This window comes from Pseudomonas sp. QC2 (assembly GCF_002859085.1).
Classification (GTDB): Bacteria; Pseudomonadota; Gammaproteobacteria; order Pseudomonadales; family Pseudomonadaceae; genus Aquipseudomonas; species Aquipseudomonas petroselini.
Genome location: NZ_PKKS01000004.1, coordinates 1 through 57671, shown reverse-complemented (window position 1 = coordinate 57671; position 57671 = coordinate 1). Strand labels below are relative to the sequence as shown.

Below are 57671 nucleotides of genomic sequence, written 5' to 3'. Positions count from 1 at the left end.
ATCGGCCGGACCTTCCAGGAGTCCCTGCAGAAAGCCCTGCGTGGCCTGGAAGTGGGCGTTTGCGGTCTGGACGAGAAGCTCGACCTGAGCAACCCGGAAAGCATGAGCGTGCTCAAGCGTGAGCTGACCGTGCCGGGTGCCGAGCGTATCTGGTACGTAGCCGATGCTTTCCGCGCCGGCATGACCGTCGAAGACATCTTCGGCATGAACATGATCGACCCGTGGTTCCTGGTGCAGATCGAAGATCTGATCAAGGAAGAAGAGAAGGTCAAGACCCTCGGTCTGTCCTCTATCGACCGCGACCTGATGTTCCGCCTCAAGCGCAAAGGTTTCTCCGACCAGCGCTTGGCCAAGCTGCTGGGTGTGACCGAGAAGAACCTGCGCACGCATCGCCACAAGCTGGACATCTTCCCGGTCTACAAGCGCGTTGATACCTGTGCGGCCGAGTTCGCAACCGACACTGCGTATATGTACTCCACTTACGAGGAAGAGTGCGAAGCTGCGCCGTCGGGCCGCGACAAAATCATGATCCTGGGTGGCGGTCCAAACCGTATCGGCCAAGGCATCGAGTTCGATTATTGCTGCGTACACGCCGCTCTCGCCCTGCGCGAAGACGGGTACGAGACCATTATGGTCAACTGCAACCCGGAAACTGTTTCCACTGACTACGACACTTCCGACCGTCTTTACTTTGAGCCGGTAACACTGGAAGACGTGCTGGAAATCTGTCGCGTCGAGAAGCCAAAAGGCGTGATCGTCCAGTACGGCGGCCAAACCCCGTTGAAACTGGCTCGCGCACTGGAAGCCGCTGGCGTCCCGATTATCGGCACCAGCCCTGACGCTATCGACCGTGCCGAAGACCGTGAGCGTTTCCAGCAGATGGTTGAGCGTCTGAACCTGCGTCAGCCGCCTAACGCCACCGTGCGCAGCGAAGATGAAGCGATCCGCGCGGCCAGCAAGATCGGTTACCCCTTGGTGGTGCGTCCGTCCTACGTACTGGGCGGTCGTGCGATGGAAATCGTCTACGAAGAAGACGAGCTCAAACGTTACCTGCGTGATGCGGTGAAAGTGTCCAACGACAGCCCGGTGCTGCTGGACCACTTCCTCAACTGCGCCATCGAGATGGACGTAGACGCTGTTTGCGACGGGACCGACGTGGTGATCGGCGCGATCATGCAGCACATCGAACAGGCGGGCGTTCACTCCGGTGACTCCGCTTGCTCGCTGCCGCCGTACTCGCTGCCGGCGCATATCCAGGACGAAATGCGCGAACAGGTCAAGAAAATGGCCCTGGAGCTGGGCGTGGTCGGCTTGATGAACGTACAGTTGGCGCTGCAAGGCGAAGACATCTACGTCATCGAAGTCAACCCGCGTGCTTCGCGTACCGTGCCATTTGTTTCCAAGTGCATTGGTGTGTCCCTGGCCATGGTCGCTGCTCGCGTGATGGCCGGTAAGACCCTGAAGGAAATCGGCTTCACCAAGGAGATCATTCCGAACTTCTACAGCGTGAAAGAGGCGGTATTCCCATTCGCCAAATTCCCTGGCGTGGACCCGATCCTGGGCCCAGAGATGAAGTCCACCGGTGAAGTGATGGGCGTGGGCGATACCTTCGGTGAAGCGTTCGCCAAGGCTCAGATGGGCGCCAGCGAAGTGTTGCCAACCGGCGGTACCGCGTTTATCAGCGTGCGTGATGACGACAAACCGCTGGTTGCGGGCGTAGCCCGTGATCTGATCAACTTGGGCTTCGAAGTCGTGGCCACTGCCGGGACCGCCAAGCTGATCGAAGCTGCCGGCCTGAAAGTGCGTCGCGTGAACAAGGTGACGGAAGGCCGTCCGCACGTGGTCGACATGATCAAGAATGACGAAGTCACCCTGATCATCAACACCACCGAAGGTCGCCAGTCGATCGCGGACTCCTACTCCATTCGTCGTAATGCCTTGCAGCACAAGATCTACTGCACCACTACCATTGCTGCTGGCGAAGCCATCTGCGAAGCGCTCAAGTTCGGTCCAGAAAAAACCGTGCGTCGCTTGCAGGACCTACACGCAGGATTGAAGGCATGATCAAATACCCAATGACCGTCCAGGGCGCCAAGGCCCTGGAAGAGGAGCACGCCCATCTGACCAAGGTCGTACGTCCAAAGCTGAGCCAGGACATCGGTACGGCCCGCGAGCTGGGTGACTTGAAGGAAAACGCCGAATACCACGCTGCTCGCGAGCAGCAGGGTATGGTCGAGGCGCGGATTCGTGACATCGAAGGCCGTATGCAGAATGCGGTGATCATCGACGTCACGACTATTCCGCACACCGGCAAGGTGATTTTCGGCACCACCGTGGAAATCGCCAACGTCGAAACTGATGAGAGCGTGGTTTACCACATCGTTGGCGAGGACGAGGCTGACTTCAAGCTCGGCAAAATCTCCGTCGGTTCCCCGCTTGCCCGCGCCTTGATTGCCAAGGAAGAGGGTGATGTGGTGGCCGTGAAGACGCCGGGTGGCGTGATCGAGTACGAGATTGTTGAAGTTCGTCACGTCTGAAAGGCGGCGCCCGCTTCATGCGGGCGCCATGCTTTGGCAGCTCTCCCAGATGCTTTGGGTCGGCGGCCTGTGGTTGCTGCATATTGGTGTGTTACCGGCGCTGGGCCTGATTGGGCTGGCGCCGTTGTTGATCGATGAGATCGACGGATTACTCAGTGCGTTGCTGGTGGGTTTTGCGGCGGCGTGCGTAACGCTCCAGGCATTGGTGCTGGTCAAGGCTGAAGGCTTGGAGAGTTTGTGGCGGGATATTCGCGGGCAACTGCTGTTGATGGCGCTGTATGCGTGTGCAATGTATTGCATCGTGCATGTCTGGCAGCCGGAAGCGTTGCGCTGGCAGCTATTCAGCTATCTTGTGCTAGGGTTCTCCGGCCTGGTGCTGGTTATACAGCCCGCACCGGGATGGAGTGGCGGGGCGCGCGAAGCACGCCCGTGACCCTTTTTATCATTTGAAAACTACTTGAAGCGATGTACGTTCGACAGCTGCTTGTTGACGCTGAAGTTCTTGCGATACAGCAGCGCCATCTTGCCGATGACCTGGACCAGGTCCGCTTTGCCCACCTTGCACAATTCTGCAATGGCGGCCAGGCGCGCTTCGCGGTCGAGGATATTGACCTTGATCTTGATCAGTTCATGATCGTTCAGTGCGCGTTCGAACTCGGCTAACACACCTTCAGTCAAACCGTTATCTGCCACAATCAAAACTGGTTTCAGATGGTGGCCAATGGATTTGTACTGTTTCTTCTGCTCTTGAGTGAGCGGCATAATCTGACCCCTGCGTCTGATCTTGTAAAAAGCGGCGGCCAGTTTACCCGAGCGAGTCCGGGACCGCCCAGTTAATCACGACCCGTTTTATTTTTCGAGGTGGCCCGTGGCCCGTTCCAAAACCAGCCTTAAGTGGCTACAAGAACATTTCAACGATCCTTACGTCAAAAAGGCGCAAAAGGATGGCTACCGTTCCCGGGCCAGCTACAAGTTGCTGGAGATCCAGGACAAGGATAAGTTGATTCGTCCAGGCATGAGCGTTATCGACCTTGGCGCGGCCCCGGGTGGCTGGTCCCAGGTGACCAGTCGTCTGATTGGTGGGCAGGGTCGTCTGATCGCTTCCGACATTCTGGAAATGGACAGCATCCCCGATGTGACCTTTGTTCATGGTGACTTTACCCAGGATACGGTGCTCGCACAGATTCTTGAGGCTGTGGGAAATTCGCAGGTAGACCTTGTGATTTCCGACATGGCCCCCAATATGAGTGGATTACCGGCTGTCGATATGCCACGTGCCATGTTCCTTTGCGAATTGGCGCTGGATTTGGCGGGTCGGGTGTTGCGTCCGGGGGGTGATTTCCTGGTGAAGGTCTTCCAGGGCGAGGGTTTCGACGAGTACCACAAGAACATCCGCAAGTTGTTCGACAAGGTGCAGACGCGCAAGCCCGACTCTTCCCGAGACCGTTCCAGAGAGCAATACCTGCTGTGCCGCGGCTTCCGCGGCGTCGAAGGCGCGGCGAGTGAAGAGCGCTTTTGAGGAATTCGAGGAGGGCGATAGGTTTTTTTATATCGCTTTCGTCACGAAGCTTTACGAATATTGTGTAGTCAAAGTTTCACAAAGGGTTACAGACGGCGCCTGCCAGTGTTGTAGGTAATGTAGTAAGTTAGGCCGGTGAATATCATGCGAAGCGCGCGCCAGTAGCGGAGCTTGCTTCAGAGGGTAGTTAATTGAACGATATGGCAAAGAATCTGATCCTGTGGTTGATCATCGCGGCAGTCCTGGTGACGGTGATGAACAACTTCTCCAGCCCTAACGAGCCGCAGACCCTCAACTATTCCGACTTCATCCAGCAAGTTAAGGATGGCAAGGTCGAGCGCGTAGCGGTTGATGGCTATGTGATCACCGGTAAACGCAACGATGGCGACAGCTTCAAGACCATTCGTCCGGCAATCCAGGACAATGGTCTGATCGGCGACCTGGTGGATAACCACGTGGTTGTCGAAGGTAAGCAGCCTGAGCAGCAAAGTATCTGGACCCAATTGCTGGTAGCCAGCTTCCCGATCCTGGTGATCATCGCCGTGTTCATGTTCTTCATGCGCCAGATGCAGGGCGGCGCGGGAGGCAAGGGCGGGCCGATGAGCTTCGGCAAGAGTAAGGCACGCCTGCTCTCCGAAGATCAGGTGAAGACCACCCTGGCTGACGTTGCCGGTTGCGACGAAGCCAAGGAAGAAGTAGGTGAGTTGGTCGAGTTCCTGCGCGACCCGGGCAAGTTCCAGCGTCTGGGTGGCCGCATTCCTCGCGGCGTCTTGATGGTGGGGCCACCAGGTACCGGTAAAACCCTGCTCGCCAAGGCAATTGCCGGCGAAGCCAAGGTGCCGTTCTTCACTATTTCCGGCTCTGACTTCGTCGAGATGTTCGTGGGTGTGGGTGCCAGCCGTGTTCGCGATATGTTCGAGCAGGCTAAAAAGCATGCGCCTTGCATCATCTTCATCGATGAAATCGACGCCGTTGGTCGCCATCGTGGTGCCGGCATGGGCGGCGGTCATGATGAGCGTGAGCAGACCCTTAACCAGTTGCTGGTTGAGATGGACGGCTTTGAAATGAACGACGGCATCATCGTCATCGCTGCAACCAACCGTCCGGACGTATTGGACCCTGCGTTGCTGCGTCCAGGCCGTTTCGACCGCCAGGTTGTGGTTGGCCTGCCGGATATCCGTGGTCGTGAACAGATCCTGAAAGTGCACATGCGCAAGGTGCCCATGGGCGATGACGTGGCTCCGGCCGTGATTGCCCGTGGTACGCCAGGTTTCTCGGGTGCTGACCTGGCCAACCTGGTCAACGAGGCTTCGTTGTTCGCTGCCCGTACCGGCAAGCGCATCGTGGAGATGAAAGAGTTCGAATTGGCCAAAGACAAAATCATGATGGGCGCCGAGCGCAAATCCATGGTCATGTCCGAAAAAGAGAAACAGAACACCGCTTATCACGAAGCCGGTCACGCCATTGTCGGTCGCGTTGTGCCTGAGCATGACCCGGTCTACAAAGTGTCGATCATTCCCCGGGGGCGTGCGCTGGGTGTCACCATGTTCCTGCCGGAAGAGGACCGCTACAGCCTTTCCAAGCGCGCCCTGATCAGTCAGATCTGCTCGCTGTACGGCGGCCGGATTGCTGAAGAGATGACCCTGGGTTTCGACGGCGTGACTACCGGTGCCTCCAACGACATCATGCGTGCCAGCCAGATCGCGCGGAACATGGTGACTAAGTGGGGCTTGTCGGAAAAACTCGGCCCGCTGATGTATGCCGAGGAAGAAGGCGAAGTGTTCCTGGGTCGTGGCGGTGGCGGTCAAAGCGCCAGCTTCTCGGGTGAGACAGCCAAGCTGATCGACTCCGAAGTGCGCAGCATCATTGACCAGTGCTACGGCACGGCCAAGCAAATCCTGACTGACAACCGCGACAAGTTGGACGCCATGGCTGATGCGCTGATGAAGTACGAGACCATTGATGCCGACCAGATCGATGACATCATGGCCGGTCGCGCACCCCGCGAGCCTCGCGATTGGGAAGGCGGTTCGGGCACCTCTGGCACTCCGCCAGTGGTTCAGAACGAGCGCCCTGAAACCCCAATCGGCGGCCCGGCAGCCGACCACTAAGGTTTGAAATGACTTCTGCGTTGTCCTCCACCCGGTTGCCTTGCGGCAACCGGGTTCTTGATTTGGCCCATACACATGTCATGGGCATTCTTAACGTAACCCCTGACTCCTTTTCCGATGGCGGCCGCTTCAGCCAGCTCGATGCTGCGTTGCGTCACGCTGCGGCAATGGTGGCTGCGGGAGCGACGCTCATTGATGTCGGTGGTGAATCGACCCGACCTGGCGCTCGCATCGTTTCTCCCTTGGAGGAGCTGGAGCGGGTGGCGCCGATAGTCGAGCGCATTGCGCGCGAGCTGGATGTGATCATCTCTGTTGATACTTCAACCCCGGCCGTGATGCGCGAAACTGCGCGACTGGGAGCGGGGTTGATCAACGATGTGCGCTCTCTTCAGCGTGACGGTGCCCTCGATGCCGCTGCCGCTACCGGTTTGCCGGTGTGCCTGATGCATATGCTGGGAGAGCCCGGCAACATGCAGGACAGCCCTCATTACGAGGACCTTGTTGGCGAGGTGTGTGGTTTTCTCGCTGAGCGGGTCGCTCAGTGTGCTGTCGCGGGGATTGCCGCGGAAAAGATCATCCTCGATCCCGGCTTCGGCTTTGCTAAAACCCTGCAGCACAATCTAAGCCTGTTCAAGCATATGGAATCCCTGCATGCGCTTGGTCGGCCTCTTTTGGTCGGCGTTTCGCGCAAGAGCATGATAGGGCTGGCGCTGAATCGTCCGGTGGGTGAGCGGCTGTATGGTGGTCTTGCACTGGCGGCGCTTGCAGTCAGCAAGGGCGCGCGTATCTTGCGTGTGCATGATGTCGCCGAGACGGTGGATGTGGTGCGCATGATTGCTGCGGTAGAATCAGCCGAATAAGAATGATGGAGCACTTATGACTAAAAAATACTTTGGCACCGACGGTATCCGTGGTCGGGTCGGCGAATTTCCGATTACTCCTGATTTCATGCTCAAGCTGGGTTGGGCGGCGGGTATGGCGTTCCGCAGTATGGGGGCGTGTCGCATCCTGGTGGGCAAGGACACCCGTATTTCAGGGTACATGTTTGAGTCCGCACTGGAGGCAGGCCTGTCCGCCGCGGGTGCCGATGTCATGCTGCTGGGCCCTATGCCGACCCCGGCGATCGCCTACCTGACGCGCACCTTTCACGCTGAAGCCGGTATTGTGATCAGTGCCTCGCACAACCCCCATGACGACAACGGCATCAAATTCTTCTCGGGTCAGGGCACTAAGCTGCCGGATGAGATCGAGTTGATGATCGAAGAGCTGCTGGATGCGCCGATGATGGTGGTTGAGTCCAGCAAGTTGGGCAAGGTGTCGCGTATCAACGACGCATCGGGTCGATATATCGAATTCTGCAAGAGCAGTGTGCCGAGCAGCACCAATTTCGCCGGTTTGAAGATTGTGGTCGATTGCGCCCATGGTGCGACCTATAAAGTGGCGCCAAGCGTATTCAAGGAATTGGGGGCGGACGTGACCGTTCTGTCGGCCCAGCCGAACGGGCTGAATATCAACGACAACTGCGGCTCCACGCATATGGAGCAACTGCAGGCCGCCGTCCTTGCCGAGCATGCTGACCTGGGTATTGCCTTCGATGGTGATGGTGACCGTGTGCTGATGGTGGACCATACGGGGGCGATCGTTGATGGGGACGACCTTTTGTTCATCATTGCCCGCGACCTGCATGAGCGTAACAAGCTGCAAGGTGGTGTCGTCGGTACGCTGATGAGTAACCTGGGGCTTGAATTGGCCTTGGCGGACCTGGGCATCCCGTTCGTGCGCGCCAATGTCGGTGACCGCTATGTGATCGCCGAACTGCTGGAACGTAACTGGCAGGTGGGGGGTGAGAATTCCGGGCACGTTGTCTGCTTCCAGCACACCACTACGGGCGATGCCATCATTGCTGCGTTGCAGGTTCTGCTGTCGTTGCGTCGTCGCGAAGAGAGTCTTGCCCAGGCGCGTCAGGCGCTGCGCAAATGCCCGCAAGTGCTGCTCAATGTGCGTTTTGCCGGTGGTGAAAACCCGATCGAGCACCCCGCTGTCAAAGAGGCTTGCGAGCGCGTGACCCTGGCAATGGCGGGGCGTGGTCGAGTGTTGTTGCGCAAGTCCGGCACAGAGCCTCTGGTGCGTGTCATGGTCGAAGGTGATGACGAAACACAGGTTCGCGGCCATGCCGAAGACCTGGCAAAACTGGTAACTGAAGTTTGCGCCTGAATTCGGCTTGCCAGTGATGATGTGGTTGGGTAACATCTGCGCCCACTTTGACCGACGAGGTACAGCATGCGTCGCACTATGGTAGCTGGTAACTGGAAGATGCACGGTACCCGCGCCAGTGTCGCTGAGCTGATCAATGGCCTTCGTCACTTGGCCTTGCCTAGCGGTGTTGATATCGCGGTGTTCCCGCCTTGCTTGCATATCACCCAAGTGGTTGATGGCTTGAAAGGTAAGTCGATTCAGGTCGGCGCGCAGAATTCTGCGGTGGAGGCCATGCAAGGTGCGTTGACCGGTGAGATTGCACCGAGTCAGCTGGTTGATGCGGGTTGTTCCTATGTGCTTGTCGGGCACTCCGAGCGTCGTCAGATGATGGGCGAGCGTGATGGGACACTCAATCGCAAGTTCGCAGCGGCACAGGCTTGTGGCTTGATTCCAGTGTTGTGCATAGGGGAGACCCTTGAGCAGCGTGAATCGGGCAAGACTCTTGAAGTTGTCTCGCGTCAGCTTGGCAGCATCATCGAGGAGCTGGGTGTTGGTGCGTTTGCAAAGGCGGTTATTGCTTACGAGCCGGTCTGGGCCATTGGCACCGGGCTGACTGCTACACCGCAACAGGCGCAGGATGTGCACGCAGCCATCCGCGCGCAGTTGGCGGCAGAGAATTCTGAAGTCGCACAAGGTGTGCGGCTTCTATACGGCGGCAGCGTGAAGGCGGCCAATGCGGTCGAACTGTTCGGCATGCCGGATATCGATGGGGGGCTCATTGGTGGAGCTTCCCTGAATGCAGATGAGTTCGGTGCGATCTGTCGCGCCGCGGGAAACTGAAAAAATGCTGGAAACAGTCGTAGTCGTTTTTCATCTGTTGGCTGCCTTGGGCGTAGTTGCCCTGGTCTTGTTGCAACAGGGTAAAGGTGCGGATGCTGGTGCGTCTTTCGGTGCAGGTGCTTCAAATACTGTATTCGGAAGCCAAGGTTCCTCTACCTTTCTTAGTAAGTTTACTGCTATACTTGCCGCCGGTTTCTTCATAACCAGCTTGGGGTTAGGTTACTTTGCTAAAGAGAAAGCTCATGTGCTGACTCAAGTAGGTCTCCCAAACCCAGCAGTGTTGGAAGTACCAAAAGCAAAACCGGCTTCTGATGATGTCCCGGTGCTTCAAGAGCAAAAGTCGGCTACTCCAGCGACTGACGTACCTCCAGCTCAAGAGCAGAAGTAAGAAGGGTTGTAAGCGCTGTATTGCCGAGGTGGTGGAATTGGTAGACACGCAACCTTGAGGTGGTTGTGCCCATAGGGTGTAGGGGTTCGAGTCCCCTTCTCGGTACCAATTATCAGGAGAGCCCGCTGTTGCGGGCTTTCTTGTAGGTGGAAGGTTACATTGACCCTGTAAGGGATCGGTCGTATACTTCCGCCCCAGCTTTGTCGCGGGGTGGAGCAGTCTGGTAGCTCGTCGGGCTCATAACCCGAAGGTCGTCGGTTCAAATCCGGCCCCCGCAACCAGTTTTAGCGGAGCCCCTTTTAAGGGGCTTTTTGTTAGCTGGACACTTTCAACGCCGCTGTTCGACGGCGTTTCAAGGATGGGCGTTTCGCCCATTTTTTTATTTTGCACAGCATGCACATACATGCACGAGGGGGTTCAGGTGTCGAGCAAGCTAGAAGAGTTGCAGGCCTTGTTGGCCCCGGTGGTCGTGGCCCTAGGCTATGAATGCTGGGGTATTGAGTTTTCGGCTCAAGGTCGCCACTCAATGTTGCGCGTTTATATCGATAAAGAGGGCGGCGTGCTGGTGGACGATTGTGCCATTGTCAGCCGTCAGATCAGCGGTGTGCTGGATGTTGAAGATCCGATCTCCGTTGAATACACCTTAGAAGTTTCCTCGCCAGGCATGGAACGCCCACTGTTCACTATTGATCAGTTTGCAAAATTTGCCGGTGAACAAGTGAAGATCAAGCTGCGCTCCCCGTTCGAAGGGCGACGCAACTTTCAGGGCCTTCTGCGCGGTGTAGAAGAGCAGGACGTCGTGGTGCAGGTAGAAGACCATGAGTTCCTGTTGCCGATCGATATGATCGACAAGGCCAACATTATTCCCAGTTTTGACTGAGACGCGGATCCCGCGGATCCAATGGCTTGCGAAAGGCGAGGCGTACGATGAGCAAAGAAGTACTGCTGGTTGTTGAGTCGGTATCCAATGAAAAGGGCGTACCGGCAAACGTGATTTTTGAAGCGCTGGAGCTGGCCCTGGCCACTGCTACCAAAAAGCGTTTTGAAGACGAAGTTGATCTGCGTGTGGAAATCAACCGCCACACCGGTGCCTATGAGACTTTCCGTCGCTGGACGGTCGTCGAAGAGGCCGATCTTGATGATCCGGCCATCGAAACCTGGCCAAGCAAGGTTGCCGAAACGCATCCAGGCGCCCAGGTCGGTGATGTCGTCGAAGAAAAGATCGAGTCGATCGAATTCGGCCGTATTGCTGCACAGACCGCCAAACAGGTCATCGTGCAGAAGGTTCGCGAAGCTGAGCGCGCTCAAGTCGTTGACGCCTATCGCGAACGCCTGGGTGAAATCATCTCCGGCACCGTGAAAAAAGTAACCCGCGACAACGTGATCGTTGACCTGGGCAACAACGCCGAAGCGTTGCTGGCCCGCGAAGACATCATCTCTCGCGAAACCTTCCGGGTTGGCGTGCGCTTGCGTGCGCTGCTCAAGGAAATCCGCACCGAGAACCGCGGCCCTCAGTTGATCCTGTCGCGTACCGCGCCGGAAATGCTGATCGAGCTGTTCCGTATCGAAGTGCCGGAAATTGCCGAAGGCCTGATCGAAGTCATGGCTGCGTCCCGCGACCCGGGTTCGCGCGCCAAGATCGCGGTTCGGTCCAAGGACAAACGCATCGACCCGCAAGGCGCTTGCATTGGTATGCGCGGTTCGCGCGTCCAGGCAGTGTCGGGCGAACTGGGCGGTGAGCGTGTGGACATCGTCCTGTGGGACGATAACCCGGCGCAGTTCGTGATCAACGCCATGTCGCCAGCTGAAGTGGCGGCAATTATCGTTGACGAGGATGCCCATGCAATGGACATCGCCGTTGGCGCAGACAATCTGGCTCAGGCCATTGGTCGTGGTGGTCAGAACGTGCGTCTGGCGAGCCAACTGACCGGTTGGACCCTGAACGTGATGACCGAATCGGACATCCAGGCTAAGCAGCAAGCTGAAACCGGTGACATCCTGCGCAACTTCATCGACGAGCTGGAAGTCGACGAAGACCTGGCACAGGTGCTGGTAGATGAAGGCTTCACCAGCCTGGAAGAGATTGCCTACGTACCGTTGGAAGAAATGCTCAACATCGACGGCTTTGACGAAGACACCGTCAACGAGCTTCGCGCTCGGGCCAAGGATCGTTTGTTGACTAAAGCCATCGCTACTGAGGAAAAGCTGGCAGACGCCCATCCGGCCGAAGACCTGCTCTCGCTTGAGGGTATGGACAAGGATTTGGCGATGGAACTGGCGGTGCGCGGCGTAATTACCCGCGAAGACCTGGCCGAGCAGTCTATTGACGATCTGCTCGACATCGACGGCATTGACGATGATCGTGCCGGCAAGTTGATCATGGCCGCCCGAGCCCATTGGTTCGAGTAACTAGGCGCGGCCTGAGGAGAGAAGTGCATGACGCAAGTCACGGTGAAACAACTGGCCGATGAGGTCAAAACACCGGTAGAGCGCCTGTTGCAGCAGATGCGTGAGGCAGGTCTGCCGCACACCGCCGCCGATGAAGGTGTGAGCGATAGTGAGAAGCAGTCTTTGCTGACTCACTTGAAGAGCAGCCACAAGGCGAAAGTGGAAGAACCGCGCAAGATTACATTGCAGCGCAAAACCACCAGCACCCTGCGTGTTGCTGGTAGCAAGAGCATCAGCGTTGAAGTACGCAAGAAGAAAGTCTTCGTACAGCGCAGCCCGGAAGAAATCGAAGCCGAGCGCAAACGCGAACTGGAAGAACGTCGCGCAGTAGAAAATGCTGCTCGTCAGAAGGCTGAAGAAGAAGCCAAGCGTCGCGCCGAAGAAGAAGCGCGTCGCCAGCCTGCTGCTGCGCAACCTGCTGGTACTGAAGCGGTCGCCGCTCCTGTAGCGCCTGTTGAAGCTGTGCGTGAGGCCGCTCCGGTTGCCGCCGCACCAGCACCGGCTGCTGACGCCCGCAAGCGCGACGAACCTCGTCGTCCGGACAAACCACGTGCCGACGATAACAATCGTCGCGGTGGTGGTGGCGATGGCGAGCGTAAAAACGCTCCGCATCGTGCCTCGGTCAAAGAGAAAGCGCCTGCTCCACGCGTTGCTCCACGCACCACCGACGAAGAAAGCGATGGCTTCCGTCGTGGTGGTCGCGGCAAGGCCAAGCTGAAAAAGCGCAACGCCCACGGTTTCCAGAGCCCAACCGGCCCTGTCGTGCGTGATGTGCAGATCGGCGAGACCATCACGGTTGGCGATCTCGCCAATCAGATGTCGGTCAAGGCTGCTGAAATCATCAAGTTCATGTTCAAACTGGGTACCCCAGCGACCATCAACCAGGTGCTTGATCAGGAAACTGCTCAGCTGGTAGCCGAAGAACTGGGCCACAAAGTGACCCTGGTCAGCGACACCGCCCTGGAAGACTCCCTGGCCGAGTCCTTGAAGTTTGAAGGTGAGACGTTCTCCCGTGCGCCAGTTGTGACCGTAATGGGCCACGTTGACCATGGTAAGACTTCGCTGCTCGACTACATCCGTCGTGCCAAGGTAGCTGCTGGCGAAGCCGGCGGTATCACCCAGCACATCGGTGCATACCACGTTGAAACCGAGCGCGGCATGGTCACCTTCCTCGACACCCCTGGTCACGCCGCGTTTACCGCAATGCGTGCCCGTGGTGCCAAGGCGACTGACATCGTGATCCTGGTAGTTGCAGCGGACGACGGCGTGATGCCGCAGACCATTGAAGCTGTCCAGCACGCTAAGGCCGCTGGTGTTCCACTGGTTGTTGCCGTGAACAAAATCGACAAGCCGGGCGCCGATCTCGATCGCATCCGTAGCGAACTGTCGGTTCACGGCGTGACGTCCGAAGAGTGGGGCGGTGATACGCCGTTCGTTTCGGTCTCGGCGAAAGTCGGTACTGGCGTAGACGAGCTGCTCGAAGCCGTCCTGCTGCAAGCTGAAGTACTCGAACTCAAGGCAACCCCATCGGCCCCAGGTCGCGGTGTTGTGGTTGAATCGCGTCTCGACAAAGGTCGTGGCCCGGTTGCAACCGTTCTGGTTCAAGACGGTACCCTGCGCCAAGGCGACATGGTGCTGGTTGGTTCGAACTACGGCCGTGTACGTGCCATGCTCGACGAGAACGGCAAGCCAATCAAAGAAGCCGGTCCTTCCATCCCTGTCGAGATCCTCGGCCTGGACGGTACCCCGGACGCTGGCGACGAGATGAGCGTGCTGTCGGACGAGAAGAAAGCCCGTGAAGTGGCTCTGTTCCGTCAAGGCAAGTTCCGCGAAGTCAAACTCGCTCGTGCTCACGCCGGTAAGCTGGAAAACATCTTCGAGAACATGGGCCAGGCAGAGAAGAAGACGCTTAACATCGTCCTCAAATCTGACGTCCGTGGTTCCCTCGAGGCGTTGAACGGCGCCTTGAACGGCCTGGGTAACGACGAAGTGCAAGTGCGCGTTGTCGGTGGCGGTGTCGGTGGTATCACCGAATCCGACGCCAACCTGGCACTGGCCTCCAACGCTGTACTGTTCGGCTTCAACGTGCGTGCCGATGCTGGCGCTCGCAAGATCGTCGAGCAGGAAGGCCTGGATATGCGTTACTACAACGTCATCTACGACATCATCGAAGACGTCAAGAAGGCCCTCACCGGCATGCTTGGCAGCGACGTCCGGGAGAACATCCTGGGTGTGGCCGAGGTGCGTGACGTGTTCCGCTCGCCGAAATTCGGCGCGATCGCCGGTTGCATGGTTATCGAAGGTACTGTGTACCGTAACCGTCCAATCCGTGTACTGCGTGAAGACATCGTTATCTTCGAAGGCGAGCTGGAATCCCTGCGCCGCTTCAAGGATGACGCTTCCGAAGTACGTGCCGGCATGGAATGCGGTATCGGCGTCAAGAGCTACAACGACGTCAAGGCTGGCGACAAGATCGAAGTCTACGAGAAGGTTCAGGTTGCTCGCAGCCTCTAACTCGCGCACTTCAGGAGCCACGCCGTGTGTGGGCATGCAAATGCCCCGCGCAGTGTCCGGACTCTAAACGCAACGCCCGGTCTGGCTTTTGTCAGGCCGGGCGTTTGCCGCTTTCAGACCCCACGGGTTTCACCGTGTGGCAGTAACAGGTAACAAGACATGGCAAAAGAATACAGCCGTACCCAGCGTATCGGCGATCAGATGCAGCGCGAGCTGGCCCAACTGATCCGTCGCGAAGTCAAAGACCCCCGCGTTGGCCTGGTCACGATCACTGCTGTTGAAGTGAGCCGTGACGTGGGTCACGCCAAGATCTTCATCACCGTGATGGGGCAGGACAGCGCCGAAGAAATTGCACAAAGCATCAAGGTGCTCAACGCCGCCGCAGGCTTCCTGCGTATGCAGTTGGCCCGTGAGATGAAGCTGCGCAGTGTTCCCCAGTTGCACTTCCACTACGACGAAAGCGTCGTACGTGGTGCGCACCTGTCGGCGCTGATCGAGCGCGCCGTGGCTGAAGACAGCCAGCATCCGTCCACACCTGAAGACGCCAAGGAGTAAGCGGTGGCTCAGGTCAAACGTATCCGTCGCAATGTCAGCGGCATCATTCTGCTCGACAAGCCCATTGGCTTCACCTCCAATGCCGCGTTGCAGAAAGTCCGCTGGCTGCTCAATGCGGAGAAGGCCGGGCACACCGGCAGCCTTGATCCCCTGGCCACCGGCGTACTGCCGTTGTGCTTTGGTGAGGCCACCAAGTTCTCGCAATACCTGCTCGATTCCGACAAGGGGTACGAAACCCTGATGCAACTGGGCAAGACCACCACCACGGCCGACGCTGAAGGTGATGTTTTGCAGGTTCGCGACGTGACCGTTGGTCGTGCTGATATTGAAGCTGCTTTACCCGGTTTTCGTGGGGAAATCAGTCAGATACCGCCGATGTACTCGGCTCTCAAGCGTGATGGCCAGCCGCTCTACAAGCTGGCACGTGCGGGCGAAGTAGTGGAGCGCGAACCGCGTTCTGTTACTATTGCGCGCTTGGAATTGCTCGCTCATGAAGGCGACACTGCCCGCTTGGCCGTGGACTGCAGCAAAGGCACCTATATCCGTACCCTGGTGGAAGATATCGGTGAAAAGCTTGGTTGCGGCGCGTACGTTGCAGAGCTGCGACGCACCCAGGCAGGTCCGTTCAGCCTGGCCCAGACGGTCACGCTGGAAGAGTTGGAAGCCGTACACGCCGAAGGGGGGAACGAAGCGGTTGATCGTTTCCTGATGCCGTCGGACAGCGGTCTACTGGATTGGCCATTGCTGCACTTTTCGGAGCACAGCGCGTTCTACTGGCTCAACGGCCAACCGGTACGTGCCCCGGACGCTCCGAAGTTCGGTATGGTGCGGGTACAGGATCATAACGGTCGCTTTATCGGTATCGGTGAAGTGAGCGAAGACGGGCGCATCGCGCCGCGTCGACTGATTCGGTCAGAATGACCGAACGAGTGTGGCTGTTAACAGGCACGGTCAACACTCATTTTTAGATACAGGGATTTGTCCCTGGCCTGTTGAAACCGCCCTTTGGGTGGTTTCCTGAAAAAAGGATTGCCTCATGGCTCTCGACGTTCAAGAAAAAGCACAAATCGTAGCTGACTATCAGCAAGCTGTTGGTGACACTGGTTCGCCAGAAGTGCAAGTTGCACTGCTGACCCACAACATCAACAAGCTGCAAGGTCACTTCAAGGCCAACGGTAAAGATCACCACTCCCGTCGTGGTCTGATCCGCATGGTAAACCAGCGCCGTAAGCTGCTGGACTACCTGAAAGGCAAGGATCTGGGTCGTTATCAGACTCTGATCGGTCGCCTGGGTCTGCGTCGCTAATCAGCGATTGCGCTAGAGGTTGGTTGTCTGCCGTGTGTCAGTGGGATTCCCGCTGGCCCATGGCAGGCTCCCAGCCTCAAGTTTTATCTGGATACACGTTTTACCCTGGACAAGCGGCGGGCCGATTCCCGACATTGCCCAAGAATTTCGCAAGAAGACAAGTTCCCCAAGAGCCACAAAGAAGGTAGGACACCGTGAACCCGGTTATCAAAAAATTCCAGTTCGGTCAGTCGACCGTTACCCTCGAGACAGGCCGTATCGCCCGTCAAGCCTCCGGCGCAGTGCTGGTTACCGTTGACGACGACGTCACCGTATTGGTGACCGTTGTTGGCGCCAAGACCGCTGACCCGAGCAAAGGCTTCTTCCCTCTTTCCGTTCACTACCAGGAAAAGACTTACGCTGCCGGTAAGATCCCTGGCGGTTTCTTCAAGCGCGAAGGCCGTCCTTCCGAGAAAGAAACCCTGACTTCCCGACTGATCGACCGTCCGATCCGTCCGCTGTTCCCAGAAGGCTTCATGAACGAAGTGCAGGTTGTCTGCACCGTCGTTTCCACCAGCAAGAAGACCGATCCGGACATCGCTGCGATGATCGGTACCTCGGCGGCCCTGGCTATTTCCGGCATTCCTTTCGATGGTCCGATCGGCGCTGCCCGCGTCGCCTTCCACGAAAGCACAGGCTACCTGCTGAACCCGACTTACGAGCAGCAGAAAGCTTCGAGCCTGGACATGGTCGTTGCCGGTACTTCGGAAGCCGTGTTGATGGTTGAATCGGAAGCCAAAGAGCTGACCGAAGACCAGATGCTGGGCGCCGTACTGTTTGCTCACGACGAGTTCCAAGTCGTGATCAACGCCGTTAAAGAACTGGCTGCCGAAGCGGCCAAGCCAACCTGGACCTGGGCTCCACAGCCAGAAGCCACTGCACTGCTGGGCGCTATCCGCTCCGAGTTCGGCGCTGCTATCTCCGACGCCTACACCATCACTGTCAAGGCCGACCGTTACGCTCGCCTGGGTGAGCTGAAGGACCAAGTCGTTGCCAAGCTGTCCGGCGAAGAAGGCCAGCCTTCTTCCAGCGAAGTCAAAGCAGCCTTCGGTGAAATCGAATACCGCACCGTTCGCGAAAACATCGTTAACGGCAAGCCACGTATCGACGGCCGCGACACCCGCACCGTGCGCCCGCTGAACATCGAAGTCGGCGTTCTGCCGAAGACTCACGGTTCGGCCCTGTTCACCCGTGGTGAAACCCAGGCACTGGTTGTTGCGACCTTGGGTACTGCCCGCGACGCACAGCTGCTGGACACCCTGGAAGGCGAGAAAAAAGACCCCTTCATGCTGCACTACAACTTCCCTCCGTTCTCGGTGGGCGAGTGTGGTCGCATGGGCGGTGCTGGTCGTCGCGAAATCGGTCACGGCCGCCTGGCCCGTCGTTCGATTTCGGCCATGCTGCCAGCCGCCGACGTGTTCCCGTACACCATCCGTGTCGTATCGGAAATCACTGAGTCGAACGGTTCCAGCTCCATGGCTTCCGTTTGCGGTGCTTCCCTGGCACTGATGGACGCCGGTGTGCCGATGAAGGCGCCGGTTGCCGGTATCGCCATGGGTCTGGTTAAAGAAGGCGAGAAGTTCGCCATCCTGACCGACATCCTGGGCGACGAAGACCACCTGGGTGACATGGACTTCAAAGTAGCCGGTACCGCCAAAGGTGTGACCGCGCTGCAGATGGACATCAAGATCAAAGGCATCACCGAAGAAATCATGGAAATCGCTCTGGGCCAAGCCCTGGAAGCGCGCCTGAACATCCTCGGTCAGATGAACCAGATCATTGGTCAGTCGCGTACCGAGCTGTCGGAAAATGCTCCGACCATGATCGCGATGAAAATCGACACCGACAAAATCCGTGATGTTATCGGTAAAGGCGGCGCGACCATTCGTGCGATCTGCGAAGAAACCAAGGCTTCGATCGACATCGAAGACGACGGTTCGATCAAGATCTTCGGCGAAACCAAGGAAGCTGCAGAAGCCGCGCGTCAGCGCGTTCTGGGCATCACCGCTGAAGCCGAGATCGGCAAGATCTACGTTGGTAAGGTTGAGCGCATCGTCGACTTCGGCGCATTCGTCAACATCCTGCCAGGCAAAGACGGTTTGGTTCACATCTCCATGCTGAGCGACGCTCGCGTTGAGAAAGTGACCGACATTCTGAAAGAAGGCCAGGAAGTGGAAGTGCTGGTTCTGGACGTGGACAACCGCGGCCGTATCAAGCTGTCCATCAAGGACGTAGCAGCAGCGAAGGCTTCGGGCGTTTAATCACCCCGGGCTTCACGCTGAAAAAAGGACTCTTCGGAGTCCTTTTTTTATGCCCGTGAGAAAATGCCTAATAATCAGGCGCTTACTAAACTCAAAAAAAGCCGCAACTTGCATGCAGGGGCGGACTGTTTCATGCAAGTTGCACGATTTCGAAAATTACCTGTTTTTATAAGTCTTTGTTTTATAACGGTTTAATGCTTAGTCAAGACTTGGCACACTGCCTGCAATAACCCTGTTAACGCTGCAGCATCAAGGTTCACACACTGCAGACTTTTAATAAAACAGGAGTTACTCGTATGAAGAAGTTCGCTCTCGCTACTGCAACTGCTACCGCTCTGACCCTGGCTATGGCTAACGTAGCCTTCGCACAGAATTCCCAGGCGCCAATGACCCTGGCCGCCGGTGAAGTCACCAAGGCAAAAGAATCGACTTCTGACACTTGGATCACCACCAAAGTTAAAGCTGATCTGCTGACCGAAAAAGGCATTCCGGGTTCGGACATCAAGGTTGAAACCAACAAAGGTGTGGTTTCCCTGTCCTCGGAAGTCGCTATCTCGGATGCGCAAAAAGCGACTGCTGTTGCCATCACCAAGAAAATTAAAGGTGTGACTGCCGTTTCTGCTGATGGCCTGCTGGCTGGCGGCGCTACCAAGGCAGACAACATCGATAAAACCAAAGGCGCAGCGGCTAACGCCAAAGAGTCGACCTCCGATACTTGGATCACTACCAAAGTAAAAGCTGATCTGGTAACCGAGAAAGGCATTCCTGGCACCGACATCAAAGTCGAGACCAACAAAGGCGTAGTTTCCCTGTCTTCGACTGCAGCAGTCACCGAAGCTCAGAAAACTACCGCGGTGAATATCACCAAGAAAATCAAAGGCGTTAAAGCTGTATCGGCCGATGGCCTGAAAGCAGAGTAACGCTCAACAATTCGTCTGAACTAGGCGGCGGCGGCGCGTGAGTTAGATATCCACTCAATGCACCTCTAAGGTTCATGCGACCGACCACACGGATGTGGTCATTACAGGCCCCGGCACTTGTGCCGGGGCCTGTTCTATTGTGGGCTGGAACACAATCGCAAGGTCAGCCGATAACAACGGTGGGAGCTGGCTCGCCTGCGATAGCAACACCTCGATTCAGCTGAATCACGGAGGTGTCGGTATCGCAGGCGAGCCAGCTCCCACCGTTGCACAGGTGTCGCTCAGACGTTACTCGGCATCCAGGTGCATCGGTGTCACGACCCGACCATCCTTCTCGGCCTGGCCCAGGTTGGCATCGATGAAGTACACCCGGTCATCTTCCAACTTCCCTTTGTCGACCAGGTAGTCCTTGATGGTGCTGGCCCGGTCCTGACCCAGCTGGCGCAGCAGTACATCACTTGTGCTCCAGAACTTGATCACGCCGTCCTTGAGCTTCGCTGTGCGCTCATCACGGCTAAGGTCTTTCCACTCCGCCGGCGGCTGCTGTTTCAGACGGGTGCGGTAGATGCCTTCCAGCAAGGGCGCTTTTTCACTCTCCGGTACTTCCACCAAGGAAGCCTGGGCCGGAACCTTGTCGCCGCGGCGCTGGAGCATCTTGTAGTAGTTGTATTGGTATTCGCGCTCCAGACGCTGTGCGGCGAGAAGTGGGCCATCGCTGCTGGCAGCGGCGGTACCTTCGATTTCCAGGCGCAGGGTAGGGCGCTCTTTCAGCGCGTTGGCCAGCTTATTCAACGCGCCCTCAGCGTCTTTGTTCAACTCGCTGGAACCTGCGGCGAACGACACATTCCCCAGGTCTTCCGATCCCCCACCCGTCACCAACCCACCGATAAACTTGAAGGGCGCTGTCGCCGCGCGCACTACCAGGTTACGCAGGGTCTGCCAGACGATCGGCATTACGCTGAATTGCGGGTTATTCAGGTCGCCGGTCACCGGCAGTTCGATGGAGATCTTGCCGTCGGAGTCCTTCAGCAGGGCGATTGCCAGGCGAATCGGCAAGTCCACGGCATCGGCGCTGTCGACTTTCTCACCCAGTTGCAGCTGTTCAACCACCACTTTGTTCTCAGCCTTCAATTGGCCCTTGGTGATCACGTAGTGCAGGTCGAGATTCAGGCGCCCCTTACGGATCCGGAACCCCGCGAACTTACCGGAATAGGGGGTCAGGGTGGTCAGCTCGACACGTTTGAAGCTGGTGGCGATATCCAGCGCTGCCATAGGATCAAACGGGTTCACGCTGCCTTTGATGGTCACCGGCGCATACCGGTCCACCTTGCCCTTGATATCGACGCTGGCCGGCTTGGCCTGGCGACTGTCGATCGTGCCGATCTGCCCGTTGAGCTGTTGAATGGCCGTGGCGAAGTTAGGTGTGAGGCTGAAGTCAGCAAAGTTGGCGGAACCGTCATTGATCGCAATTTGCCCGATACGAATGCCCAAGGGCTTGTCTTTGCTGGCGGGCTTCGCGCTCTTGTCGGCTGGTTGCGGTATCAACAGGTCATCCACGTTGGTGGTGCGGTCATCGTTGATCATGAAGCGCGCATACGGCTGCAGCAGGTTGACCTTGTCAATCGACAGACTGTCGCCGTGTTGATAGTTCACACCTTCCAACACCAGGCGCTGCCATTTGACGAAGTCGCGGGTCTTGAGGGTGTCCAGCGTGTGCAACTGGTCGACCTGTGCCCGGCCAGTGACTTGCAGTTTCAACGGGGCGGTGCTTTTCAGGTTTACATCGAGGGCGCTGCCGAGCATGCCGCTGCGCAGTTCCAGGCGGATGAAAGGGCTGATATAGGACTGGGCAACTCGGAGGTCGATGTCCTGGGTGTTCACTTTGAGCTTGGCGCTGACCGGGTTGAGGTTGACTTCGCCGGTCGCCTGGAGCTTGCCTTGCTTGCCCAGGCCGGTGTCGACTTTCAAGGTGAACGGGCTCTGGTTGAGGCTATCGAAGTTCTGCATATCGACGTTCAGCGGGCCCACTTCCAACGCGACCGCCGGCTTGGCCTGACGGTCAGCCAGGTGCACCTGGTAATTGCGCAGTTGCACGTCCTTGAGCAGCACTTGCCACGGTTTGCTTGGCGCGGCGGGCGCGGGTTTTGGCGAGTCGGCGGTGGCCGGTGCGGTCGCAGGCTCCGGCGCCTTGGCGGGTTTACTCGGTTGGCTGGCGAACAGCTTTTGCCAGTCCAACTGCCCGTCGGCCTCAAGCGCCGCCCAGGTTTCCAGTTTGTTGCTGCGGATCTTGCCGACGATCACCTGCTGCTTGGCCAGGTCCACGGTGGTCTCGCTGACGTCCAGGCGCTCCAGGCGTACCAATGGGCGGCCGTCGGGGGCCTTGATGGAGAACGGTGCGATGCTGGCGGCGGTGTTGGTCAGCTTCAGTTCGGTCTCTTTGGCCAGGTTGAACGTGTATTCGGTGCTGAAGTTGAGCACGCCGTCTTCAAGCACCAGTGGCAGCGCGTCACGTACGTAGGGCCACCAGGCTTTCATCTTTCCGCCAGTGACCTTCAACGTACCTTCGGAGGTGATCGGCACCAGGCTGAAATTGCCTTTCCAGTCGATCTGCCCACCTTCAGGGCCTGCCGCGACCAAGGTCATGTCGGCATTGTCTTCTGGCAGGGTGCTGAGGTTCTTCAGCTCGAAGTCGAGTGTGTCGTAGAGGAATTCGATAGGCTCGCTGGGGCGTAAATCCTGGAAGTGCACGTAGCCGGCCGCCAGCTTGATGCTGTCGATACGCAACGGAAACGGCTTGGCATCCGGATCGGTCGGGGTGGGCTCACTGGGTGGCAGCTTGAACAACTGCGCCAGATTCAACTGGCCGGACTTGTCGAACAACAGCTCGGTCTTGGGCTTGTCCAGTTGTATATCAGCGAGGTGCAAGGCGCGGGTCCAGAGACTGTCGATCTGCAGGTTGGCATAGAGGCGTTCGAAACCTACCTGCTCCTTGCCGGGCTCACCGATTTGCAGGCCCCAGGCCGTCACTTCCAGGCTGAACGGATTGAACTCGATCCGTTCGATCCGCGCCGGCACCGTGGCGTAATTCGCCAACTGCTGGTTGGCGATACGAAGCGCAATACCGGGGAGAATCAGAAAGCCCAGTAAGCTGTACAGGGCAAGGGCAGTCAACAAGGCGCCAGCGGCGCGGATCAATCCTTTGGGCATGGGGCGGCGCCATCTATGTCATACAGGAGTGCCTTGGAGTATGGCACGGGTTTTCGGTTCCGAAGAGCCGGGCCTTTGGGAAAGGTCTTACAGTTGAAGTATCAGGGTTTTCAGGGGGGGCTGTTGATCCTGTGAGGGAAAGTCCACTCCGGGCGTCATGATTTTCCAGTCGCGCACCGGTCGGCCGGCTTTTTCAGCGCAACGCAGTACCTGCTCGCGCCAGTCCTCCATGCTGACTTTTGCCAGGTTGTTGCAGCAGATCAGCACGCCATTGTCAGCCGTGGCAAGCAGCGCGGGTTTGAGCAGGCTCTGATAGTCGCGCAGCAGGTCGACGGTACCGAATGCGCTCTTGGCCCAGGCCGGAGGGTCAAGCAAAACCAGGTCGTATTGACGTTGTTCCAGGCGCGGATAGCTCGGCAGTTTCTGCCCACGCCGCTGGGTGATCGGCAGGCCGGCCAGTTGGCGAATGGCCGGGAAGTAGTCGGATTGTACGAACTCCATGGTGGGCAATTGCGGGTTGAGCAGGCCATTTTCGCGACCGACCGCCAGGTTGCCCTCGGCAAAGTCCAGGTTGCACACCTCACGCGCACCGCCGGCAGCCGCGCTCAGCCCCACGCCGCAGGTGTAGGCGAACAGGTTCAGCACGCTTTTGCCGGCGCTGTGCGCCTTGACCCAGCCACGGGTATTGCGCAGGTCAAGGAACAGCAGTGGGTCCTGCCCGGCGTGGCGCCCGCGCACGCGGTAATTGAGGCCCCACTCGTGTCCAACCAGGTCTTCCAACGCGGCGGGCTCGGCACGGTATACCGTGTCTTCGCGGTCGATGCGCGAATTGCCACGGGAACGGTCGTTGTACACCAGCAGCAATTCCAGGCCCATGGACTGGTTGATCTGTTGATGCAGGTCCAACAGCGCTTCGGTTTGCAGGGCTTGGTGGAAGCTCTGCACCAGCAATTGCGGGCCGTAGCGGTCGATGGTCAGGCCGCCGGCGCCTTCCTGGCTGCCGTGGAACACGCGGTAGCAGTCGGTGCCCTGGGCGTGCAACTCGCTGATCAGGTCTTGGCGATGATCGAGGGCGGCGCGCAGCGCCTGATTCAAGGAAGACATGGAGCGCGCCTTGCTGGGGAATTGAGGGCGCGAAGTTTAACAGCTATGCGCTGTCGCCTACATCAACCCCATCCGCCGATGGGCGCGTTGTACCGAACCGTTGCGCATGGCCCAACGCAGCATCGGCGCACTGCGTTTGACCCCGGCTCGGATCATCTGGCGTTGCAGCGGGCTCTGGTGCTGTCCAAGCATGGCGCTGGCCCAATCCGGCAGCAGGTCGATCCCGGCTTGCATCATCAAGGCGCCAAAAGGTTTGGCCAGCGTACTGGGAGAGGGCGCATTCAGCAGCAAACGCAGGACCTCGCGGCTGCGGTCGTCGCACAGCAGTTGTGGACGAATACGTGCCAGATAATCCGAAATTTCCTGCCGCGAGCGCGGAACATGCCGTGCGCCCAGCCGCTCGGCCACCAAGGCAATTTCGCTGTAGTAACGGTCCTGGTCCCGGCCTGAAAGGTGTGGGTTGCGATACCGTAAGTGGGCGGCCAGGAAGTGACTGACTTCCGCCACATGCACCCAGGTCAGCAGTTCCGGATCGCTGGCCGCATAGGACCGACCATCCGGCGCATGGCCGACCACCTGCAAATGAATGGTACGGACCTTTTCGATCAGCCATTCGGCGTCTTTGCGCGAGCCAAAGGTCGTGCCCGAGATGAACTGCGAGGTACGCCGTAAGCGCCCGAGCATGTCCTGGCGAAAGTTCGAATGGTCCCATACACCCGCCAGGGCCAAGGGGTGCAAGGCCTGCAGCATCAAGGCGCTGATGCCGCCGACGAGCATGCTGGTGAAGTCGCCATGGACTTGCCAACTCACCGAGTCAGGCCCGAACAGGCCTGGGTCACCCTTGGGGTTTTCCAGGTCCAGTTGGCCCAGCGACAGGCCGGTGAGGCTCATCAACTGGGTTTCGATACGGCTGCGAATAAATTCCATGGCGACGTGGGGTTTCCTATCGGTTCAGGCGCTTGTCGATCAAGCCCTCTACGACGCTCGGGTCAGCCAGGGTCGACGTGTCGCCGAGGCTGTCGAGTTCGTTGCAGGCGATCTTGCGCAAAATCCTGCGCATGATCTTGCCGGAGCGGGTCTTGGGCAAGGCCGGTGCCCATTGAATCAGTTCCGGCTTGGCGAAGCTGCCAATTTCCTTGCTGACCAATTCCAGCAAATGTTTTTTTAACGCGTCGCTGGGCTCCACGCCATTCATGGGCGTGACAAAGGCATAAATGCCCTGGCCTTTGACGTCATGGGGGTAGCCCACCACGGCGGCTTCGGCGACCTGGTCGTGCAATACCAGGGCGCTCTCGACCTCGGCGGTGCCGATACGGTGACCGGACACGTTGATCACATCGTCGATGCGTCCGGTGATCCAGTAGTCACCGTCTTCATCGCGCCGCGCACCGTCACCGGTGAAGTAGTAGCCGGGGTAGGGTTTGAAGTAGGTGTCGATCATCCGCTGCGGATCGCCGTACACACTGCGGATCTGCCCCGGCCAGCTCGCTTTGATTGCCAGCACGCCACTGCCGGCGCCGCTGAAGGCCTTGCCGTGTTCATCCAGTAACACGGGCTGTACGCCGAACATGGGCTGGGTTGCACAGCCCGGCTTGATCCGTTGCGCGCTGACCAAGGGGCTGAGCATGATGCCGCCGGTTTCGGTCTGCCACCAGGTGTCGACAATCGGGCAGCGTTGTTCTCCCACGGCGTTGAAGTACCAATCCCAGGCTTCCGGGTTGATCGGTTCGCCGACGCTGCCCAGCAGGCGCAGGCTGGCGCGGGACGTGTTCTCCAGCGGGCCATGGCCCTCACGCATCAATGCACGCAAGGCCGTGGGCGCGGTGTAGAAAATATTGACCTTGTGCTTGTCGATCACCTGCCAGAAGCGCGAACTGTCCGGGTAGCTCGGCACCCCTTCAAACATCAGCGAGGTCGCGCCATTGGCCAGCGGGCCGTACACGATGTAACTGTGGCCGGTGACCCAGCCCACATCGGCGGTGCACCAGAACACTTCGCCGTCGCGGTAGTCGAGCACGTACTTGAAGGTCATCGCTGCTTGCAGCAGGTAGCCCCCGGTGGTGTGCAACACGCCCTTGGGTTTGCCGGTGCTGCCGGAGGTGTAGAGGATGAACAGCGGGTCTTCAGCGTCCATCGGCTCGGGCGGGCAGTCGTCGCTGGCGGCGTCCAGGGCTTGTCGGTACTTGATGTCGCGGTCTTTCACCCAGATCAGGTCAGCCCCCGTGCGCTCCACCACCAGCACGGTGCTGACGTTGGGGCAACTGGCCAGGGCTTTGTCGACATTTTGTTTCAACGCCACCGGCTTGCCGCCGCGTACGCCTTCGTCGGCGGTGATCACGGTGCGGCAGTCCGCGTCGAGAATGCGATCACGCAGGGCGTCCGGTGAGAACCCGCCAAACACCACGGAGTGCACGGCGCCAATCCGCGTGCAGGCAAGCATGGCGTAGGCGGCTTCCGGGATCATCGGCATGTAGATGCACACCCGGTCGCCTTTTTTCACGCCACGGCTTTTCAGTGCATTGGCCAGGCGGCTGACGTTCTGGTGCAGCTGGCGGTAAGTGATTGTGGAAGATTTCGCAGGATCATCGCCTTCCCAGATGAAGGCTGGCTGATCGGCGCGTTGCCCCAGGTGACGGTCGATGCAGTTGTAGCTGACGTTCAGTTGCCCGCCGGCAAACCATTGGGCGGCGCCGGTGTTGATGTCTGAGCGATGAACCGTGTGCCAAGGGGTTATCCAGTCGAGAAAGGCCTTGGCCTGTTCAGCCCAGAAGGTATCCGACTGTTCGATGGATTGGCGGTAGAGGCGCTGGTAGTCCTCTTGACTGAGTTGCGCAGCCCGGCGGACGGCATCGGCGGTGGGAAACGTGCTGATATCGAACATGAGCGATCCTTATTCTTGTTTTAGCCACAAGTCATAAAGATGCACCCTGCAAGGGGAGGGTTCAAGGCCAACCTCCAAACGGACGTTGGCCCTGCAATACCTGTATCAGCCGCGGTGACGACCGCGGAAGTAGTTGATCAGGCCCTGGGTCGAAGCGTCCTCGGCCGAGGTTTCTTCGGCGCCGGTCAGGCGGTTGTAGACGCCTTTGCCCAGCTCTTTGCCCAGTTCCACGCCCCATTGGTCGAAGGCGTTGATGCCCCAGATCACACTCTGCACGAACACTTTGTGCTCATACATGGCGACCAGTGCCCCCAGGCGACGCGGGCTGATGCGCTCGACCACGAGGGTGTTGCTCGGACGGTTGCCCGGGATCACCTTGTGCGGTGCCAGCTTCTGCACTTCGTCTTCCGGGATGCCTTTGTCGCGCAGCTCGGCTTCGGCTTCGACGCGGGTCTTGCCGAGCATCAGCGCCTGGCTCTGGGACAGGCAGTTGGCGTACAGCCACTGATGGTGGTCGGACACCGGGTTGAAGCTGACGATCGGCACGATGAAGTCGGCCGGGATCAGTTGGGTCCCCTGGTGCAGCAACTGGTGGTAAGCGTGCTGGCCGTTGCAACCCACGCCACCCCAGATCACCGGGCCGGTATCGGTAGCGACGGGCGTACCGTCCTGGCGAACGCTCTTGCCGTTGGATTCCATGTCCAGCTGTTGCAAGTGCTTGGTGATGTTACGCAGGTAGTGGTCGTACGGCAGGATCGCGTGGCTCTGCGCACCCCAGAAGTTGCCGTACCACACGCCCAGCAAGCCCAGCAGCACCGGCATGTTGGCTTCGAATGGGGCGTTCTGGAAATGCTGGTCCATGGTGTAGGCACCGGACAGCAGTTCCTTGAAGTTGGACATGCCGATCGCCAGGGCGATGGGCAAGCCGATGGCCGACCACAGTGAGTAACGGCCGCCGACCCAGTCCCACATCGGGAAGATGTTTTCTTCGCGGATACCGAAGGCCACGGCTGCCGCGTTGTTGCTGGATACGGCGATGAAGTGACGATACAGCTCGGCTTCCGAGCCACCCTGAGCCAGATACCAGGCGCGGGCGGCCTGGGCGTTTTTCAGGGTTTCGAGGGTGTTGAAGGATTTTGACGAGACGATAAACAGCGTGGTCTCGGCGCGCAGCTTCATGGTCAGCTCGTGGAACTCGCTGCCGTCGATGTTCGCCAGGTAATGGCAGCGCACGCCTTTATGGGCGTAGGACAACAGCGCTTCGGAGACCAGTTCCGGGCCGAGGAACGAGCCACCGATACCGATGTTCACCACGTCGGTGATCGGCTTTTCGGTGTAGCCACGCCACAGGCCATCATGGATGCGGCCGACCAGGTCAGTGATCTGGTTCAGCACCTTGTGCACGTCCGGCATGATGTTCACGCCGTTCACCGACAGCTTGTCACCCACCGGACGGCGCAGAGCGGTGTGCAGCGCTGGGCGACCTTCGGAAGAGTTGACGGGCTCGCCGGCATACAGTGAGTTGATCGCGTCTTTCAGGCCGACTTCTTTGGCCAGGCCCACGAGGAGGTCACGGGTTTCGCTGGTGATCAGGTTTTTCGAGTAATCGAGGAAAAGTCCGCAGCTGCTCAAGGTGAACTGGGAGAAACGCTGAGGATCGGCATTGAATGCTTCGCGCATGCTGAAATCCTGCATGGCTTGGCGATGTTGATTGAGCGCTTGCCAGGCGGGCAGAGCGGTAACGTCATGAGGAGTGCGGTAGTACGCCATCGCTGCGGGTTTCCTTTTATTACGGGGACTGCCTTTAGGACACTTTTAAGCCCGGAACGTCCAGTCTTTTATCAAGCAATGGGTTCCGGACAGCGCTAACCATAGCGCAGGGCGATTACATTAAACCTAGCGTGTCGATATGTCTTGGCTTTGTCTGCGCTCAGGCCGGTACTTTTTTATACCGGCACTTTTTATTTCCGCAGCAAGGAGGGGTCAGTCGAGGGTCAGGTGCAGGTTGTCGATGAGGCGGGTGGCCCCCAGATAAGCGGCTACCAGGATTACGATATCGCGGTCCTCGGGCGTGGCGGGGCGCAAATGCACGCCCTGGCGTACTTCAAGGTAGTCCAGGCGCAACCCGGCAGCTTCGATCTGCTGGACCTGTTCGGCACGCAGCTTGGCGAAGTCGTGATCACCGGCTTTGATCGCTGCGCCAATCTGGCTGAGGCTGCGGTACAGCACCGGGGCAATGGCCCGCTGCTCATCGGTGAGGTAGCCATTGCGCGACGACAGTGCGAGACCGTCGTCGGCGCGCACGGTGGGTTCGCCGATGATCTGGATGGGCATGTTCAGGTCGTGGACCATGGCGCGGATCACCGCCAGTTGCTGGTAATCCTTCTGGCCAAACACGGCCATGTCCGGCTGGACCATGTTGAACAGCTTGCTGACCACCGTCGCCACGCCTTCGAAGTGCCCTGGACGGCTGGCGCCGCACAGGCCTTCAGACAGTTGCGGCACGCTCACGCGGGTCTGGCCGGTCATGCCGCCGGGGTACATTTCCTCGACGGTGGGCGCGAACAGCAGGTTGCAGCCGGCTTGCAGCAGCTTTTCCTGGTCGGCGGCGAGGGTGCGTGGGTACTTGTCCAAGTCTTCGCCGGCGCCAAACTGCAGCGGGTTGACGAAGATGCTCGCCACCACGAAGTCGGCCTGTTGGGCGGCCTTGGTCACCAGGGTGGCATGGCCGCTGTGCAGGTTGCCCATGGTGGGCACAAAGCCAATGCGCTTGCCGGCGCTGCGGGCGTGCGTTACGGCTGCGCGCAGTTCACGTACGGTTTTTACGGTGTTCATGCAGAGAATCCGTGTTCGGCGCCAGGGAAGGTCACGCCTTTGACTTCAGCGACGTAGGCGCTCAATGCGTCGTGGATGCTGGCTTGGCCGGTCATGAAGTTTTTCACGAACTTCGGCACGCGACCGGTGATCGACAGGCCGAGCATGTCGTGCAACACCAGTACCTGGCCATCGGTGGCGGAACCCGCGCCAATACCGATCACCGGCACTTTCACGGCCTGGGTGATTTCTGCCGCCAGTTCGCTTGGCACGCATTCGAGCAGGATCATTGCCGCGCCGGCTTGTTCCAAGGCGATGGCATCGGCGCGCATCTGGCGCGCCTGGGCCTCATTACGGCCCTGTACCTTGTAGCCGCCGAGGAGGTTCACCGACTGTGGTGTCAGGCCCATGTGCGCGCACACCGGCACGCCGCGCTCAGCCAGCAGGCGGATCGACTCGGCAAGCCACACCGCACCTTCGACTTTGATCATGTGCGCACCGGCTTGCATCAGCTTGCCGGCATTCTGGAAGGTCTGTTCAAGCGTCGCGTAACCCATGAACGGCAGGTCGGCGATGATGAAGGCGCCATCGTTGCCACGCTTGACGCTGGCGGTGTGGTACGCAAGTTCATCGGTGGTGACGGGCAGGGTGCTGTCATTCCCTTGAAGAACCATGCCCAGGGAGTCGCCCACCAGCAGCACTTCAACCCCGGCCTGGCAGCTGGCGTGGGCGAAGGTGGCGTCATAGCAGGTCAGCATGGTGATTTTTTCACCTTTGAGCTTGAGGCTCTGCAAGGTGGTCAGGGTAATGTCTGGCATGAAAAGGGTCCTCGTTCAGGCGCTTGGAAACAGCGAGTAACGCGCGTGAGTCTTCGTTTATACAGGCGCACTGTCTTGAGAGCAGTGCTTATAAGGCCTGGATTGCGCCCTTTAGCGCCGGGTTGGCGGCAGCGGGACGCCTATAGTCGTGAGGAGGACACGGGAAGTCAATTGGATGTGTTACCGCATTGTTACGATGGCGGTGTTACCGCTGTTACTGACGCGATTCAGCAACTTGAGCGCCGTTTTCACGTCACAGGAGATCAACATGTGGGCGCTGGCTGAGTCAGTCCTGAGGAAGGCGTTCCAGGCCGATAAACGGGCAAGCGGCCAGCAAGTCGCGCAGGGTTTGGCCGTCAGGCAATGACAGGGTGGCGGGCGCCAGTTCCGCCAGCGGGTACAGTACAAACGCACGCAGGTGCATCTGGTAATGGGGCACCTTGAGGCGTGGCTCATCGATCAGGTGATCGCCAAACAGCAGGATATCCAGGTCGAGCGTGCGCGGTCCCCAGCGCTCCAGGCGTTCGCGGCCCTGGTCGTTTTCGATGGCTTGCAGCGCATCCAGTAACTCAAGGGGCGCGAGGCTGCTGTCCAGGGCGGCCACCGCATTGGTATAGCGCGGCTGGCCCGGGAGCAGAGAGTCACTTTGATAAAAGGCGGAGACACCGGCGACGGTGCTGCCTGGCAATTGCGCCAGCGCTTCAATAGCACTGCGCAATTGCTGATCCGGGGCAGCCAGGTTGCTGCCCATGCCGATGTAGATGCGTTCCACGTTTATTCGCCTGCAGCGCCCGAGGCATCAGCGGCACTGCGCTTGCGCTTGGTACCACTGCGGCGACGCTTCTTCGGCCCAGCGCCTTCGCCGTCGCCTTTGCTGCCGAGGTCACGGATCATGTCGCGGCGCTCGCTGTCATTGGCATCCTGGTAGTCGGTCCACCATTCGCCCAGGCCGTCGGTTTGCTCGCCAGCGCTTTCGCGCAGCAGCAGGAAGTCATAGCCTGCGCGGAAGCGGGGGTTGTCCAGGAGCAGGTCAGCACGTTTGCCGCTACGGCGCGGCAGGCGTTCCTGCATGTCCCAGATCTCGCGGATCGGCATGGTGAAGCGTTTCGGGATTGCGATGCGTTGGCACTGCTCGGCGATCAGCTCATGCGCGGCTTCCTGCATGGCCGGAATCGGTGGCATGCCACGGTCTTGCAGGCGCAGTACGCGTTTTGGCAGGGCTGGCCACAGCAGGGCGGCAAACAGGAACGCCGGGGTCACCGGTTTGTTCTGCTTGATGCGCAGGTCAGTGTTGATCAGTGCTTCGCTGATCAGGGTGTGGGTGTACGTGGGGTTGTATTCCAACGCCTCGGCGCTGGCCGGGAACAGGGGATCGAACAGCTGCAGGTCCACCAGCATTTCAAAGGTGTCGGCGGCGTACCCCGAGAGGAACAGCTTGAGCACTTCTTCGAACAGGCGCGCTGAAGGGATCTCCCGCAGCATCGGTGCCAGTTCGCGAATCGGCGCAGCCGTGTGTTTCTCGATGCCGAAGTTCAGCTTGGCGGCAAACCGCACGGCCCGCAGCATGCGCACCGGGTCTTCCTGGTAGCGCTGGACCGGGTCGCCGATCAGGCGGATCAGGTTATTGCGAATGTCGTGTACGCCATTGGCGTAATCGAGAATGCGTTCGCTGACCGGATCGTAATACAGGGCGTTAATGGTGAAGTCGCGGCGCTGCGCGTCTTCTTCCAAGGTGCCGTAGACGTTGTCGCGCAAGATGCGCCCGCTTTCGTTGCGGGAGGACTGGTTGGTGTCTTCCTCTTCATCGTTTTGCGGGTGGCCTGCACGGAACGTCGCGACTTCGATGATTTCGCGTCCGAAGTGGATATGCACCAACTTGAAGCGCCGACCGATGATGCGCGCATTGCGGAATTCGGCGCGGACCTGCTCAGGCGTAGCGCTGGTGGCAACGTCGAAGTCCTTGGGCGTGATATTGAGCAGCATGTCACGCACGCACCCGCCCACCAGATAGGCCTGGTAACCGGCGTTCTGCAAACGCTCGACGATGTTCACTGCATAACGGCTGAATTGAGCACGTTGCAGCGAATGCTGGCTGCTGTTGAGCACTTCAGGCGTGCTGCGTTTGTGTTGCGTACGACGCAAGGGAGAACGGAATGACTGGAACAACTTCTTCAGCATGGGATGCACTGTTTGAAGGAATGTTCGGCCATAACGAAGAATGACCGCATGATGGGCCGGGATTCTAGCATTTAGTCAGGGGATGGTGTAGGAACAAGCTAAGGGCATTGCGCCATAAGCCTTTACGGTGATTCATGCCAGACAAATCCCGGAAACTACAAGGGGAGCCGAAGCTCCCCCAGAAGTAGTTGCGTGCTCTATTTTTATTATGGGTTGCGGGCTTCTTGTTTTTGTTGATCGCCCTCGCCATGAAGCTTCACCTTCATGGCACTCCCAATCGGGAGCCAAGAGCAAACGGATTGCTTTGGTCGCTGTGTTGCTGATCTACGATCCAACCAGTTCAGGCTCTGCCTTAGGGCAGTTTTTGTTGTTCTCGGCCTGGTTGCGGGGCAAGCCCCAAATGCAACGCCTCTCCAAAAGAATCAGTTAGCTGCGCCTCCGCCGTGTTGTTTTTGTTATGCGTGAGTCGATTCGTCTTATTTTTATTGTCTTGTACAAAGCTTGTTATTGTTTTTGTACTAAGCATATAGCAGGGTGCGTGCCAACTTTTGCGTCGCCCAGCAAAACCGGGGGGTTGAGGGGGTTTCGGGTTTTTGACGGACCAAAAAAAGCCGGGGCTTCGTTACCGTAAGCCCCGGCTTTTGTTACGCGAAATATCCGCGGTAACAGTTTTTTCACATCTGTGGGTGTTACCTGTGGGGGCGCACCCTCAACTCTCGCTGGCCACACCGGTCTTGCGCCGTGGAATACCCAGGCGCTGGCGGCGTTCCCATAAGCATTTGCGGCTCACGCCCAATTTGCGCGCCAGTTCGGTCTCGGTCATATGGTCCTGATGTTCCAGGACAAAATGCTGGAAGTAATCTTCCAGTGACAGATCTTCCGTTGGCTCATGGCTGGTATTGCTGCCGCCGCCGTGCTGTGGGGCCAGGCCGATGAAATCGTCCTCCTCCAGATCACTGAGCTCGATATCGATACCCAGCAGCTCGGCGGAAATTTCCGGGCTCTCCGACAGAATCACTGCCCGCTCGACCGCATTTTCCAGTTCCCGCACGTTACCCGGCCACGAGTAATGCCGAATGGCCTGCTCGGCGTCGGGGGCGAACTTCAGGTCAGTGCGGTTGATGCGCGCGCTTTGGCGCAGCAGGAACGCGCTGGCGATCTCGTTGACGTCGGCACCACGTTCACGCAGGGCTGGCAGCTTGAGCGCGATCACGTGCAGGCGGTAGTACAAGTCTTCACGGAACTGGCCGATTTTGGCCAGGCTCTTCAGGTCACGGTGAGTGGCCGCGATCAGGCGCACATCGACCTTTTGCGACTGCACCGAGCCTACGCGGCGAATCTCACCTTCCTGTAGCACACGCAGCAAGCGCGCCTGGGCTTCCAGAGGCAGCTCACCGATCTCGTCGAGGAACAGCGTGCCGCCGTCCGCGGCCTCTACCAGGCCCGCACGCCCGGCGCTGGCGCCGGTGAATGCACCTTTCTCGTGACCAAACAGTTCGGACTCGATCAGGGATTCAGGGATCGCCGCGCAGTTCACCGAAATCATCGGTGCCTTGGCACGCTTGGACAGGTTGTGCAGGGCGCGGGCCACCAGTTCTTTACCGGTGCCGGACTCGCCCTGGATCAATACATTGGAGTCGGTCGGCGCGACTTTGCGGATCTTGCTGTAGAGGTCCTGCATCGGTGGGCAGGAGCCGATGATGCCGATCTCGCCGTTGCTGTTATCGACGCCTGGTTTATCGGCCGCTTTGCCTGCCGGGCGTTGCTCAACGGGCGCACTGCTGGCCGACTGGCGGTCACGCAGGATACGGGCCACGGCCTGAAGCATCTCGTCATGGTCGAAAGGCTTGGCGATGTAGTCCACCGCGCCCATCTTCATGGAGTCCACCGCCGAGCGCAGGCTGGCGTAGCTGGTCATGATCAGCACCGGGGTGCCCTGGCCAAGCTTGATCAACTCGGTGCCAGGCGCGCCGGGAAGGCGCAGGTCACTGACAATCAGGTCGAACGTGGGAATGCTGAAACGCTCCTGGGCTTCCTGCACCGAGCCGGCTTCGCTGACCTGGTACTGATTTCGTTCAAGCAGGCGACGCAAGGCAGAGCGGATAATGGTTTCGTCTTCGACGATCAAAATGTGCGGCATTGATTCAATTCTCTCGACGGTCTCAGTTCACAGCGGACGTCGCTTCGACATGACGCGGCAAGGTCACCCGAATACGGGTGCCGCGTTGGCTTTCGGTGTCAGCCGGGCTGTCGATGGTGATTTGTCCATAATGCTCTTCAACGATGGAATAGACCAGTGCAAGGCCCAGACCGGTACCTTCACCTGGGTCCTTGGTGGTGAAGAAGGGTTCGAACAATCGGTCCATGATGTTCTGTGGAATACCGCTACCTTCATCTTCGACGATCAGATCGACCGTATGTTCGAAAACCTCGGTCTTGACGCGTACCGCGCCACCGGCAGGCGTTGCATCGCGGGCGTTGGAGAGCAGGTTGATCAGCACTTGGGCCAGGCGTTGTGAGTCGCCGTCCACCCAGTGGTCGGGGTCGCACAAGTTGAAGAACTGTACTTCGAAATTGCGCCGGTTCAAGGCCAGCAGCCCAATGGCATCCTGCGCCACTTCGGCCAGGCACACCGCTTCATCTTGGTTCTGATGCCCGCCCGCGTGGGCAAAGCTCATCAGCGACTGCACGATGCGTGACACGCGCTTGGTCTGTTCGAGGATTTGCCCGCTGATCTCGATGATCTCGCCGTCTTCCTCGCGCTCTTCGCGCAGGTTCTGCGCCAGGCACGCGATACCGGTGATCGGGTTGCCGATTTCATGGGCCACGCCTGCCGCCAGTCGGCCAATGCTGGCCAGACGCTCGGAATGCACCAGCTTGTCTTCGAGCATCTGGGTTTCGGTCAGGTCTTCCACCAGTAACACCAGGCCGCTGTTACCGGGCGCCAGGGGCTCGTCGATCGCGGCTTTGTGCAGGTTGAGCCAACGGGTTTGGCCGTCGAGGGCCAGATGCTGCTTGTGCAAGTGCTCGTCGGGCAGATTGATGAACCCTTGCAGCAATTCTTTCCACGGATCGCCCAAGGTATTGAGGCGTGAACCGACCACGCGCTGCGCTGCGATACCGGTGAGTTCTTCCATGGCCTTGTTCCACATCAGGATCTCTTGATCCTTGGCCAGCGAGCACACGCCCATCGGCAATTCTTGCAGGGTCTGGCGGTGGTAGCGGCGCAGTGCATCGAGTTCGGCGGCGAGGCCCGTGAGGCGTGAGTGGTAATCCTCGAGCCGGCTCTCGATGAAATGGATGTCTTCGGTCACGTAGTTTTCGCCGCCGGCCTTGTAGGGCAGGAAAGTTTCCACCATGTCCTGGGACACACTGGGTCCCATCAAACCGGACAGGTTGGCTTCGATACGGTCGCGCAGACGCCGCAGCGCGTAAGGGCGCCGCTCGTCGAACGGCAAGTAGAGATCGCGCAGCGCTTGTTCGACCTCCTTTTGTGCGGCTTTGGCACCCAAAGGCTTGGCCAGTTGCGTGGCGAACTCCTGGGGTGAGGCGGCATGCAATTCACGGCGTTGCGGGCGGCGCACGTTGTCCACTGCGCAGGCTTCGGCGGCGCTGGTTTCTTCGGGGCTGGCATTGGTGAACAGCGAGATCAGCGTGAACATCAAGACGTTGGCGGCCAGGGACGCAATCGCCGCCATGTGCCAGCTGGTGTCATCCAGCACGTAGATCATGTTCAGCAATGGGATGTAGAAGCCCTGCAGATTACCGACCAGCGGCAGCAGCATGGTCACGATCCACACCAGGATCCCCGCCAGCAAGCCGGCGATAAAGCCACGGCGATTGGCGGTCGGCCAGTACAGCACCGACAGCACGCCCGGCAGGAACTGCAAGGTGGCGACAAACGCGACGATACCCAGGTTGGCCAGGTCTTGCCCGGCGCCCAGCAACAGGTAGAACCCGTAGCCGGCCATGATGATCGCGACGATCAGCGCGCGCCGCGTCCATTTCAGCCAGCGGTAGATGTTGCCCTCGGCCGGCGGCTGGTACAGCGGTAGCACCAGATGGTTGAGCGCCATGCCCGAGAGCGCCAGGGTCGTGACGATGATCAGCCCGCTGGCGGCTGACAAACCACCGACGTACGCCAGCAAAGCCAACGCCGGGCTGTTGGCGGCAATGCCGATGCCGAGGGTGAAGTATTCCGGGTTAGTGGTGGCGCCCAGTTTCAGGCCTGCCCACAGGATCAGTGGCACCGCCAGGCTCATCAACAGCAGGAACAGCGGCAAACCCCAGCTGGCGCTGACCAGCGAGCGCGGGTTGAGGTTCTCGGTAAAGGTCATGTGATACATGTGTGGCATCACAATCGCCGAGGCGAAGAACACCAGCAGCAGCGTGCGCCATGGGCCCTCTTGCAGCGGCGTGTGCAGGGCGGCGAGGGCGGTCTGGTTTTGCAGCAACCAAAGCTCAAGCTGCTGCGGGCCGTCGAACACGCCGTAAAGTGCATAAAGGCCGACACCGCCGATGGCGATCAGCTTAATCACGGACTCGAAGGCAATTGCAAACACCAGGCCTTCGTGTTTCTCGCGAGTGGCGATATGGCGTGAACCGAAGAAAATCGTGAACAGCGTAATCAACGCGCAGAAAGCCAGGGCAACGCGGTGCTGCACCGGCTCACGGGTCAGGATGCTGATGGAGTCAGCCACTGCCTGGATTTGCAGGGCCAGCAACGGCAACACGCCGATCAGCATGAAAATGGTGGTCAGCGCGCCGGCCCAGGTGCTGCGAAAGCGGAAGGCAAACAGGTCGGCCAGGGATGACAGCTGATAGGTACGGGTGATTTTCAGGATCGGGTACAGCAACACCGGTGCCAGCAGGAACGCGCCGGACACCCCGAGGTAACTGGAAAGAAAGCCATAGCCGTATTGATAGGCCAGGCCCACCGTGCCATAGAACGCCCATGCACTGGCGTACACGCCCAGGGACAAGGTGTAGGTCAACGGATGGCGAATGATCGCCCGCGGAATCATTCCGCGCTCACTGATCCAGGCCACCCCGAACAGCGCGGCCAGGTAGGCGGCACTGATCAGCAGCATCTGGGTGAGGCTAAAGCTCATCGGCATCTTTTTGGCTCTGCAGGATGAAAGTCACGACGATCAGGATCAGCCACAGCAGATAGGGGCGATACCAGGCGCCCGTGGCGTCGATCCACCAATCCATGATGGCGGGAGAAAACAGGTAGATCCCGACGACCAGCAGCAGGACCAATCGATAGATGTACATGTTGGCCTCTGATTGAAAAACTGCGGCGATGGTAACGGATGCCTGGCAAGCTGCAAGCGCCTTCAGCTCAATTGCGCTTCGGCCAGCGTGAGTGTGCGAGGTATCCGGCCGGCATCCCAGTGCTGGATGCCCCAGTCCAGCAGTTCCCGTGGGCTGGCGTGCAGCAACTCGTCGCCGGGTTGCTGGCCGAGGGCACGCAGGGCTCTCAATAGCAAAGGCGTGGCCTGGTCGGGTGTCAACGGCGGGGAACGGTAGGATTTGCCCAACTTGTTGCCGTCCGGTTGGATGATCAGCGGCACATGCAGGTAGCGCGGTTGGCGCAGGCCGAGCAGTTCCTGCAGGTAGAGCTGGCGTGGCGTGGAGTCGAGCAGGTCGGCGCCGCGCACGATATCGGTGACGCCTTGCCAGGCATCGTCGAGGACCACGGCCAGTTGATAGGCATACAGGCCGTCGCGGCGACGGATGACAAAATCGCCTACATCGCGGCCCAGGTGCTGTCGGAATTCGCCCTGGACGCGGTCGGTAAAGTGGTATTCCAGCTCCGGAACGCGTAACCGTATGGCGGCATCCTGCTGATCGTGGCCTGCATTGCGGCACAGCCCAGGGTAGATACCGTTGTAGGGTTCCAGCTGTTTACGTGAACAGGTGCACGCGTAGGCCAGGCCATGGTTGAACATATCGTTCAGCACTTTGGCGTAGGCATCATGCCGCTCGCTTTGTCGGACGAGTTCACCGTCCCATTCGAAACCGTAGCCTTCCAAGGCGTGGAGGATCGCTGCCTGGGCGCCCGGCTCTTCACGTGGTGGGTCAAGGTCCTCCATGCGCATCAGCCAGCGGCCTTGGTTGGCGCGGGCGTCGAGGTAGGAGGCGAGGGCGGCGACCAGGGAGCCGAAATGCAAATGGCCGCTGGGCGTGGGGGCGAAACGCCCGATATAGGTAGAGGCTGTCATGGGCCGGATACTACTGGAAATTCGGTAAACGCCAGAAACAAAAATGGGGCGTTTGCACGCCCCATTCGTTCAGTTCGGCAGGGATTACTTGCCGACCTGTTTTTCCTTGATTTCAGCCAAGGTCTTGCAGTCTACGCACAGGTCCGCGGTTGGGCGGGCTTCCAGGCGACGAATACCAATCTCGACGCCGCAGGATTCGCACCAGCCGTATTCTTCGTCTTCGATCAGTTGCAGCGTCTTGTCGATCTTCTTGATCAGCTTGCGTTCGCGATCACGGGCGCGCAGTTCAAGGGCGAACTCTTCTTCCTGGCTGGCACGGTCGGCCGGGTCCGGGAAGTTGGCGGCTTCGTCCTTCATGTGGTCAACGGTGCGGTCGACCTCTTGCATCAAGTCCTGCTTCCACTTTTTCAGGATATTGGTGAAGTGCTGGCGCATGGGCTTGCCCATGTACTCCTCACCCTTCGCTTCGACGTAAGGTGTGAAGCCACTGAGGCTCTGCTGCTGTTGCTTTGCTTGGGTGGACATGAATAGACCGCCTCTCACTCTTCTAATCCATTGCGCAGGATTGCAACGTCACCGACACCTGCCGGCCCTGCGGCTGCAAGCGGGCGAACTTACCAGATAGATTCGGGGTGCGCCACTCCCGGTTGTCGAGGCCCATGGCAAATCGCTTGCAAAACTGCGACAGCCCGCCATTGCTGGGTATGCATTGCCTCGAATGTTGATTTTAGTCGTTTTGCAGGCGCTTGCTCGGCCGGCACATGCCTCCGGGCAGGCAATAGAACATGTTTTCCCGCGAGGGTTCGGTAGAATCCAGATTTTGTCCCTACCGTTAAGGAAGGCTAATGGCTCAGCCCTACAGTGCGCGCAGTCGCGCCATCGAACCTTTTCATGTCATGGCATTGCTGGCGCGGGCCAATGAGCTGCAAGCCGCCGGCCATGACGTGATCCACCTGGAAATCGGTGAGCCGGATTTCACCACTGCCGAGCCCATCATCCAGGCCGGCCAGGCAGCATTGGCCAACGGCAAGACCCGCTACACCGCGGCCCGTGGTCTGCCGGAATTGCGCGAGGCCATCAGCGGGTTCTATCAGCAGCGCTACGGGCTGAACGTCGACCCCGAGCGTATCCTGATCACCCCTGGCGGTTCCGGCGCTTTGCTGCTGGCCAGCAGCCTGTTGGTGGATCCGGGCAAGCATTGGCTGCTCGCAGACCCCGGTTACCCGTGCAATCGTCACTTCCTGCGGTTGGTGGAGGGCGCGGCCCAACTGGTGCCGGTCGGCCCCGAAGTGCGCTACCAGTTGACCGCCGACCTGGTGGCCAAGCACTGGAATCAAGACAGTGTCGGCGCGCTCGTGGCGTCCCCGGCCAACCCGACCGGGACGATCCTCACGCGTGACGAATTGGCCGGGCTTTCCGCCGCCATCAAGGCGCGCAACGGCCACTTGGTGGTGGACGAGATTTACCATGGCCTCACCTACGGCACGGACGCGGCCAGCGTGCTGGAAGTCGACGACGAAGCATTTGTCCTGAATAGTTTTTCCAAGTATTTCGGCATGACCGGCTGGCGCCTGGGGTGGCTGGTGGCGCCCCCGGCCGCAGTGGGGGAGTTGGAGAAACTGGCGCAAAACCTTTACATCAGTGCGCCAAGCATGGCCCAGCACGCGGCGCTAGCGTGTTTCACCCCGCAAACCCTGAGCATTCTTGAAGAGCGCCGCGCTGAATTCGGCCGTCGTCGTGACTTCCTGCTGCCTGCCTTGCGCGAGTTGGGGTTTGGCATCGCCGTCGAGCCGGAAGGGGCGTTCTATTTGTATGCCGATATCAGCGCGTTCGGCGGTGATGCCTTCGCATTCTGTCGTCACTTCCTCGAAACCGAGCATGTGGCCTTTACCCCTGGCCTGGATTTTGGCCGCTTTAAAGCCGGTCATCATGTGCGCTTTGCCTACACGCAAAACCTCGATCGCCTGCAGGAGGCGGTGGAGCGAATCGCCCGTGGCTTGCGGAGCTGGCAAGGCTGATGCGCTTTAATCCTCCCCTCGAAGAAGCGCGGCTGATTCGTCGCTACAAGCGTTTTCTCACCGATATCGAAACCGTTACCGGCGAGTTGCTCACCATTCACTGCCCCAACACCGGCTCGATGCTCAATTGCATGGTGGAAGGTGGGCAGGTCTGGTTCAGTCGCTCCAATGACCCCAAGCGCAAGTTGCCTGGTACCTGGGAAATCGCCGAGACGCCCCAGGGGCGTCTGGCCTGCGTGAACACCGCGCGTGCCAATCAGTTGGTCGAGGAGGCGTTGCTGGCGGGGGTCATCACCGAACTCAACGGCTTTACTGCGTTGAAGCGCGAGGTGCCTTACGGCCAGGAGAAAAGCCGCATCGATTTTCGTCTGGACTATCCCGATGGCGCGGCCTACGTCGAAGTCAAAAGTGTGACCCTGGGCTTTGATGGCTCTGCGGTTGCCGCGTTCCCTGATGCGGTGACCCAGCGCGGCGCCAAGCATTTGCGCGAGCTGGCCCATCTGGCGCGGCAGGGTGTGCGTGCAGTGCAGTTGTACTGCGTCAATCTCTCGGGCATTGATGCCGTGCGCCCGGCGGTGGAAATCGACGCGGCCTACGCCGCCGCCCTGCGTGAAGCCAAGTCGGCGGGGGTGGAAGTGCTGGCGTATGGCGTGCGGGTGACTTCCGAAGAAATCTGTGTGGATCGGCGGCTGGACGTGCTGCTCGACTAGAGCGCCACCCACAGGCCCTGGTCATCTTCGCGGCCGGGCAGGGCGGTAAGGCTTTGCCCGGCGCAAGGGCCGGCGATGCACTCGCCGCTCTCGATCAGGAACAGGGCGCCGTGGGTGGCGCACTGGATCAAACTGGCGCTGGCGTCGAGAAACTGGTCGGGTTGCCATTCCAGCGAAATGCCGCGATGGGGGCAACGGTTGATGTAGAAGTAGGCTACACCGTCCCGACGCACCGCCAACACCTTGCAGCCGTCGATATCAAAACCGAGGCTGCAGTTAGGCGCGAGGGTTTCGGAGGGGCAGAGAAACTTCATTTCAATCCTTAAGTGCCTTGACGTTCAAATGCAAACAATTATCAAATGCCGGCTTCGCCCGTTAGCTGAGCGGGCGCTCAATGCGATGCCAGGCGGGCGTTATCTGCCTCATCGATGAGTGCTTGAGCGGCCCCGCCTTTGCAAGGAAACCCTGTTATGCGCCTGAGTACCAGCGCTATTGCGCTTGTTGTCGGATTGCTGGTCAACCACGGGGCTCAAGCCTCCGAACTGCCACAACGCTGGGTGAGTGCCGGCGGGGCGCTGTCGGAATGGGTGACGGCCCTGGGCGGTGAGTCGAAATTGGTGGGTGTGGATACCACCAGTCAGCATCCGGAGTCTCTCAAGGCGTTGCCGAGCATTGGCTATCAGCGGCAGTTGTCGGCGGAAGGCATTCTGAGTTTGCGCCCGCATGTGCTGGTCGGTACTGAAGAAATGGGGCCGCCGCCCGTGCTGGCGCAGATTCGCAACGCGGGTGTGCAGGTGGAAATGTTCTCGGCGCAGCCGGACCTGCCCACGCTGAAAGGTAACCTTCAGCACTTGGGCACGTTGCTGGGCAATGAGGCCAAAGCCAACGAATTGTTTACCGGATATGAGCAGGCGTTGGATCAGCAAAAGCGCTGGGTAAGCAAGGCCCAATCGACCCAAAAGGCGCCAGGCGTGTTGCTGTTGCTCGGTCATGCAGGCGGCAAGCCGCTGATCGCGGGCAAAGACACGGCGGCTGACTGGATGTTGCAGCAGGCTGGCGGGCGCAACCTGGCGACCCATACTGGCTACAAGCCGTTTTCGGTGGAGTCGTTGGCAGGGTTGAGCCCGGATGTGCTGGTGTTTGCTGATCGTGCCCTGACCGGTGAGGCGGCGCGTGCCGCACTGTTCAAGGAGAACCCGATCCTGGCTTCCACGCCAGCGGCCAAAAGCGGGCGAGTGTTTGAGGTCGATCCCACCTTGCTGGTCGGTGGGCTTGGGCCGCGCCTGCCACAAAGCCTCGCGGACCTGTCCGCCGGGTTTTATCCGTCCCTGGCCAAGCCAGCCCTATGACCACTCCGGTTAAACCGAAGACGCTGTTTGTGGGGTTGGCGCTGCTGTGTGTATTCGCTATTTGGCTTTCGCTGGCGCTGGGGCCAGTCAGCCTGCCCTTGCTGGATACGCTCAGGGCTGCGTTGCGGTGGATGGGCGTGCCGATCGAGGCCCAAGGGCTGGAGCAGGCTGAGCTGATCCTGGGGCAGATCCGTTTGCCGCGCACGCTGCTGGGGTTGGCGGTCGGCGGCGTGTTGGCCTTGTCGGGCGTGGCGATGCAGGGGCTGTTTCGCAACCCCTTGGCTGATCCGGGGTTGGTCGGGGTTTCCAGCGGTGCCGCGCTGGGGGCGGCGGTGGCGATTGTAGGGGGTTCGTTTTTCGGCGGTTTGCCGGATGCATTCGGGCCCTATCTGTTGTCGCTATGCGCATTCCTTGGCGGCTTGGGTGTCACTGCACTGGTCTATCGACTAGGGCGGCGCAACGGCCAGACCCATGTCGCGACCATGTTGCTGGCCGGCATCGCCCTTACAGCCCTCGCCAGCTCGGCGGTAGGACTGTTTACCTACCTGGCCGACGACGCCACCTTGCGCACCCTGACGTTCTGGAACCTGGGCAGCCTCAACGGCGCCAGCTATTCGCGGTTATGGCCCCTGTTGCTGGTAAGCGCGGGTGTCGCGCTGTGGTTGCCGCGTCGAGCCAAAGCGCTGAACGCGCTGCTTCTCGGTGAATCAGAGGCCAATCACTTAGGTATCGATGTAGAAAGGCTTAAGCGCGAGTTGGTCTTCTGTACGGCGTTAGGCGTGGGAGCCGCCGTGGCCGCTGCGGGCATGATTGGTTTTGTGGGGCTGGTGGTGCCACATCTGGTGCGTTTGCTGGCGGGGCCGGATCATCGTGTGCTGCTACCGGCTTCGGTCCTGGCGGGGGCGAGCCTGCTGTTGTTTGCCGATCTGGTCGCGCGCTTGGCCTTGGCACCGGCTGAATTGCCGATCGGTATTGTGACCGCATTTATCGGCGCGCCATTTTTTCTTTATCTGTTGTTGCGGGGGCGTGCCTGATGTTGCGTGTGGAAGACCTGCAGATCCGTCGCGGTCGCACAACCGTATTGGCAGGCGTCACCCTCGATCTGTTGCCGGGCGAGGTGCTCGGGGTCCTGGGCCCCAATGGTGCGGGCAAGAGTACGTTGCTCGGCGGATTGTGCGGCGAGTTGCCTCCTGACCACGGCAACGTGTGGTTGGACCAACGCCCGTTGAGCGAGTGGAGTGGCGCGCAACGGGCGCAACGCCTGGCGGTATTGCCGCAAAGTTCGACGCTGGACTTCGCTTTCCGTGTTGAAGAGGTTGTCGGCATGGGGCGCTTGCCACACCAGACCGGGCGCTTGCGTGATGACGCGATTATCGAGGCAGCCCTACAGGCGGCAGATGTCGGCCACCTGAGCGGTCGCAGCTACCTGGCGCTGTCCGGCGGAGAGCGTCAACGGGTGCATCTGGCGCGGGTGCTGGCGCAGTTATGGCCGGGCGAGGCTGGGCAGACGTTGCTGCTGGATGAGCCGACGTCAATGCTGGACCCCTTGCACCAGCACACAACCTTGCAGGCCATTCGCACTTTTGCCGATCGAGGGGCGGCGGTGTTGGTGATCCTTCACGACTTGAACCTGGCGGCGCGTTATTGTGATCGGATCCTGCTGCTGGAGGCAGGGCGCCCGCATGTCTTGGGTGCGCCGGCGCAGGTGATGCAGCCGGCGCCGTTGAAAGCTGTGTTTGGTTTGGATGTGCTTGTGCAGCCTCATCCGGAGCGTGGGCATCCGTTGATCATTGCCCGCTGAACTGCAGTGTGGGCGGCTTTGTACCGATAGCGTTTTACGGGCAAAAAAAGACCCGGCAAGAGCCGGGTCAAATAACCGTGATTAGCCTGATGAGGAGATAATCTGAGAGTCCGAACCAATGGTCTTTCAGTTATCGGCTGATCTCGCGACCAGTTGTGATAATCATAACGATTCTCATTTGAGAGTCAACATTTGTTTTCAATGGCTCTTCAGATTTTCTCAAACGTCCGTTCGGAATGCCTGTAAATGTTGGCTTTGCCAGTCGATCTAATTTTTTTGGCGGGCCGAAATAGCGTCCAATTGCCGGTTCAACGCTTCTTTGCGCTCGGCAGGAATGTCATTCCAATGCACATCCATCAAGGCCCCTTCGATTGCATACAGCAGCACTTTCGATGCGCGAAACCCGCGCGTCCGTACGGCCCGGTAGGCATCGACCGCACCCAGGCGACGCAAGTCGGACGCACTGTGGATGCCCACCGCATGCAGCCACTGTGCTGACGTCTTGCCAAGGTTTTTCAGGTGTTGCAGCTCATCGTTCATCAAGCCTCCTTGCGACGGCCGAATGGTTCGGTGGGTATCGTGACCAGGCAAGCCTGAAAGGAGTGTAGCGCTCAGTAGGAAAAGCGTAGTTCTTTAGTCGGAAACGGCCTAAAGACCGAGAGGAGTGATGTGATCCGGCAGGCGGGAAGCCCGGCACGCCAGTGCGATACCGGGCTGAAGCAGCGAGTATTAGCGGGTACGGTAACGCAGGCGGGTGCCAAAGTTGACTGACATGAGGATTTCATCGGCGGTCAGCTCCGCAGGGAAATAGGTCCCGGATATCTGCGCGTGGGCCAGGCTGGCGCCTTCCAGCGAGCAATCGCGCAGGTCCAAGCCGCGTAAATCGGCAGAGCGGAAGTAGGCATCGGTAAAGTCCACGCCGGTGGCGTTCAACTCACGCAAGTCCAGGCCGCGAAAGTCCCCGCCGCGCATGTCGATGACGCCGTCTTTTGGACGTTCCTGGTTGAAGCCCCGGATATCATCTTTATGCAGGAGCGAGTAAAGCGGAGTATCAAGAAGCTTGGGCTGACTCATGACGACAACTCCTGTTGGATTTATGGCGCCATTATAGTGCCACTATTGCGGGGTCGTGCGCCCAAGTAGACGACACGACCAAGAATTTTTTCTTACAGGCCTGGCAGGCGCTGGCGAATATGCGCCACCAACGCATCGAGCGTACCGCTTTCATTGGTCTCGACGCGTTTGCTGAGGAGCAGCTCCTCGGCGGTCAGCGAGTCGCGATTGGCTTGCTGCTCTTCGATAACGGCCAGTGTCGCGTCGGAAGGATCATTTTTGTCTGCCTGACGTTGTGCCAACCAGCTGGCGATTACGGCTTGCGGCGCGTTGCAATCCAGGATCAGGAACGGCGCGCCGGTGGCTTCGGCTACTTTGGCCGCTGCATCGCGTTGTTCGCGTTTCAGGAAGGTGGCATCCAACACCACTGGGTAACCGGCACGCAGTACGGTGCCGGCGATTTCATTCAGCCGGGTGTAGGTCGCCACACTGGCGTCGGCCGCATAGATACCGGCCTGCGGCGTGTTTTCGACGTGTTGCTCACCGAACAGACGCTTGCGTTCCACGTCCGAGCGCAGGCGCACAGCACCCAGCGCTTCCACCAGGCGCATGGCCACGTGGCTTTTGCCCACGGCCGAAACACCGTGGGTAATTGCCAGGAAGCGCGACGGAATGGTGCTGTAGCTTTCCGCCAGATTCGCGTAGTTGCGGTATTGACGCAGGGTCGTGGCGCGTTGCACCGGGCTGGCCTCGCTCGGCATGCTGAACAGCGCGATCTTGGCGCGTACCAAGGCGCGATAGGCTTTATAGAAGTTCAGCACCTCCAGGCCTTGATAGTCGCCGGTCAACTCCAGGTACTGGCTGATAAAGCGGCGCGCCAGGGATTTGAGGCCGCGGTCTTCAAGGTCCATGGCCAGGAAGCCGGTATCGGCGTACACATCGGTGAAGCGGAAAGGCTCGTTGAATTCGATGCAGTCGAAGATCACTACGTGGCCATCGATCAACGTCGCGTTACCCAGGTGAATATCGCCGTGGCATTCGCGGGTGAAACCTTCCTGTTTGCGCTGGGAGAACAGCGGCTTGAGGCGCTCGAAGCTGCTTTCGGCCCAAGCTTGCAAAGCGTCCAGTTGCGCCAGGTCGGCCTTGTCACTGAGGAACGGGCGAATCTGGTCGAAGTTCTGGCGAACCGGTGCCATCACCTCGTCCGGGGTGCCGGCCGGGTGTTCCTGCGGTACTTTCGGTGCGGTGAGGTGGAAGTGCGCGATTTGCTTGGCCATCTCATCGATGTGCGCGCTGGTCAATTCGCCGTTGGCTTGCAAGGTGCTGAGCAGTTGGCTCTGCGGGAACTGACGCATTTTCAGCGCATATTCGATGACTGGGCCATCGCCACCCAACTGAGGGGCCTCGGCCGTGCCGGTGATCGGCAACACTTCAAGATACAAATCTTCGGTCAAACGCTGGTTGAGGCGCAGCTCTTCATTGCAGAAGTGGCCGCGCTTTTCCAGATCCGTGAAGTCCAGGAAGCCGAAGTTCATCGGTTTCTTCAATTTATAGGCATAGGGCCCGGTCAGCACGACCCAGGAAATATGGGTCTCGATGACTTGGAACGCATCAACCGGGTGGGCGTATAAGGCCGGGTTTTGCAGGGCGGCGATCAGGGTCTGGCTCACGGGCGATCCTTCAGAGTCTGGCGGAAAACATGGCGGGCATTATGGCTGCTGCGGCCGGTCGTGCAAACCGCTGTCCGGCTCATGTTGATCATCAATAAAGTGCGTATAATCCGCCGCCATGACTCGAACCCGATCTCCCCGTTCCCGTAAAAAACCTCCTTCCCGCGGCCTGCGCCCTTGGCTGGGCTGGGCGCTCAAGCTCGGCCTCGTGGGGCTCGTAGTGCTCGCCGGCTTTGCGGTGTACCTCGACGCTGTGGTCCAGGAGAAGTTCTCCGGCAAGCGTTGGACCATTCCCGCCAAGGTGTATGCACGCCCGCTGGAGTTGTTTACCGGCCAGAAGCTGAGCAAGGATGACTTCCTGACCGAACTCGACGCCTTGGGCTATCGCCGCGAACCCGTGAGCAACGGGCCGGGCGCGGCGGCTGTCAGTGGTAACACCGTCGACTTGAATACCCGCGGTTTCCAGTTCTATGAAGGCCTGGAAAAAGCCCAGCCTGTGCGCGTGCGCTTTTCCGGCGATTACGTCGCTGAGTTGTCGTCCCTCAATGGCTCGAAGCTGCCGGTGGTTCGCCTCGAACCGCTGATGATCGGCGGCATTTACCCTAAAAACCTTGAAGATCGCATCCTGATCAAGCTTGACCAGGTGCCGCCGTACCTGTTGGAAACCCTGGTTGCTGTTGAAGACCGCGATTTCTACCACCACTGGGGCGTTTCGCCGAAGTCGATCGCCCGCGCGGTCTGGGTGAACACCTCCGGCGGCAAGATGACTCAGGGCGGCAGTACGCTGACGCAACAATTGGTCAAGAACTTCTACCTGACCAACGAGCGCAGCCTCACCCGTAAGCTCACTGAAGCCATGATGGCGATGCTGCTGGAGCTGCACTACAGCAAGCAGGAAATCCTTGAGGCGTACCTCAACGAGGTATTCGTCGGCCAGGATGGCCAGCGCGCCGTGCATGGTTTCGGCCTGGCCAGCCAGTTCTTCTTTGGCCAGCCGCTGTCCGAACTGAAGCTGCACCAGGTTGCGTTGCTGGTGGGCATGGTCAAGGGGCCTTCCTACTACAACCCGCGCCGCAATCCTGAGCGTGCGCTGGAGCGACGCAACCTCGTGCTTGATGTACTTGAGCAACAAGGTGTTGCCACGGCTGAACAGGTCGCTGCCGCGAAGAAAATGCCGTTGGGTGTCACTACCCGCGGCAAGCTGGCGGACAGCTCCTTCCCGGGCTTTATCGATCTGGTCAAGCGCCAACTGCGTGAAGACTACCGCGACGAAGACTTGACCGAAGAAGGCCTGCGAATCTTCACCAGTTTCGACCCGATCCTGCAGATGAAGGCCGAAGCGTCCGTCAATGACACGTTCAAGCGTCTGACAGGCCGTAAAGGTTCCGATGAAGTCGAAGCGGCCATGGTTGTGACCAATCCGGAAACGGGTGAAGTGCAAGCCATGATCGGCAGCCGTCAGGCCAGCTTTGCCGGGTTCAACCGCGCGCTGGATGCGGTGCGGCCAATCGGTTCCCTGGTCAAGCCTGCGGTTTACCTGACCGCGTTGGAAAAACCGAGCAAATACACCCTGACCAGTTGGCTCTCAGATGACCCGCTGTCGGTCAAAGGTGCCGATGGCCAAGTGTGGACACCCCAGAACTTCGACCGTCGTTCCCACGGTACGATATTCCTGTATCAGGGCATTGCGCACTCCTACAATATTTCCACGTCGCGGCTGGGCCTTGAGGTCGGCGTGCCGAATGTCCTCAAGACCATCGCGCGGCTGGGTGTCACCCGTGAGTTCCCGGCCTTCCCGTCGATCCTGTTGGGCGCTGGCGCGATGACCCCGATGGAAGTCGCGACGATGTACCAGACCCTCGCCAACGGTGGTTTCAACACCCCCATGCGCGGGATCCGCAGCGTGCTGACCGCCGAGGGTGAGCCGCTCAAGCGCTACCCGTTCCAGATTCAGCAACGGTTTGATGCGGGCTCCATTTATCTGATCCAGAACGCCATGCAGCGCGTGATGCGTGAAGGTACCGGGCGTTCGGTCTATAGCGTGCTGCCGGCGAACCTGACATTGGCAGGCAAGACCGGTACCAGTAACGATTCGCGTGACAGCTGGTTCGCAGGTTTCGGCCAGGACGTGCTGGCGGTGGTGTGGCTGGGGCGCGACGATAACGGCAAGACGCCGTTTACCGGTGCCACCGGTGCGCTGCAGGTCTGGACCAGTTTCATGCGCAAAGCTGATCCGCTGCCGTTGAACATGCCGCAGCCGGATAACATCGTGCAGGCTTGGATCGATCCGCACACGGGGCAGGGCTCAGATGCCAACTGTCCGGGCGCGGTGCAGATGCCGTATATTCGCGGCAGCGAACCGCCTCCCGGCGCCGCATGCGGTGGCAGTGCCCCCGCTGATGCGGAGTCGGTGATGGATTGGGTCAAGGGCTGGATGAATTAAGCAAAGAGGGTTTCAAGTGAACAAGTGGTGGATTCCAGCTATTACAGCTCTGGCTTTGCTCAACGGTTGCGCCAGCGTGCAGCGCGGCTCCATTCCCGTGGTGGATTCGAGCACTGCCGTCTCCAATAACGACCGGATTTCGGCCAATGGCGGCTTCCGCCAGACCGTGACCAATCGTCCAGCGCAAGCTGCGACCCAGGCGATGCCACAGGATTCCGGTGTGGTGGTCATGGTGCCAGGCGCTGGCGCTGCCACGTCTGCGCCGATCAGTGCCGAGCCGTGGACGCCAGGGCCAAGCACCTCGGGTCCGATCGACTCCACGCCGATTCAAACTGCGCCGATCAATCAGGGCACCTACACCATGCCGTCGACGCCAAGTGGAATTCCATCGTCTTCCAGCGGTGGCGGCCTGTCGGCTGACGAGCAACTGGATGGCCCGGTGCTTGCGCTGCTGACCACGGCCCAGCAACAGCAGGCGGGTGGTGATTTGAATGGTGCGTCGTCGAGCCTCGAACGTGCCCAGCGCGTGGCTCCGCGTGAGCCGCAAGTGTTGTATCGCCTGGCCCAGGTTCGCATGGCCCAGGGTGATGCTCCGCAGGCCGAGCAGTTCGCCCGTCGTGGCCTGAGCCTGGCCAACGGTCGTCCCGACTTGCAAGCCAGCCTGTGGGCCTTGATTGGTGACGCGCGCGCCGCGCAAGGCGATGCCGCCGGTGCCGCGCAGGCTCGGCAAAAAGCCAAGGTCAGCCTCTGATGGATGCACGCTTCCCCGCCATTGCCGAACAGTTATTGCTGATTGAGCGCGAGTTGCGCGTGCAGGGCTGGTGGGACGAGGTGTCCCCCAGCGTCGAGGCGCTCAGCAGCGTTGAACCTTTTTCGGTGGATACGCTGGATTTTCACCAGTGGCTGCAGTGGGTATTCCTGGTGCGCATGAAGCAGATCCTCGAACAGGACCTGCCGCTGCCCAATGCGTCGGGCATCCTGGAAATGGCCGAGATGGTCTACGCCGACCGCCCGCTGGAAAGCCTTGGCTTACGTAATGCGCTGAAAAAGTTCGACCAACTGATCGTCGACGCTCGTTAATTGCCTGACTGCCGGTTTTTCCGGCAGTCTTGCGCACATTTCTACCGCTTGACGACATTCAGGCGAGTTTTATCCCTCCTCAAAGCCCTTTCTTCTACGTTCTCATGCGCTTAGTTGGAAAAAAGCGCAATTATTGCTTGACTTGAACGTCCTGAAACAGAAGAATCCAAAGTCCGCTGTATCGGGACTGCCAGAAGCAGGCCCGCTCAGCAGATCATGAGGCGCACATCCGCGCCGACCTGTTACACCCGCAACGCGTTACCTCGCGCTGGGTGGGAAAAGCCCGCAACACTTGGGACGATCCCAATACTTGCTCAGTCAGTGCTGACGTAGTCGGCGACCACCGTCGCTCATGCTCTGTTGAGAAGTAAACCTATTAAGACCCGTCGGTTTTTTTAACGGACGGTATTCTGGCGTTTTAGAGGTGAACAACGTGGAGCTTTTATCTGGCGGTGAGATGCTCGTCCGCTTTTTGCGTGACGAAGGCGTCGACTATATCTACGGGTACCCAGGTGGTGCTCTGCTGCATGTCTACGACGCACTGTTCAAGGAACCGGCTGTTACCCACATCCTGGTTCGCCACGAGCAGGCCGCGACCCATATGGCTGACGGTTACGCCCGTGCCACCGGTAAAGCCGGTGTGGTACTGGTAACGTCCGGCCCTGGCGCAACCAATGCCATTACCGGCATCGCGACTGCGTATATGGACTCCATCCCGATGGTGATCATTTCCGGTCAGGTGGCTAGCACCATGGTCGGTACCGATGCATTCCAGGAAACCGACATGATCGGTATCTCCCGGCCGATCGTGAAACACAGCTTCATGATCAAGCATGCGTCGGAAATCCCGGAAGTCATGAAAAAGGCCTTCTACCTCGCACAGTCCGGTCGCCCGGGTCCTGTGGTGGTCGACATCCCGAAAGACATGACCAACCCGGCCGAGAAATTCGAATACATCTTCCCGAAGAAGGCCAAGCTGCGCTCCTACAGCCCAGCCGTCCGTGGGCACTCGGGGCAAATCCGCAAGGCCGCAGAAATGCTCCTGGCGGCCAAGCGTCCAGTGCTGTACTCGGGTGGTGGCGTGATTCTGGGCGGCGGTTCTGCGCCTTTGACTGAGCTGGCCAAACTGCTCAACCTGCCGGTGACCAATACGTTGATGGGCCTCGGCGCCTTCCCAGGTACCGACCGTCAGTTTGTCGGCATGCTCGGCATGCACGGCAGCTACACCGCTAACCTGGCGATGCACCACGCCGATGTGATCCTGGCAGTGGGCGCGCGTTTCGATGACCGCGTGATCAACGGCGCGAGCAAATTCTGCCCGAATGCCAAGATCATCCATATCGACATCGACCCGGCGTCCATCTCCAAGACCATCAAGGCCGATGTGCCGATCGTGGGTCCTGTTGAAAGCGTATTGACCGAAATGGTTGCTGCGCTCAAGGACATCGGCGAGACGCCGAACAAGGAATCCGTTGCCAGTTGGTGGAAGCAGATCGACGAATGGCGCGGTGATCGCGGCCTGTTCCCTTACGATAAGGGCGACGGCAGCATCATCAAGCCACAAACCGTGATCGAGACCCTGTGCGAAGTGACCAAGGGCGACGCCTTTGTGACCTCCGACGTGGGCCAGCACCAGATGTTCGCTGCGCAGTACTACAAGTTCGACAAGCCTAACCGCTGGATCAACTCCGGTGGCCTGGGCACGATGGGCTTTGGTTTCCCTGCGGCCATGGGCGTGAAACTGAGCTTTCCGGACACTGACGTTGCATGCGTCACCGGCGAGGGCAGCATCCAGATGAACATCCAGGAACTGTCGACGTGCCTGCAGTACGGCCTTCCGGTGAAGATCGTGTGCTTGAATAACGGCGTGCTGGGCATGGTTCGTCAATGGCAGGACATGAGCTACAACAGCCGTCACTCCCATTCCTACATGGAGTCGCTGCCGGATTTCGTAAAATTGGTTGAAGCCTATGGCCATGTCGGCATTCGCATCACCGATTTGAAAGATCTGAAGCCGAAGATGGAAGAGGCGTTCGCCATGAAGGACCGCTTGGTGTTCATCGATATTCAGGTGGATACCAGCGAGCACGTCTACCCGATGCAGATCAAAGACGGCTCTATGCGCGATATGTGGCTGAACAAGACGGAGCGTACTTAATCATGCGGCACATTATCTCCCTGCTTCTGGAGAACGAGCCCGGCGCTCTGTCTCGTGTTGTCGGCCTGTTTTCGCAACGCAACTACAACATCGAAAGCCTGACCGTGGCCCCGACCGAAGACCCGACCCTGTCGCGCCTGACGTTGACCACCGTGGGCCACGATGAGGTGATCGAGCAGATCACCAAGAACCTCAACAAGCTGATCGAAGTGGTCAAGCTGGTCGACCTGTCGGAAAGTGCCCACATCGAGCGTGAGCTGATGCTGGTTAAGGTCAAGGCCACGGGTGCCCAACGTGCCGAGATCAAACGGACTACCGACATTTATCGCGGGCAGATCGTTGATGTGAGCGCCAGCGTTTATACCGTTCAACTGACCGGTACAAGCGACAAGCTGGACAGCTTCATCCAGTCGATCGGGACGGCCTCGATTCTGGAAACAGTACGCAGTGGTGTCACCGGGATTGCCCGTGGCGACAAAGTACTCAGCATTTAACCCAAATTAGTGAATGGCCTTACGGCCTGGATATATAGAGGAACCTCATGAAAGTTTATTACGATAAAGATTGTGACCTGTCGATCATCCAGGGCAAGAAAGTCGCCATCATCGGCTACGGTTCCCAGGGTCACGCGCAAGCTTGTAACCTGAAAGATTCCGGCGTTGACGTGACTGTTGGCCTGCGTAAAGGCTCGGCCACTGTTGCCAAGGCTGAAGCCCACGGCCTGAAAGTGACTGACGTTGCTTCCGCCGTTGCTGCTGCCGACCTGGTCATGATCCTGACCCCGGACGAGTTCCAGTCCGCGCTGTACAAGAATGAAATCGAGCCGAACATCAAGAAGGGCGCCACCCTGGCCTTCTCCCACGGCTTCGCGATCCACTACAACCAAGTAGTGCCACGCGCTGATCTCGACGTGATCATGATCGCGCCAAAAGCACCGGGCCACACCGTGCGTTCCGAGTTCGTCAAAGGCGGCGGCATCCCTGACCTGATCGCGATCTACCAGGACGCATCGGGCAACGCCAAGAACGTGGCACTGTCCTACGCTGCTGGCGTGGGTGGCGGTCGTACCGGCATCATCGAAACCACCTTCAAGGACGAGACTGAAACCGACCTGTTCGGCGAACAAGCCGTACTGTGCGGCGGTACCGTTGAGCTGGTTAAAGCCGGTTTCGAAACCCTGGTTGAAGCTGGCTACGCGCCAGAAATGGCCTACTTCGAGTGCCTGCACGAACTGAAGCTGATCGTTGACCTCATGTACGAAGGCGGTATCGCCAACATGAACTACTCGATCTCCAACAACGCCGAATACGGCGAGTACGTGACTGGCCCGGAAGTGATCAACGCCGAGTCCCGTCAGGCCATGCGCAACGCCCTGAAACGTATTCAGGACGGCGAATACGCCAAAATGTTCATCAGCGAAGGCGCTACCGGCTACCCTTCGATGACCGCCAAGCGTCGTAACAACGCCGCTCACGGTATCGAAGTCATCGGCGAGCAACTGCGCTCGATGATGCCGTGGATCGGTGCCAACAAGATCGTCGACAAAGCCAAGAACTAAGTCGAGCGTATCAAGAGAAAACGCGGCTTAGGCCGCGTTTTTTCGTTTGAGGGGCGGGTTCTGGTATAAAGCTGCATCGTTTGCGGGCGAACACTCGCCGCAAGTATCTGTCGAATTTTTTTCACACCGTTGCAAGGTAAAGTCCATGAGCGAACGTCCCGAAGAGCCAAGCCAGGCTTCTGACGCCGAAAGCCTGCTGCCGATCGATGAGCATGTCGAAGAAGGGCATGACGCGGAAGGTCGCAAGGTCCGGCATCGTGGCATCTATCTGCTGCCCAACCTGTTCACCACGGCGAACCTGTTTGCCGGGTTCTATTCCATCATCAACTCCATGAGTGCCCAAAGCGCACTGGCGGCAGGTGATGCGGTGAGTGCCAGCAAGTATTTCGGTTTTGCTGCAATTGCAATCTTCGTGGCCATGGTGCTCGACGGCCTTGATGGGCGAGTGGCGCGCATGACCAACACACAGAGCGCCTTCGGAGCTGAGTACGACTCACTGTCGGACATGGTCGCGTTTGGCGTCGCCCCTGCGTTGTTGGCATTTGCCTGGGCGCTGGGCGATATGGGCAAGGTCGGCTGGATGGTTGCCTTCATCTATGTCGCCGGCGCTGCTTTGCGTCTGGCGCGCTTCAACACCCAGGTGGGAACCGCCGACAAGCGTTACTTCATCGGTCTTGCCAGCCCTGCTGCTGCGGGTGTGGTGGCGGGTATCGTCTGGGCATTCAGTGATTACGGGATCCAGGGTTCGAAGATGTCGTTCCTGGTGGCCTTGATGGTGGCTGCTGCCGGCATGCTGATGGTCAGCAACATCAAGTACAACAGCTTTAAGGAGCTGGACCTCAAGGGGCGTGTGCCTTTCGTGGCGATTCTGGCAGTGGTGCTGGTGTTCGCCGTGGTGTTCAGTGATCCGCCGCGTATTCTGTTGCTGGCGTTCCTGGTCTACGCCGCGTCGGGGCCGGTTCAGTACTTGCTGCATTTGCGCCGCGACAAAACATTGCCTTAATGTAATTTCCCCCATACTCCGCAGTCTATTGGTACATCAGTTCTCCAATGCTGCGGAGTTGCCATGTTAATCAAATTGCCCAAAGCGTCCGATTGCCACGAGTCGGATGTCACGCCTGAATCCTTCTATCTCTCTCGCCGTAGCTTGCTCGGTGGTGCGCTTGCCGGCATTGCTGCCAGCAGCTTGCCGCGTTGGGCCAGTGCGGACGAGGCCTCGCGTTATGCCGATGTCGAGGCGGGCAGGGCGCCGGCCTGGTTTGCCGAGAAGCTGCCAGGCACAAAATGGCAGGCCATCACGGTGAAGGATGAGGCGATCACGCCCTTCAAGGACGCAACGCACTACAACAACTTCTATGAGTTCGGTACCGACAAGGGCGACCCGGCAGCGAATGCGGGCTCACTCAAGACCGAGCCTTGGAGTGTGGTTATTGATGGTGAGGTTGCGAAGCCAGGCCGCTATGCTCTGGAAGACTTCATGAAACCTTATCAGTTGGAAGAGCGGATCTACCGTCTACGCTGCGTCGAGGCGTGGTCCATGGTGATTCCCTGGATCGGTTTTCCTATCTCTGCGTTGCTCAAGCAGGTTGAGCCGACGTCCAAAGCCAAGTACATCCGTTTTGAAACCCTCCAGGACCCAAAGAGCATGCCGGGGCAGCGCTCGAGTTTTGGCTTGATCGACTGGCCTTATATAGAAGGCTTGCGTCTGGATGAGGCGATGAATCCCCTGGCGATTCTGGCGGTGGGTATGTATGGGCGCGAATTGCCTAACCAGAACGGTGCGCCGCTGCGCTTGGTCGTGCCGTGGAAGTATGGCTTCAAGAGCGTGAAATCCATTGTGCGGATCAGCCTCGTGAGTGAGCAACCGAAAACCACCTGGCAAAGCATTGCCGCGGATGAGTACGGGTTCTACGCGAATGTGAACCCGACGGTCGATCACCCTCGTTGGACTCAGGCGCGGGAGCGTCGTCTGCCGAGTGGCCTGTTCAGTCCCAATGTACGTGAGACGCAGATGTTCAATGGTTACTCGGACGAGGTGGCTGCTCTTTATACCGGTCTCGATCTGCGGAAGAACTACTGATGCGTTACCCGATCTGGCGCGTTGGCGTTTTTATAGCGGCGGCGGTATGGCCGCTGTTCTGGCTCTATGAGGCATGGAGTGCTGTCCTCGGGCCGGATCCGGGCAAGGTGCTGGTAGATCGGCTGGGGCTCGGCACATTGATTCTGTTACTGATCACCCTGGCAATGACGCCACTGCAGAAGCTTAGTGGTTGGGCGGGGTGGATAGCGGTGCGCCGGCAATTGGGATTGTGGTGCTTCGCCTATGTTGTGCTGCACCTGGCTGCTTATTGTGTGTTTGTGCTTGGGTTGGACTGGTCGCAGCTGGGTGTGGAGTTGCGCAAGCGGCCTTACATTATTGTCGGGGCGCTGGGTTTCCTGTTGCTGTTGGTATTAGCGGTGACCTCTAATCGTTACAGTCAGCGCCGATTGGGCAGCCGTTGGAAAAAGCTGCATCGTCTCGTGTATGTCGTTCTGGGGCTCGGCTTGCTGCATATGTTGTGGATAGTGCGGGCTGATCTCAAGGAGTGGGCTGTCTATGCATCTATAGGTGCGCTGCTTCTGGTGCTGCGGATACCCCCGGTGATGCGCCGGATTCCCCGACTTATCGCGAAAAAACCACTTTCTGCAACAAAAGCGTAATTAAGGGTTGACGGCAGATTCTGGAAGTCTATAATTCGCCCCACTTCCGGCGCAGTCGAAACGGAAAACTCCTTGGTAAACAAAGAGTTACGCAGGATTCGACAGCGAGTTGCTTCAGTTCATCGAAGCCCAGAAGGAGTTGGTAGAGCAGTGTTGTTTGGCTCTATTAACGTTTCGATCCTCTCGGTCGAAAGCGGAGAAAAAGAGGTGTTGACAGCAGCGTGTAACGCTGTAGAATTCGCCTCCCGCTAACGAGAGATCGGAAGCG

The 57671-nt window shown here is 59.1% G+C and carries 50 protein-coding genes and 2 tRNA genes (1 of these 52 running past the window's edge); 33 read left to right on the top strand and 19 right to left on the bottom strand.

Going from position 1 to position 57671, the window contains the following annotated elements; all coding sequences use genetic code 11:
* The 3 genes in view from carB to QCBJ_RS04110 are tightly spaced (at most 28 nt apart) and all read left to right on the top strand, a layout consistent with a single transcriptional unit that may run on beyond the window.
* Window positions 1-2064, top strand: the 3' portion of a protein-coding gene (gene carB, locus QCBJ_RS04120) for a carbamoyl-phosphate synthase large subunit (protein ID WP_015885927.1). 1158 nt of this gene lie to the left of the window's left edge; only the last 2064 of its 3222 coding nucleotides appear in the window; the start codon falls outside the window, past its left edge; the stop codon is at window positions 2062-2064.
* The gene (greA, locus tag QCBJ_RS04115) at window positions 2061-2537 is read left to right on the top strand and encodes a transcription elongation factor GreA (protein WP_015885926.1); all 477 of its coding nucleotides are present in this window, start codon (window positions 2061-2063) and stop codon (window positions 2535-2537) included. The genes carB and greA overlap by 4 nt, the downstream gene beginning before the upstream one ends.
* A 28-nt stretch (window positions 2538-2565) precedes the next feature.
* A complete protein-coding gene (locus QCBJ_RS04110; RefSeq protein ID WP_102060182.1) occupies window positions 2566-2970 on the top strand; it encodes an MFS transporter in 405 nt (134 codons plus the stop codon).
* A 20-nt stretch (window positions 2971-2990) separates the two neighbouring features.
* Here the strand turns inward: QCBJ_RS04110 and QCBJ_RS04105 are convergent, their stop codons facing one another.
* Window positions 2991-3299: a YhbY family RNA-binding protein gene (locus QCBJ_RS04105; protein ID WP_010206607.1), complete on the bottom strand. Its 309-nt coding sequence runs from the start codon at window positions 3297-3299 to the stop codon at window positions 2991-2993.
* A gap of 106 nt (window positions 3300-3405) precedes the next feature.
* On the opposite strand from QCBJ_RS04105, the gene rlmE reads away from it, so the two are divergent.
* The 16 genes from rlmE to QCBJ_RS04025 all read left to right on the top strand — a co-directional run bounded on the left by rlmE (window position 3406) and on the right by QCBJ_RS04025 (window position 19634).
* Window positions 3406-4056: a 23S rRNA (uridine(2552)-2'-O)-methyltransferase RlmE gene (gene rlmE / locus QCBJ_RS04100; RefSeq protein ID WP_015885924.1), complete on the top strand. Its 651-nt coding sequence runs from the start codon at window positions 3406-3408 to the stop codon at window positions 4054-4056.
* Window positions 4057-4256: 200 nt separating this feature from the next.
* The gene (ftsH, locus tag QCBJ_RS04095; RefSeq protein WP_043205904.1) at window positions 4257-6167 is read left to right on the top strand and encodes an ATP-dependent zinc metalloprotease FtsH; all 1911 of its coding nucleotides are present in this window, start codon (window positions 4257-4259) and stop codon (window positions 6165-6167) included.
* 8 nt (window positions 6168-6175) lie between these two features.
* Window positions 6176-7027: a dihydropteroate synthase gene (gene folP / locus QCBJ_RS04090; RefSeq protein WP_046034284.1), complete on the top strand. Its 852-nt coding sequence runs from the start codon at window positions 6176-6178 to the stop codon at window positions 7025-7027.
* Window positions 7028-7043: 16 nt separating this feature from the next.
* The gene (gene glmM / locus QCBJ_RS04085; RefSeq protein ID WP_102060181.1) at window positions 7044-8381 is read left to right on the top strand and encodes a phosphoglucosamine mutase; all 1338 of its coding nucleotides are present in this window, start codon (window positions 7044-7046) and stop codon (window positions 8379-8381) included.
* 66 nt (window positions 8382-8447) lie between these two features.
* Entirely contained in the window at window positions 8448-9203 is a 756-nt protein-coding gene (gene tpiA / locus QCBJ_RS04080; protein ID WP_015885920.1) for a triose-phosphate isomerase, read from the top strand.
* 4 nt (window positions 9204-9207) lie between these two features.
* Entirely contained in the window at window positions 9208-9591 is a 384-nt protein-coding gene (secG, locus tag QCBJ_RS04075) for a preprotein translocase subunit SecG (protein ID WP_010206600.1), read from the top strand.
* A gap of 22 nt (window positions 9592-9613) precedes the next feature.
* Window positions 9614-9699 (top strand) — tRNA-Leu (locus tag QCBJ_RS04070).
* Between the two features lie 96 nt (window positions 9700-9795).
* Window positions 9796-9872 (top strand) — tRNA-Met (locus tag QCBJ_RS04065).
* A 140-nt stretch (window positions 9873-10012) separates the two neighbouring features.
* The gene (rimP, locus tag QCBJ_RS04060; protein ID WP_003235029.1) at window positions 10013-10471 is read left to right on the top strand and encodes a ribosome maturation factor RimP; all 459 of its coding nucleotides are present in this window, start codon (window positions 10013-10015) and stop codon (window positions 10469-10471) included.
* A gap of 47 nt (window positions 10472-10518) precedes the next feature.
* Entirely contained in the window at window positions 10519-12000 is a 1482-nt protein-coding gene (nusA, locus tag QCBJ_RS04055) for a transcription termination factor NusA (RefSeq protein ID WP_003212187.1), read from the top strand.
* 27 nt (window positions 12001-12027) lie between these two features.
* Window positions 12028-14553 (top strand): translation initiation factor IF-2, encoded by a 2526-nt coding sequence (gene infB, locus QCBJ_RS04050; protein WP_015885918.1) that lies wholly within the window; start codon window positions 12028-12030, stop codon window positions 14551-14553.
* A 159-nt stretch (window positions 14554-14712) separates the two neighbouring features.
* On the top strand, window positions 14713-15108 hold the full coding sequence (gene rbfA / locus QCBJ_RS04045; RefSeq protein WP_015885917.1) for a 30S ribosome-binding factor RbfA: 396 nt from the start codon (window positions 14713-14715) through the stop codon (window positions 15106-15108).
* Between the two features lie 3 nt (window positions 15109-15111).
* Window positions 15112-16029 (top strand): tRNA pseudouridine(55) synthase TruB, encoded by a 918-nt coding sequence (gene truB / locus QCBJ_RS04040; RefSeq protein ID WP_015885916.1) that lies wholly within the window; start codon window positions 15112-15114, stop codon window positions 16027-16029.
* Between the two features lie 115 nt (window positions 16030-16144).
* Window positions 16145-16414: a 30S ribosomal protein S15 gene (gene rpsO, locus QCBJ_RS04035; protein ID WP_003177875.1), complete on the top strand. Its 270-nt coding sequence runs from the start codon at window positions 16145-16147 to the stop codon at window positions 16412-16414.
* Window positions 16415-16608: 194 nt separating this feature from the next.
* Complete coding sequence (gene pnp, locus QCBJ_RS04030) at window positions 16609-18714, top strand: polyribonucleotide nucleotidyltransferase (RefSeq protein WP_046034287.1); 2106 nt, start codon at window positions 16609-16611, stop codon at window positions 18712-18714.
* A gap of 296 nt (window positions 18715-19010) precedes the next feature.
* Window positions 19011-19634, top strand: a complete 624-nt coding sequence (locus QCBJ_RS04025; protein WP_093544332.1) for a BON domain-containing protein — start codon at window positions 19011-19013, stop codon at window positions 19632-19634.
* 288 nt (window positions 19635-19922) lie between these two features.
* Here QCBJ_RS04025 and QCBJ_RS04020 read toward each other — a convergent pair whose 3' ends face one another.
* From QCBJ_RS04020 to dksA, 14 genes are all read right to left on the bottom strand, one after another.
* Complete coding sequence (locus tag QCBJ_RS04020) at window positions 19923-22841, bottom strand: DUF748 domain-containing protein (RefSeq protein WP_102060180.1); 2919 nt, start codon at window positions 22839-22841, stop codon at window positions 19923-19925.
* Window positions 22842-22928: 87 nt separating this feature from the next.
* Window positions 22929-23945, bottom strand: coding sequence for a class I SAM-dependent rRNA methyltransferase (locus tag QCBJ_RS04015; RefSeq protein ID WP_102060179.1), 1017 nt, complete (start codon window positions 23943-23945; stop codon window positions 22929-22931).
* Between the two features lie 57 nt (window positions 23946-24002).
* A complete protein-coding gene (locus tag QCBJ_RS04010; protein ID WP_102060178.1) occupies window positions 24003-24872 on the bottom strand; it encodes an oxygenase MpaB family protein in 870 nt (289 codons plus the stop codon).
* 16 nt (window positions 24873-24888) lie between these two features.
* Window positions 24889-26826, bottom strand: coding sequence for an acetate--CoA ligase (gene acs, locus QCBJ_RS04005; protein ID WP_102060177.1), 1938 nt, complete (start codon window positions 26824-26826; stop codon window positions 24889-24891).
* Window positions 26827-26931: 105 nt separating this feature from the next.
* Complete coding sequence (pgi, locus tag QCBJ_RS04000) at window positions 26932-28596, bottom strand: glucose-6-phosphate isomerase (RefSeq protein WP_015885909.1); 1665 nt, start codon at window positions 28594-28596, stop codon at window positions 26932-26934.
* A 213-nt stretch (window positions 28597-28809) separates the two neighbouring features.
* Entirely contained in the window at window positions 28810-29661 is an 852-nt protein-coding gene (panC, locus tag QCBJ_RS03995) for a pantoate--beta-alanine ligase (RefSeq protein WP_046034292.1), read from the bottom strand.
* Window positions 29658-30458, bottom strand: a complete 801-nt coding sequence (panB, locus tag QCBJ_RS03990; RefSeq protein WP_046034293.1) for a 3-methyl-2-oxobutanoate hydroxymethyltransferase — start codon at window positions 30456-30458, stop codon at window positions 29658-29660. The genes panC and panB overlap by 4 nt, the downstream gene beginning before the upstream one ends.
* Window positions 30459-30744: 286 nt before the next feature.
* Window positions 30745-31230 carry a 2-amino-4-hydroxy-6-hydroxymethyldihydropteridine diphosphokinase gene (folK, locus tag QCBJ_RS03985; RefSeq protein WP_102060176.1) on the bottom strand — a complete coding sequence of 162 codons (486 nt, stop codon included), beginning with the start codon at window positions 31228-31230 and terminating at the stop codon, window positions 30745-30747.
* Window positions 31231-31232: 2 nt separating this feature from the next.
* Window positions 31233-32636, bottom strand: a complete 1404-nt coding sequence (locus QCBJ_RS03980) for a polynucleotide adenylyltransferase PcnB (protein WP_015885905.1) — start codon at window positions 32634-32636, stop codon at window positions 31233-31235.
* A gap of 709 nt (window positions 32637-33345) precedes the next feature.
* The gene (locus tag QCBJ_RS03970) at window positions 33346-34776 is read right to left on the bottom strand and encodes a sigma-54 dependent transcriptional regulator (RefSeq protein ID WP_015885904.1); all 1431 of its coding nucleotides are present in this window, start codon (window positions 34774-34776) and stop codon (window positions 33346-33348) included.
* A gap of 22 nt (window positions 34777-34798) precedes the next feature.
* Window positions 34799-37753, bottom strand: a complete 2955-nt coding sequence (locus tag QCBJ_RS03965; protein WP_015885903.1) for a sensor histidine kinase — start codon at window positions 37751-37753, stop codon at window positions 34799-34801.
* Complete coding sequence (locus tag QCBJ_RS03960) at window positions 37737-37913, bottom strand: hypothetical protein (RefSeq protein WP_003176118.1); 177 nt, start codon at window positions 37911-37913, stop codon at window positions 37737-37739. The genes QCBJ_RS03965 and QCBJ_RS03960 overlap by 17 nt, the downstream gene beginning before the upstream one ends.
* A gap of 62 nt (window positions 37914-37975) precedes the next feature.
* On the bottom strand, window positions 37976-38863 hold the full coding sequence (gene gluQRS, locus QCBJ_RS03955; RefSeq protein ID WP_015885902.1) for a tRNA glutamyl-Q(34) synthetase GluQRS: 888 nt from the start codon (window positions 38861-38863) through the stop codon (window positions 37976-37978).
* A gap of 84 nt (window positions 38864-38947) precedes the next feature.
* Window positions 38948-39388, bottom strand: coding sequence for an RNA polymerase-binding protein DksA (dksA, locus tag QCBJ_RS03950; RefSeq protein WP_043205898.1), 441 nt, complete (start codon window positions 39386-39388; stop codon window positions 38948-38950).
* 320 nt (window positions 39389-39708) lie between these two features.
* Here dksA and QCBJ_RS03945 point away from each other — a divergent pair, with 320 nt between their 5' ends.
* Together QCBJ_RS03945 and sfsA are read left to right on the top strand one after the other, a co-directional pair.
* The gene (locus tag QCBJ_RS03945; protein ID WP_015885900.1) at window positions 39709-40881 is read left to right on the top strand and encodes a pyridoxal phosphate-dependent aminotransferase; all 1173 of its coding nucleotides are present in this window, start codon (window positions 39709-39711) and stop codon (window positions 40879-40881) included.
* Window positions 40881-41591, top strand: coding sequence for a DNA/RNA nuclease SfsA (gene sfsA, locus QCBJ_RS03940; protein WP_015885899.1), 711 nt, complete (start codon window positions 40881-40883; stop codon window positions 41589-41591). Before QCBJ_RS03945 ends, sfsA begins: the two co-directional genes overlap by 1 nt.
* Here sfsA and QCBJ_RS03935 read toward each other — a convergent pair.
* On the bottom strand, window positions 41588-41905 hold the full coding sequence (locus QCBJ_RS03935; RefSeq protein WP_046034296.1) for a Rieske 2Fe-2S domain-containing protein: 318 nt from the start codon (window positions 41903-41905) through the stop codon (window positions 41588-41590). The two genes, sfsA and QCBJ_RS03935, sit on opposite strands and share 4 nt — an antisense overlap.
* Window positions 41906-42061: 156 nt before the next feature.
* On the opposite strand from QCBJ_RS03935, the gene QCBJ_RS03930 reads away from it, so the two are divergent.
* The 3 genes from QCBJ_RS03930 to QCBJ_RS03920 are packed head-to-tail and all read left to right on the top strand — an operon-like array spanning window position 42062 to window position 44741.
* Window positions 42062-42940 (top strand): hemin ABC transporter substrate-binding protein, encoded by an 879-nt coding sequence (locus tag QCBJ_RS03930; RefSeq protein WP_102060175.1) that lies wholly within the window; start codon window positions 42062-42064, stop codon window positions 42938-42940.
* Window positions 42937-43974 (top strand): iron ABC transporter permease, encoded by a 1038-nt coding sequence (locus QCBJ_RS03925; RefSeq protein WP_102060174.1) that lies wholly within the window; start codon window positions 42937-42939, stop codon window positions 43972-43974. Before QCBJ_RS03930 ends, QCBJ_RS03925 begins: the two co-directional genes overlap by 4 nt.
* A complete protein-coding gene (locus QCBJ_RS03920; RefSeq protein WP_046034298.1) occupies window positions 43974-44741 on the top strand; it encodes a heme ABC transporter ATP-binding protein in 768 nt (255 codons plus the stop codon). The genes QCBJ_RS03925 and QCBJ_RS03920 overlap by 1 nt, the downstream gene beginning before the upstream one ends.
* Before the next feature lie 267 nt (window positions 44742-45008).
* Here the strand turns inward: QCBJ_RS03920 and QCBJ_RS03915 are convergent, their stop codons facing one another.
* The 3 genes from QCBJ_RS03915 to QCBJ_RS03905 form a co-directional block, all read right to left on the bottom strand.
* Entirely contained in the window at window positions 45009-45281 is a 273-nt protein-coding gene (locus QCBJ_RS03915; protein ID WP_010562703.1) for a TfoX/Sxy family protein, read from the bottom strand.
* A 189-nt stretch (window positions 45282-45470) separates the two neighbouring features.
* On the bottom strand, window positions 45471-45815 hold the full coding sequence (locus QCBJ_RS03910) for a pentapeptide repeat-containing protein (protein ID WP_015885894.1): 345 nt from the start codon (window positions 45813-45815) through the stop codon (window positions 45471-45473).
* Between the two features lie 92 nt (window positions 45816-45907).
* Complete coding sequence (locus QCBJ_RS03905; protein WP_102060173.1) at window positions 45908-47464, bottom strand: bifunctional aminoglycoside phosphotransferase/ATP-binding protein; 1557 nt, start codon at window positions 47462-47464, stop codon at window positions 45908-45910.
* A 118-nt stretch (window positions 47465-47582) separates the two neighbouring features.
* Here QCBJ_RS03905 and mrcB point away from each other — a divergent pair, with 118 nt between their 5' ends.
* From mrcB to msrQ, 9 genes are all read left to right on the top strand, one after another.
* Window positions 47583-49907 carry a penicillin-binding protein 1B gene (gene mrcB / locus QCBJ_RS03900; protein ID WP_015885892.1) on the top strand — a complete coding sequence of 775 codons (2325 nt, stop codon included), beginning with the start codon at window positions 47583-47585 and terminating at the stop codon, window positions 49905-49907.
* A 16-nt stretch (window positions 49908-49923) separates the two neighbouring features.
* On the top strand, window positions 49924-50658 hold the full coding sequence (locus QCBJ_RS03895) for a M48 family metallopeptidase (RefSeq protein WP_015885891.1): 735 nt from the start codon (window positions 49924-49926) through the stop codon (window positions 50656-50658).
* Window positions 50658-50987: a YqcC family protein gene (locus QCBJ_RS03890; RefSeq protein ID WP_015885890.1), complete on the top strand. Its 330-nt coding sequence runs from the start codon at window positions 50658-50660 to the stop codon at window positions 50985-50987. Before QCBJ_RS03895 ends, QCBJ_RS03890 begins: the two co-directional genes overlap by 1 nt.
* A gap of 433 nt (window positions 50988-51420) precedes the next feature.
* Window positions 51421-53145 (top strand): acetolactate synthase 3 large subunit, encoded by a 1725-nt coding sequence (locus QCBJ_RS03885; RefSeq protein WP_015885889.1) that lies wholly within the window; start codon window positions 51421-51423, stop codon window positions 53143-53145.
* A 2-nt stretch (window positions 53146-53147) separates the two neighbouring features.
* Window positions 53148-53639, top strand: coding sequence for an acetolactate synthase small subunit (ilvN, locus tag QCBJ_RS03880; protein WP_003176102.1), 492 nt, complete (start codon window positions 53148-53150; stop codon window positions 53637-53639).
* A gap of 47 nt (window positions 53640-53686) precedes the next feature.
* Complete coding sequence (gene ilvC, locus QCBJ_RS03875; RefSeq protein ID WP_003176099.1) at window positions 53687-54703, top strand: ketol-acid reductoisomerase; 1017 nt, start codon at window positions 53687-53689, stop codon at window positions 54701-54703.
* A gap of 145 nt (window positions 54704-54848) precedes the next feature.
* The gene (gene pssA, locus QCBJ_RS03870; RefSeq protein ID WP_015885888.1) at window positions 54849-55706 is read left to right on the top strand and encodes a CDP-diacylglycerol--serine O-phosphatidyltransferase; all 858 of its coding nucleotides are present in this window, start codon (window positions 54849-54851) and stop codon (window positions 55704-55706) included.
* 63 nt (window positions 55707-55769) lie between these two features.
* On the top strand, window positions 55770-56783 hold the full coding sequence (gene msrP, locus QCBJ_RS03865; RefSeq protein ID WP_015885887.1) for a protein-methionine-sulfoxide reductase catalytic subunit MsrP: 1014 nt from the start codon (window positions 55770-55772) through the stop codon (window positions 56781-56783).
* Complete coding sequence (msrQ, locus tag QCBJ_RS03860) at window positions 56783-57403, top strand: protein-methionine-sulfoxide reductase heme-binding subunit MsrQ (protein ID WP_093544363.1); 621 nt, start codon at window positions 56783-56785, stop codon at window positions 57401-57403. The genes msrP and msrQ overlap by 1 nt, the downstream gene beginning before the upstream one ends.
* The last annotated feature ends 268 nt before the right edge of the window (window positions 57404-57671 follow it).

Coding starts and splice junctions, on each gene's coding strand:
- QCBJ_RS04020 (WP_102060180.1), bottom strand. CDS start 22,841: ATGCCCAAAGGATTGATCCGCGCCGCTGGCGCCTTGTTGACTGCCCTT.
- panB (WP_046034293.1), bottom strand. CDS start 30,458: ATGCCAGACATTACCCTGACCACCTTGCAGAGCCTCAAGCTCAAAGGT.
- infB (WP_015885918.1), top strand. CDS start 12,028: ATGACGCAAGTCACGGTGAAACAACTGGCCGATGAGGTCAAAACACCG.
- folP (WP_046034284.1), top strand. CDS start 6,176: ATGACTTCTGCGTTGTCCTCCACCCGGTTGCCTTGCGGCAACCGGGTT.
- QCBJ_RS04010 (WP_102060178.1), bottom strand. CDS start 24,872: ATGGAATTTATTCGCAGCCGTATCGAAACCCAGTTGATGAGCCTCACC.
- gluQRS (WP_015885902.1), bottom strand. CDS start 38,863: ATGACAGCCTCTACCTATATCGGGCGTTTCGCCCCCACGCCCAGCGGC.
- QCBJ_RS03920 (WP_046034298.1), top strand. CDS start 43,974: ATGTTGCGTGTGGAAGACCTGCAGATCCGTCGCGGTCGCACAACCGTA.
- panC (WP_046034292.1), bottom strand. CDS start 29,661: ATGAACACCGTAAAAACCGTACGTGAACTGCGCGCAGCCGTAACGCAC.
- QCBJ_RS03930 (WP_102060175.1), top strand. CDS start 42,062: ATGCGCCTGAGTACCAGCGCTATTGCGCTTGTTGTCGGATTGCTGGTC.
- QCBJ_RS03980 (WP_015885905.1), bottom strand. CDS start 32,636: ATGCTGAAGAAGTTGTTCCAGTCATTCCGTTCTCCCTTGCGTCGTACG.
- QCBJ_RS03945 (WP_015885900.1), top strand. CDS start 39,709: ATGGCTCAGCCCTACAGTGCGCGCAGTCGCGCCATCGAACCTTTTCAT.
- msrP (WP_015885887.1), top strand. CDS start 55,770: ATGTTAATCAAATTGCCCAAAGCGTCCGATTGCCACGAGTCGGATGTC.
- secG (WP_010206600.1), top strand. CDS start 9,208: ATGCTGGAAACAGTCGTAGTCGTTTTTCATCTGTTGGCTGCCTTGGGC.
- nusA (WP_003212187.1), top strand. CDS start 10,519: ATGAGCAAAGAAGTACTGCTGGTTGTTGAGTCGGTATCCAATGAAAAG.
- dksA (WP_043205898.1), bottom strand. CDS start 39,388: ATGTCCACCCAAGCAAAGCAACAGCAGCAGAGCCTCAGTGGCTTCACA.
- pgi (WP_015885909.1), bottom strand. CDS start 28,596: ATGGCGTACTACCGCACTCCTCATGACGTTACCGCTCTGCCCGCCTGG.
- pssA (WP_015885888.1), top strand. CDS start 54,849: ATGAGCGAACGTCCCGAAGAGCCAAGCCAGGCTTCTGACGCCGAAAGC.
- glmM (WP_102060181.1), top strand. CDS start 7,044: ATGACTAAAAAATACTTTGGCACCGACGGTATCCGTGGTCGGGTCGGC.
- QCBJ_RS03925 (WP_102060174.1), top strand. CDS start 42,937: ATGACCACTCCGGTTAAACCGAAGACGCTGTTTGTGGGGTTGGCGCTG.
- QCBJ_RS03970 (WP_015885904.1), bottom strand. CDS start 34,776: ATGCCGCACATTTTGATCGTCGAAGACGAAACCATTATCCGCTCTGCC.
- ilvN (WP_003176102.1), top strand. CDS start 53,148: ATGCGGCACATTATCTCCCTGCTTCTGGAGAACGAGCCCGGCGCTCTG.
- QCBJ_RS03890 (WP_015885890.1), top strand. CDS start 50,658: ATGGATGCACGCTTCCCCGCCATTGCCGAACAGTTATTGCTGATTGAG.
- ftsH (WP_043205904.1), top strand. CDS start 4,257: ATGGCAAAGAATCTGATCCTGTGGTTGATCATCGCGGCAGTCCTGGTG.
- greA (WP_015885926.1), top strand. CDS start 2,061: ATGATCAAATACCCAATGACCGTCCAGGGCGCCAAGGCCCTGGAAGAG.
- QCBJ_RS04105 (WP_010206607.1), bottom strand. CDS start 3,299: ATGCCGCTCACTCAAGAGCAGAAGAAACAGTACAAATCCATTGGCCAC.
- QCBJ_RS04025 (WP_093544332.1), top strand. CDS start 19,011: ATGAAGAAGTTCGCTCTCGCTACTGCAACTGCTACCGCTCTGACCCTG.
- acs (WP_102060177.1), bottom strand. CDS start 26,826: ATGTTCGATATCAGCACGTTTCCCACCGCCGATGCCGTCCGCCGGGCT.
- sfsA (WP_015885899.1), top strand. CDS start 40,881: ATGCGCTTTAATCCTCCCCTCGAAGAAGCGCGGCTGATTCGTCGCTAC.
- rpsO (WP_003177875.1), top strand. CDS start 16,145: ATGGCTCTCGACGTTCAAGAAAAAGCACAAATCGTAGCTGACTATCAG.
- QCBJ_RS03935 (WP_046034296.1), bottom strand. CDS start 41,905: ATGAAGTTTCTCTGCCCCTCCGAAACCCTCGCGCCTAACTGCAGCCTC.
- msrQ (WP_093544363.1), top strand. CDS start 56,783: ATGCGTTACCCGATCTGGCGCGTTGGCGTTTTTATAGCGGCGGCGGTA.
- rbfA (WP_015885917.1), top strand. CDS start 14,713: ATGGCAAAAGAATACAGCCGTACCCAGCGTATCGGCGATCAGATGCAG.
- QCBJ_RS04015 (WP_102060179.1), bottom strand. CDS start 23,945: ATGTCTTCCTTGAATCAGGCGCTGCGCGCCGCCCTCGATCATCGCCAA.
- QCBJ_RS03915 (WP_010562703.1), bottom strand. CDS start 45,281: ATGAACGATGAGCTGCAACACCTGAAAAACCTTGGCAAGACGTCAGCA.
- QCBJ_RS03910 (WP_015885894.1), bottom strand. CDS start 45,815: ATGAGTCAGCCCAAGCTTCTTGATACTCCGCTTTACTCGCTCCTGCAT.
- QCBJ_RS03965 (WP_015885903.1), bottom strand. CDS start 37,753: ATGCCGATGAGCTTTAGCCTCACCCAGATGCTGCTGATCAGTGCCGCC.
- QCBJ_RS03960 (WP_003176118.1), bottom strand. CDS start 37,913: ATGTACATCTATCGATTGGTCCTGCTGCTGGTCGTCGGGATCTACCTG.
- QCBJ_RS04110 (WP_102060182.1), top strand. CDS start 2,566: ATGCTTTGGCAGCTCTCCCAGATGCTTTGGGTCGGCGGCCTGTGGTTG.
- mrcB (WP_015885892.1), top strand. CDS start 47,583: ATGACTCGAACCCGATCTCCCCGTTCCCGTAAAAAACCTCCTTCCCGC.
- ilvC (WP_003176099.1), top strand. CDS start 53,687: ATGAAAGTTTATTACGATAAAGATTGTGACCTGTCGATCATCCAGGGC.
- tpiA (WP_015885920.1), top strand. CDS start 8,448: ATGCGTCGCACTATGGTAGCTGGTAACTGGAAGATGCACGGTACCCGC.